The 57521-nt window shown below is 64.1% G+C and carries 51 protein-coding genes (2 of these 51 only partly in view); 21 read left to right on the top strand and 30 right to left on the bottom strand.

What is annotated here, in order from left to right; translation table 11 throughout:
- Window positions 1–1887: the 3' portion of an aconitate hydratase AcnA gene (gene acnA / locus AC1DSD_RS05820; protein ID WP_478028979.1), read on the top strand. Its footprint begins 690 nt before the window's first position; 1887 of the gene's 2577 nt are visible here — the last part of the coding sequence; its start codon lies beyond the left edge, outside the window; it ends in the stop codon at window positions 1885–1887.
- Window positions 1888–2036: 149 nt separating this feature from the next.
- Here the strand turns inward: acnA and AC1DSD_RS05815 are convergent, their stop codons facing one another.
- On the bottom strand, window positions 2037–3062 hold the full coding sequence (locus AC1DSD_RS05815; protein ID WP_478028978.1) for an alpha/beta hydrolase fold domain-containing protein: 1026 nt from the start codon (window positions 3060–3062) through the stop codon (window positions 2037–2039).
- A 488-nt stretch (window positions 3063–3550) separates the two neighbouring features.
- Here AC1DSD_RS05815 and AC1DSD_RS05810 point away from each other — a divergent pair, with 488 nt between their 5' ends.
- The 3 genes from AC1DSD_RS05810 to AC1DSD_RS05800 are packed head-to-tail and all read left to right on the top strand — an operon-like array spanning window position 3551 to window position 7613.
- On the top strand, window positions 3551–5284 hold the full coding sequence (locus AC1DSD_RS05810; protein ID WP_478028977.1) for a hypothetical protein: 1734 nt from the start codon (window positions 3551–3553) through the stop codon (window positions 5282–5284).
- Window positions 5281–7143: a hypothetical protein gene (locus tag AC1DSD_RS05805; RefSeq protein ID WP_478028976.1), complete on the top strand. Its 1863-nt coding sequence runs from the start codon at window positions 5281–5283 to the stop codon at window positions 7141–7143. Before AC1DSD_RS05810 ends, AC1DSD_RS05805 begins: the two co-directional genes overlap by 4 nt.
- The gene (locus tag AC1DSD_RS05800) at window positions 7140–7613 is read left to right on the top strand and encodes a DUF6985 domain-containing protein (RefSeq protein ID WP_478028975.1); all 474 of its coding nucleotides are present in this window, start codon (window positions 7140–7142) and stop codon (window positions 7611–7613) included. Before AC1DSD_RS05805 ends, AC1DSD_RS05800 begins: the two co-directional genes overlap by 4 nt.
- 679 nt (window positions 7614–8292) lie before the next feature.
- Here the strand turns inward: AC1DSD_RS05800 and AC1DSD_RS05795 are convergent.
- The 4 genes from AC1DSD_RS05795 to AC1DSD_RS05780 all read right to left on the bottom strand — a co-directional run bounded on the left by AC1DSD_RS05795 (window position 8293) and on the right by AC1DSD_RS05780 (window position 11937).
- Window positions 8293–9063 (bottom strand): hypothetical protein, encoded by a 771-nt coding sequence (locus AC1DSD_RS05795; RefSeq protein ID WP_478028973.1) that lies wholly within the window; start codon window positions 9061–9063, stop codon window positions 8293–8295.
- Window positions 9064–9129: 66 nt separating this feature from the next.
- On the bottom strand, window positions 9130–9864 hold the full coding sequence (locus AC1DSD_RS05790; protein WP_478028972.1) for a COG4705 family protein: 735 nt from the start codon (window positions 9862–9864) through the stop codon (window positions 9130–9132).
- 37 nt (window positions 9865–9901) lie between these two features.
- Window positions 9902–11269 (bottom strand): sensor histidine kinase, encoded by a 1368-nt coding sequence (locus AC1DSD_RS05785; RefSeq protein ID WP_478028971.1) that lies wholly within the window; start codon window positions 11267–11269, stop codon window positions 9902–9904.
- Window positions 11270–11271: 2 nt separating this feature from the next.
- Window positions 11272–11937 (bottom strand): response regulator transcription factor, encoded by a 666-nt coding sequence (locus AC1DSD_RS05780; RefSeq protein ID WP_478028969.1) that lies wholly within the window; start codon window positions 11935–11937, stop codon window positions 11272–11274.
- Between the two features lie 137 nt (window positions 11938–12074).
- Between AC1DSD_RS05780 and AC1DSD_RS05775 the strand changes: the two genes are divergently transcribed.
- The 3 genes from AC1DSD_RS05775 to AC1DSD_RS05765 are packed head-to-tail and all read left to right on the top strand — an operon-like array spanning window position 12075 to window position 17487.
- Entirely contained in the window at window positions 12075–13418 is a 1344-nt protein-coding gene (locus AC1DSD_RS05775; RefSeq protein ID WP_478028968.1) for a TolC family protein, read from the top strand.
- The gene (locus AC1DSD_RS05770; RefSeq protein ID WP_478028966.1) at window positions 13415–14440 is read left to right on the top strand and encodes an efflux RND transporter periplasmic adaptor subunit; all 1026 of its coding nucleotides are present in this window, start codon (window positions 13415–13417) and stop codon (window positions 14438–14440) included. The genes AC1DSD_RS05775 and AC1DSD_RS05770 overlap by 4 nt, the downstream gene beginning before the upstream one ends.
- Window positions 14437–17487, top strand: coding sequence for an efflux RND transporter permease subunit (locus AC1DSD_RS05765; RefSeq protein ID WP_478028965.1), 3051 nt, complete (start codon window positions 14437–14439; stop codon window positions 17485–17487). The genes AC1DSD_RS05770 and AC1DSD_RS05765 overlap by 4 nt, the downstream gene beginning before the upstream one ends.
- Before the next feature lie 191 nt (window positions 17488–17678).
- Here AC1DSD_RS05765 and AC1DSD_RS05760 read toward each other — a convergent pair whose 3' ends face one another.
- The 5 genes from AC1DSD_RS05760 to AC1DSD_RS05740 form a co-directional block, all read right to left on the bottom strand.
- Window positions 17679–18149 (bottom strand): DUF6881 domain-containing protein, encoded by a 471-nt coding sequence (locus AC1DSD_RS05760; protein ID WP_478028964.1) that lies wholly within the window; start codon window positions 18147–18149, stop codon window positions 17679–17681.
- 202 nt (window positions 18150–18351) lie between these two features.
- Window positions 18352–18660, bottom strand: a complete 309-nt coding sequence (locus tag AC1DSD_RS05755; protein ID WP_478028962.1) for a hypothetical protein — start codon at window positions 18658–18660, stop codon at window positions 18352–18354.
- Window positions 18661–18921: 261 nt separating this feature from the next.
- The gene (locus AC1DSD_RS05750) at window positions 18922–19377 is read right to left on the bottom strand and encodes a hypothetical protein (RefSeq protein ID WP_478028961.1); all 456 of its coding nucleotides are present in this window, start codon (window positions 19375–19377) and stop codon (window positions 18922–18924) included.
- Window positions 19378–19587: 210 nt separating this feature from the next.
- Entirely contained in the window at window positions 19588–19794 is a 207-nt protein-coding gene (locus AC1DSD_RS05745) for a hypothetical protein (protein ID WP_478028960.1), read from the bottom strand.
- 50 nt (window positions 19795–19844) lie between these two features.
- On the bottom strand, window positions 19845–20066 hold the full coding sequence (locus AC1DSD_RS05740; protein WP_277317520.1) for a DUF2188 domain-containing protein: 222 nt from the start codon (window positions 20064–20066) through the stop codon (window positions 19845–19847).
- 190 nt (window positions 20067–20256) lie between these two features.
- Between AC1DSD_RS05740 and AC1DSD_RS05735 the strand changes: the two genes are divergently transcribed.
- Genes AC1DSD_RS05735 through AC1DSD_RS05725 form a run of 3 tightly spaced genes read left to right on the top strand, consistent with a single transcriptional unit; the run spans window position 20257 to window position 22003 of the window.
- Complete coding sequence (locus AC1DSD_RS05735; RefSeq protein WP_478028958.1) at window positions 20257–20823, top strand: hypothetical protein; 567 nt, start codon at window positions 20257–20259, stop codon at window positions 20821–20823.
- Window positions 20820–21245, top strand: coding sequence for a hypothetical protein (locus AC1DSD_RS05730; RefSeq protein WP_478028956.1), 426 nt, complete (start codon window positions 20820–20822; stop codon window positions 21243–21245). Before AC1DSD_RS05735 ends, AC1DSD_RS05730 begins: the two co-directional genes overlap by 4 nt.
- The gene (locus AC1DSD_RS05725; RefSeq protein WP_478028955.1) at window positions 21242–22003 is read left to right on the top strand and encodes an ImmA/IrrE family metallo-endopeptidase; all 762 of its coding nucleotides are present in this window, start codon (window positions 21242–21244) and stop codon (window positions 22001–22003) included. The genes AC1DSD_RS05730 and AC1DSD_RS05725 overlap by 4 nt, the downstream gene beginning before the upstream one ends.
- A 29-nt stretch (window positions 22004–22032) precedes the next feature.
- Here the strand turns inward: AC1DSD_RS05725 and AC1DSD_RS05720 are convergent, their stop codons facing one another.
- The 8 genes from AC1DSD_RS05720 to AC1DSD_RS05685 all read right to left on the bottom strand — a co-directional run bounded on the left by AC1DSD_RS05720 (window position 22033) and on the right by AC1DSD_RS05685 (window position 29209).
- Complete coding sequence (locus AC1DSD_RS05720) at window positions 22033–22659, bottom strand: hypothetical protein (RefSeq protein WP_478028954.1); 627 nt, start codon at window positions 22657–22659, stop codon at window positions 22033–22035.
- Between the two features lie 2 nt (window positions 22660–22661).
- Window positions 22662–22883: a DUF2188 domain-containing protein gene (locus AC1DSD_RS05715; RefSeq protein WP_478028952.1), complete on the bottom strand. Its 222-nt coding sequence runs from the start codon at window positions 22881–22883 to the stop codon at window positions 22662–22664.
- Between the two features lie 439 nt (window positions 22884–23322).
- The gene (locus AC1DSD_RS05710; protein WP_478028951.1) at window positions 23323–24285 is read right to left on the bottom strand and encodes a threonine/serine dehydratase; all 963 of its coding nucleotides are present in this window, start codon (window positions 24283–24285) and stop codon (window positions 23323–23325) included.
- A 23-nt stretch (window positions 24286–24308) separates the two neighbouring features.
- A complete protein-coding gene (locus tag AC1DSD_RS05705; RefSeq protein WP_478028950.1) occupies window positions 24309–25409 on the bottom strand; it encodes a pyridoxal phosphate-dependent aminotransferase in 1101 nt (366 codons plus the stop codon).
- A gap of 255 nt (window positions 25410–25664) precedes the next feature.
- Window positions 25665–26390, bottom strand: a complete 726-nt coding sequence (locus tag AC1DSD_RS05700) for a helix-turn-helix transcriptional regulator (RefSeq protein ID WP_478028949.1) — start codon at window positions 26388–26390, stop codon at window positions 25665–25667.
- Window positions 26390–27175, bottom strand: a complete 786-nt coding sequence (locus AC1DSD_RS05695) for a pyrroline-5-carboxylate reductase (RefSeq protein WP_478028947.1) — start codon at window positions 27173–27175, stop codon at window positions 26390–26392. Before AC1DSD_RS05695 ends, AC1DSD_RS05700 begins: the two co-directional genes overlap by 1 nt.
- 255 nt (window positions 27176–27430) lie before the next feature.
- On the bottom strand, window positions 27431–28462 hold the full coding sequence (locus AC1DSD_RS05690; protein WP_478028945.1) for a proline racemase family protein: 1032 nt from the start codon (window positions 28460–28462) through the stop codon (window positions 27431–27433).
- Window positions 28463–28513: 51 nt separating this feature from the next.
- Complete coding sequence (locus AC1DSD_RS05685) at window positions 28514–29209, bottom strand: GntR family transcriptional regulator (protein WP_478028944.1); 696 nt, start codon at window positions 29207–29209, stop codon at window positions 28514–28516.
- Window positions 29210–29347: 138 nt separating this feature from the next.
- Here AC1DSD_RS05685 and AC1DSD_RS05680 point away from each other — a divergent pair, with 138 nt between their 5' ends.
- Both AC1DSD_RS05680 and AC1DSD_RS05675 read left to right on the top strand, forming a co-directional pair.
- A complete protein-coding gene (locus AC1DSD_RS05680; RefSeq protein ID WP_478028942.1) occupies window positions 29348–30253 on the top strand; it encodes a dihydrodipicolinate synthase family protein in 906 nt (301 codons plus the stop codon).
- 32 nt (window positions 30254–30285) lie between these two features.
- Window positions 30286–30642, top strand: coding sequence for a RidA family protein (locus tag AC1DSD_RS05675; RefSeq protein ID WP_478028941.1), 357 nt, complete (start codon window positions 30286–30288; stop codon window positions 30640–30642).
- 8 nt (window positions 30643–30650) lie between these two features.
- Here the strand turns inward: AC1DSD_RS05675 and AC1DSD_RS05670 are convergent, their stop codons facing one another.
- The 3 genes from AC1DSD_RS05670 to AC1DSD_RS05660 form a co-directional block, all read right to left on the bottom strand.
- A complete protein-coding gene (locus AC1DSD_RS05670) occupies window positions 30651–31592 on the bottom strand; it encodes an MBL fold metallo-hydrolase (protein ID WP_478028939.1) in 942 nt (313 codons plus the stop codon).
- Between the two features lie 51 nt (window positions 31593–31643).
- Complete coding sequence (locus AC1DSD_RS05665; RefSeq protein ID WP_478028937.1) at window positions 31644–32372, bottom strand: alpha/beta hydrolase; 729 nt, start codon at window positions 32370–32372, stop codon at window positions 31644–31646.
- A gap of 140 nt (window positions 32373–32512) precedes the next feature.
- On the bottom strand, window positions 32513–33307 hold the full coding sequence (locus AC1DSD_RS05660) for a type 1 glutamine amidotransferase domain-containing protein (protein ID WP_478028935.1): 795 nt from the start codon (window positions 33305–33307) through the stop codon (window positions 32513–32515).
- Between the two features lie 347 nt (window positions 33308–33654).
- Here AC1DSD_RS05660 and AC1DSD_RS05655 point away from each other — a divergent pair, with 347 nt between their 5' ends.
- The 6 genes from AC1DSD_RS05655 to AC1DSD_RS05630 all read left to right on the top strand — a co-directional run bounded on the left by AC1DSD_RS05655 (window position 33655) and on the right by AC1DSD_RS05630 (window position 40807).
- Window positions 33655–33951: a putative quinol monooxygenase gene (locus AC1DSD_RS05655; protein WP_478028934.1), complete on the top strand. Its 297-nt coding sequence runs from the start codon at window positions 33655–33657 to the stop codon at window positions 33949–33951.
- A gap of 57 nt (window positions 33952–34008) precedes the next feature.
- Window positions 34009–34827 (top strand): alpha/beta fold hydrolase, encoded by an 819-nt coding sequence (locus AC1DSD_RS05650; RefSeq protein ID WP_478028933.1) that lies wholly within the window; start codon window positions 34009–34011, stop codon window positions 34825–34827.
- A gap of 228 nt (window positions 34828–35055) precedes the next feature.
- A complete protein-coding gene (locus tag AC1DSD_RS05645) occupies window positions 35056–38091 on the top strand; it encodes a sensor histidine kinase (RefSeq protein WP_478029025.1) in 3036 nt (1011 codons plus the stop codon).
- Window positions 38092–38325: 234 nt separating this feature from the next.
- Entirely contained in the window at window positions 38326–38952 is a 627-nt protein-coding gene (locus AC1DSD_RS05640; RefSeq protein WP_478028932.1) for a response regulator, read from the top strand.
- Window positions 38953–39191: 239 nt separating this feature from the next.
- Entirely contained in the window at window positions 39192–39713 is a 522-nt protein-coding gene (locus tag AC1DSD_RS05635; protein WP_478028930.1) for a winged helix-turn-helix domain-containing protein, read from the top strand.
- 80 nt (window positions 39714–39793) lie between these two features.
- Window positions 39794–40807, top strand: a complete 1014-nt coding sequence (locus AC1DSD_RS05630) for an aldo/keto reductase (RefSeq protein ID WP_478028928.1) — start codon at window positions 39794–39796, stop codon at window positions 40805–40807.
- 49 nt (window positions 40808–40856) lie between these two features.
- Here AC1DSD_RS05630 and AC1DSD_RS05625 read toward each other — a convergent pair whose 3' ends face one another.
- From AC1DSD_RS05625 to AC1DSD_RS05600, 6 genes are all read right to left on the bottom strand, one after another.
- Complete coding sequence (locus AC1DSD_RS05625; protein ID WP_478028927.1) at window positions 40857–41174, bottom strand: DUF3325 family protein; 318 nt, start codon at window positions 41172–41174, stop codon at window positions 40857–40859.
- On the bottom strand, window positions 41171–42691 hold the full coding sequence (locus tag AC1DSD_RS05620) for a PepSY-associated TM helix domain-containing protein (RefSeq protein WP_478028926.1): 1521 nt from the start codon (window positions 42689–42691) through the stop codon (window positions 41171–41173). Before AC1DSD_RS05620 ends, AC1DSD_RS05625 begins: the two co-directional genes overlap by 4 nt.
- Window positions 42688–42993, bottom strand: coding sequence for a ketohydroxyglutarate aldolase (locus tag AC1DSD_RS05615; protein ID WP_478028925.1), 306 nt, complete (start codon window positions 42991–42993; stop codon window positions 42688–42690). The genes AC1DSD_RS05620 and AC1DSD_RS05615 overlap by 4 nt, the downstream gene beginning before the upstream one ends.
- The gene (locus AC1DSD_RS05610) at window positions 42993–45143 is read right to left on the bottom strand and encodes a TonB-dependent siderophore receptor (protein ID WP_478028924.1); all 2151 of its coding nucleotides are present in this window, start codon (window positions 45141–45143) and stop codon (window positions 42993–42995) included. Before AC1DSD_RS05610 ends, AC1DSD_RS05615 begins: the two co-directional genes overlap by 1 nt.
- A gap of 314 nt (window positions 45144–45457) precedes the next feature.
- Window positions 45458–47239 (bottom strand): AAA family ATPase, encoded by a 1782-nt coding sequence (locus tag AC1DSD_RS05605; protein WP_478028923.1) that lies wholly within the window; start codon window positions 47237–47239, stop codon window positions 45458–45460.
- Between the two features lie 350 nt (window positions 47240–47589).
- Window positions 47590–48669 (bottom strand): hypothetical protein, encoded by a 1080-nt coding sequence (locus AC1DSD_RS05600; RefSeq protein WP_478028922.1) that lies wholly within the window; start codon window positions 48667–48669, stop codon window positions 47590–47592.
- Window positions 48670–48936: 267 nt separating this feature from the next.
- On the opposite strand from AC1DSD_RS05600, the gene AC1DSD_RS05595 reads away from it, so the two are divergent.
- Window positions 48937–49314 (top strand): hypothetical protein, encoded by a 378-nt coding sequence (locus AC1DSD_RS05595; RefSeq protein ID WP_478028921.1) that lies wholly within the window; start codon window positions 48937–48939, stop codon window positions 49312–49314.
- 97 nt (window positions 49315–49411) lie between these two features.
- Here AC1DSD_RS05595 and AC1DSD_RS05590 read toward each other — a convergent pair whose 3' ends face one another.
- From AC1DSD_RS05590 to AC1DSD_RS05580, 3 genes are all read right to left on the bottom strand, one after another.
- Complete coding sequence (locus AC1DSD_RS05590; RefSeq protein WP_478028920.1) at window positions 49412–49933, bottom strand: hypothetical protein; 522 nt, start codon at window positions 49931–49933, stop codon at window positions 49412–49414.
- Between the two features lie 767 nt (window positions 49934–50700).
- Entirely contained in the window at window positions 50701–51342 is a 642-nt protein-coding gene (locus tag AC1DSD_RS05585) for a hypothetical protein (RefSeq protein ID WP_478028919.1), read from the bottom strand.
- 292 nt (window positions 51343–51634) lie between these two features.
- Window positions 51635–52072 carry a MarR family winged helix-turn-helix transcriptional regulator gene (locus tag AC1DSD_RS05580; protein ID WP_478028918.1) on the bottom strand — a complete coding sequence of 146 codons (438 nt, stop codon included), beginning with the start codon at window positions 52070–52072 and terminating at the stop codon, window positions 51635–51637.
- A gap of 88 nt (window positions 52073–52160) precedes the next feature.
- Between AC1DSD_RS05580 and AC1DSD_RS05575 the strand changes: the two genes are divergently transcribed.
- A complete protein-coding gene (locus AC1DSD_RS05575) occupies window positions 52161–53468 on the top strand; it encodes an FAD-dependent monooxygenase (RefSeq protein ID WP_478028917.1) in 1308 nt (435 codons plus the stop codon).
- Between the two features lie 1094 nt (window positions 53469–54562).
- On the top strand, window positions 54563–57521 hold the 5' portion of the coding sequence (locus AC1DSD_RS05570) for a PAS domain S-box protein (RefSeq protein WP_478028916.1). It continues 317 nt past the right edge of the window; 2959 of the gene's 3276 nt are visible here — the first part of the coding sequence; the start codon lies at window positions 54563–54565; its stop codon lies beyond the right edge, outside the window.

Below are 57521 nucleotides of genomic sequence, written 5' to 3'. Positions count from 1 at the left end.
ATGCGCGTCCCCGAAGTGGTCGGGGTACGACTGACCAGACGCCTGCGCGAGGGCGTGACCGCGACCGATCTGGCCTTGGTCGTCACGCATCGCCTGCGCCGGATCGAATTGGCCGGGCGGTTCGTCGAGTTCTTCGGCCCCGGCGTCGCGACCTTGTCGGCGGGGGACCGTTCGGTCGTCGCCAATATGGCGCCCGAATATGGGTCGTCGACCGGCTATTTCCCGATCGATGGCGCGACTCTCGATTACCTCCGCCAGACCGGACGGAGCGAAGCGCAGATCGCTCTGGTCGGCGACTATGCGCGCGCGACCGGATTGTGGTTCGAGGCCGAAGCTTCGCCCGTCTATGCCGAGACGATCGAGATCGACTTGTCCGCGATCGGCATCTCGCTCGCCGGTCCGCGCCGCCCGCAGGATCTGGTCGCGACCGCCGAGATACCTGCCTTGCTCGGCGCCGGTCCGGCAACGACGATGCCCGAGCGGCCGGTCGCGATCGCGGCGATCACCAGTTGCACCAACACGTCCGATCCGCGCCAATTGCTCGCCGCGGGCCTGGTCGCGCGCAAGGCGCGGGCGCTCGGACTGACGCCGCCGGATTGGGTCAAGACCAGCCTCGCGCCGGGCTCCCCGAGCGCCGAGCGGCTGCTCATCCGTGCCGGCTTGCTCGAGGATCTCGAGGCAGTCGGCTTCGCGATCGTCGGTTATGGCTGCACGGTGTGCATCGGCAATTCGGGCACGCTGGCCGAACCGATGCTGCAGGCGATCGAGCGTGGCAGCGCGCGTCCGGTCGGCATCCTGTCGGGCAACCGCAATTTCCCCGGGCGAGTCCATCCGCAGATCGAGGACGCCTTCCTCGCCTCGCCCGCGCTGACCGTCGCCTATGCCCTGGCCGGCAACGCCGCGATCGACATCGCCCGCGACGCGATCGGCCATGATGCCGAGGGTGCGCCGGTCACGCTCGACCGGTTGTGGCCGAGCGGCGCCGAGATCGACGCCGCCGCGGCGATGGCGATCCGGCCGCAAGATTATGCCGCGGCGTTCGATGCGGCGGAGGCAAGCGCGGCCTGGGCGGCGCTGCCCGCGCCCGACACCCCGCTCTATCCCTGGCATCCCGGCTCAACCTATCTGCGCCCGCCGCCCTTTGCCCGGATGGAGCGCGACGACCGGCTAGGGCATTATTCCGCCTCACCGTTGATCGTGCTCGGCGACGACGTGACCACCGACCACATCTCCCCCGCCGGCGCGATCCCGACGGACAGCGACGCGGCGCGCTGGCTGATCGACCATGGCGCCGATCCGGCCGATCTCAACGTCTTCTCGTCGCGGCGCGGCAATTGGGAAGTGATGCTGCGCGGGCTGTTCACCAACCGCACGGTCCGCAACCTACTCGGCGAGGCGATCCCGCCGGGCAGCACGTTGATGACGACGGGCGGCACGCCGCTGCCTTTATGGCGCGCGGCGGCCCGTTATGCCGAGACCGGTCAGCCGGTCGTGATCGTCGCCGGCGATCGCTATGGCATGGGGTCGTCGCGCGACTGGGCGGCGAAAGGCGCGAGCCTGCTCGGCGCGCGCGCGGTGCTGGCGGCGAGCTTCGAGCGGATCCATCGCTCGAACCTGGTCAATATGGGCATCCTGCCGCTGCGCCTCCTCGCCGACCGGCATCCGTCGACACTGGCACTGGCGCCCGAAGACCGGATCGAGATCGATGCGCCCGCCGAGACGCTCAGCCCGCGCGCGATCGTGCCGGTCGCGATCCATCGCCGCGACGGCGGGGTCGAGCGGTTCGCTGCGGTGGCGCAGGTCGAAACCGCGCTCGAACTGTCGGTCCTCCGCGCAGGCGGCATCATCCCGCTCATCCTCGGCGGAGTGCGCAACTTTAGGGCATAGCTGCTCCGATCCCCAAAACACGCTTCCCCGGCGAAGGCSGGGGCCCAGTCGCACCGTTTCCTCGAAGGCGGGACGTCATCTCAAGATCATCGCAGCTGGGCCCCGGCCTTCGCCGGGGAGGCGTATTGCGTGTTCGCCCCGAGCCTCGATCAGCGCTTCGAAAGCTTGTCGAAAAACGCGAAAGTGCGATCGAGCGCCATCAGGCTGTCGCGCTTCGTCGCCTCGGGGGTTGCGTCGACGAAACCGTGATTGGCGCCGGCCACCGGCACGAATTCGACCGAGGCGCCCGCCGCCCTCATCCGCGCAGCCATCGCCTCGCTCTGACGAAACGCGACTTCCTCATCGGCAGTGCCGTGGATCAGCAGCAACGGCGGCGTGTCGCGATTGACATAGCTGACCGGACTCGCGGCGGCGACCGTGTCGCGGCAAACCGCCGGATCGCAACCCAGCAAAGCAGTCAGCGTCTTCGCATTAAGCGCCGTCCCGGGCCGCTCCCCGCCCAGCGCGAAATCGAACACGCCGTACCAAAGCGCCGCCCCCTGCACGCAATCCGACTGCGGCAACGGTTTGGCGAGCTTCGCCGCGGAGCCCGGCAAGCGGCCGGTCGATGGCGGCGGATCGAACGCGGCCACCCCGCACGTAACCGTCGCCAGCCCGGCCAAATGCCCTCCCGCAGATCCTCCCCATAAATAGACCCGCGAGGGATCGATCCCATACTCGCCCGCCCGGCTGCGCAGGAAACGGATCGCCGCTTTCACGTCCTGGACCGGCGCCGGAAACTTCGCCTCGCCGCTCAGCCGGTAATCGACCGAGGCAACGACATAGCCGCGCGCCGCCAGCATCGCGAGCACGCCCGGCCAGTCGGTAAACGCCCCCGACTGCCGCGCATCGCCCCGGCTCCAGCCGCCGCCATGTACCCAGATCACCAATGGGCGCGCTTTCGCCCTCGCGCGATCGACATGAAGATAAAGGTCGAGCTGAAGCGGCCGATAGCCGACATAATTGGCATATTCGACATGCCCGCGCGCGACGATCCCGCCGGGATAACGCGCTTCGACTGTGGGGAAGGTATCGTCACGCACCGACTTGGCCGAGATTGCGGGCTGCTTGCCCGTATCCGCCGCCGCGAAGCCGGGGGTAGCCGCCAAAGCCAATGCCAGGAGCCGCCACCGCATATCGATCACCTCGCGTTCAATCCGATATTGCACTCATACGGCCAATAATACGATCTGCAAGCGTGGCGTCAACGCAAGGCGGTTCGTCAGCGGCAACGACCGCGGTGGCGGCTCGGAGCCCGGACCGACCTGGGAAGTAGGCGTATAGAGCGGCCGGTCGGTTATCGACCCAATCGCGGTCGTTCGATCACCACCAAAGGGAATGGCAGAAAGTGGGCCGATAGCCGAATGGCGACTTTCAGGCGGGAGAGCGCAGAAAGCCGATCTTCGGAGCGGACAGCACAGCGGGCGGCTCGGGCCGGAACGTTATCTGGACCATCGCCCGCGCGATTAGCGGGAGATCGCCGCGAACCTACCTTGGAAGCGCAGACTTAACATTGCGGCCTGACGGGCGTCGATAGTTGTTCCCCGCTAATAACGGGTTGCCGGGAAGCCGGTCCGCTCAGGAGCCGTTGCTGCGAACGCGCCGTCGTGGTGATGTGCGCGAAATGACAGAACACACGACCAACGGATTCGACAGCGCAAGCCTCGCCGCGGCGATGCACGACGGCGAGGCAGACGAATATCTCAATCAGGCCATGCGCGCGCTCGATGACACCGCCTGGGCAGCATTCGCCGACGACGCTGGCGCAGCCCATCGTCGCGGCGACCTCGACCTCACCTCCGTGCTAGCTGGGGAACCCGGGCGCCAAGTCGGCTACGCGACGCAGCAGTTCGTCGAGAAGGCGGCCCCCGCCAGCGGAATGGGGCTCGACGGCTTGCTGGCGTTGGCCAAGGCTGGAGCGCTCCGCGAGAAGGACGGCGAAACGCCATACTGGATGAAGTCGGCGATCGGGCAGTGGGGCGAACTCGACCAAGAAAACCCAGGCAGGCTGCTTGAGGCAATCAGGGACGGCCGCGCATCGGTCGACCTCATCCAAGTCGCGATCGCCACCGGCATCAAGGTCGACCGTCCGGCGTTCCTTCCGATTGTCATCGGCATGCTCAAGGGCCCGGATGCTGCCGAGAGCGACGTCGCGGCGAACGTGCTCGGACAGACATCGGATCTTTCGCCAGCGGATCTCGCGACCGCGAGCGACGCACTTCAGGCGACTTTGCGGGCCACGCAGGGAGCGCGCGTCGGCGCAGCCTTGCGCGCCTTGCTCGACATCGCCGCCCGCGACACCTCACCAGTCGCGATCGGCCTCGCCGCACTGGCGGAGGTCAGCGCGAGGGCGGACCGGCACGTCAGGGCCGCGATCACCAATTCGATGATGTTCGGCGCCAAGAAGGCCGATCCCGCACTAGCCAGACCCGCGCTCGCGCTGCTGCACGAGACCGAGGCGGACGAGACCGGGACCATCGAGGGCATCGACTTCATCCTGTCCGAAAACCTGTCCGATCCGCTCGCCGCCGACGTAGCAGCGCTGGCAGACCGCCTACTCGGTGGCGAGACCGTCACGATGAAGCGCCTCGACTCCTACGAGCACCAGCTGCTGACCGACACCGGCGGCGCGCTCGTGCAAACGGTCACGCGGTGGCTGCTCACCGACCAGATGCCGCTCTACACGGCCGTGCGCGACCTGTGTCTAGCCGTCTACGGCAATCCCATGACCTTCGACCTGGACTTCTCGTCCGCCGCCCTCGCACCGCAGCGCGCAGTGCGCATCGCGCGGCGGTCGTGCGCCATCCTACTTCTCTCCCCCGAGACCGCGGCCTCCGTCATCGTCAGCCTGATGAGGACGGGACCCCCGCAAGCCATTCCCGCCCTCGGCGCCATTCTGTGGAACCCCCTCCTCATCAGCTACTGGACAGGTCCGAGGAAATACCTGGAGGCAGTCTTGGAGGATCTGCCGGTCGCGGCCGCGGATGCGGTCCGTGACGCCATCGCCAGGCTCGATCGCTACAGCGCCGACATCGAGAAGGCGCGCGACCTGCCCGAACTCAGGCCATCCCCGCACCATCGCCACCTCGCCGCGATCAAGCGCCACCGCGACCAACTCGCCATCCAGAAGGCTGCGCAGGAGGCGTCGGTCTTCGGGTCGATCTTCCCGACATCAATCATGCTGTTCGGCGACAGCACGGTATACGACATGGTCGTCGAGCCCGGCAAAACGGTTCGGCAGGAGAGCCTGCTCGGCGTCCACGAGCATTCGCACGAGCTCCCCCGACTCGACGTGATCGACCCGTTCGGCACCTGGTATCGGCGCGCGCGCATGATCAGCGACGGTGGCGGCAAATGATCCCCATCGTCAGGGAGTTCTTCCGCGGCCTGAAGGAGCGCGACGAACTCGACGCCATCATCCCCGAACTGCTGACCGCGATGGGCTACGAGGTCCTCTCGCGCCCGATGGTCGGAACTCGGCAATATGGCTCGGACGTGGCAGCTATCGGAACCGACGATGACGGCCAGCGCAAGCTCTTCCTGTTCTCGATCAAGCGCGGCGACCTTAATAGGCGCGAATGGGACGGCGATTCCGATCAGGCCCTCAGGCAGTCGCTGAACGAGATCAGGGACGCTTATCTCGCCGGCGTCGCGCCGGCGCACCGCGGACTTCCAGTGGTCGTCGTCATTACCATCGGCGGCATCGTACTCGAAAACACGCTGCCGATGGTCAACGGCTACATGGCGGCGGAGACCAGGCCGGGCGTCGAATTCCGCCTGTGGACCGGCGACACCCTCACGGCCAAGGTGGTCGAGGGCGCGATGCGCGAGGAGGTCTTCCCGGAAGCGCTGCGCACTCTACTCCGCCGCGCCGCAGCGCTCGTCGAGGAGCCGGAGGCGGCGGTCGGTCAGTTCGCACGGCTGCTGTCGCGGGTCGCCGATGACGACGGACAGGACGCCATCCCCCGCGTGCGGACGCTCTACCTCGCGTTGTGGATCCTCACCGTATGGGGCCGAGAGGCCGGGAACCTTGAAGCGCCCTACAGGGCGAGCGAACTGGTCGTGCTGCGCTGCTGGGAATTGCTTTGGGCCGTGATCGAGGCCGACGGCGGCCGCAAGCTCGAGGCAAGCCACACGCTCCACGAGGTGATCCTGCTCCACCTGCGAATCTGGGACGAGCTTTACCGCGACAAGGTACTTCTGCACGCGAGCAGCCTGCATGCCCTCAGCTTCGCCGTCTGGTCCCACGAGAGCGTGGACGTGAACCTCGCCATGTTCGAGACGGTCGGACGCGTCGCCATGGGAGGCCTATGGCGGCTGTGGATGTCGCAACCCTTGGGAACCGCCCCCGACGCGATCGACGGGCCGCCAGCCGACCTGCTGTCGATCGCCGAGGGCGTTGCCCAGATGGCCGGCTCTAACCCCGCCCTCCTGACCCCCGTCACGGAGTTCCAAGGCGTCGACCTGTCGCTCGCGCTGATGCTGCTCGCCGCTGTTCCCGACACCAGGGGCGAGGCGGCGACCTGGGTTCAGGAGACGTCCCGTGCGACGCGGCTCGCCCACGCCCGCCGACGGGACTATCCGGTCCGGACGACGGACTACGAATCGCTCATCAGCGACGAGACGCCGGACGACGACGCATGGCGCGACGCCACGGCGGCGAGCATCATCCAGCCCATACTCGCTGCGTTCGCCTGGGGTCTTTCCAGGCCGGAGATCGCCACCGAGATCGACGATTTCCAGAAGAGTGAACTCGGGCACTGCAACTTCCAGACGTGGGTCGTGAACGCCGGGACCGACGCCAAGCTCTGGCGGGGCGGCGAACTCACCGGTTCCTCCCGCGGCGGCCTGACCATCGGTCCAGAAGGGACGGAACTGATCGAGACACTCAGGCGAGAGGTGTCGGAGAACGCGGCGCACGCCGCGCTGTCAGCGATCCGGCTGGACCACTGGCCGATCCTGCTGCTCGCGTGTCGGGTCCACAGGCTGCCTCCACCGCCACAACTCTGGCTGACGCTCCTCGAGGGGCTCGCCGCATCGGGTCCGGACGAGCGAGGGCGCGGCCGCACCGCGACGGCGGCGCAACCGGCGACGCTCGGTGGGATCGCCTTGGCGCTGCGGCACGCGAGATCGACATCGTCCTACTGGATCCTAATGCGCGACGAACTCGCGGCGGCGGAGACGAAGCCAGCGACCACAGCGGAGGAGAGTTCGTGAACGACGCCCTTTTTGGTGACCTCGAATATGAATTTGGGTGGGTCGGCCAATGCGAGTGGCCCTTCCTCGGTAACGTTGCTCACACGCGCTTGATAATTCCGTGCGAAGAACATGCTGACATAAGTGCGGCCCAAAGACAGGCTTATGCGGCTTTTGAGCAGTGCAAGGTCGAAATGACCGACACTGCGAGAGATGCGATCTTCACATACTATCGTGAGAATTTGCCGGATTTGCGCGCGCGCTTCGGCCCGCAATTCGCCGATCAGTGTGCACCTGAGATCGCTAGCGCCAAAGACCTATCTCATCTGGTGACGCCCTCGGAAGTGATAATTCAGGAATCCTTTGAGAACCCGCCTGAGCGAGTTGTCGGTTTGCTGTTCGACTGCACTTGGGAGCCAAGCCTAGGTTTGGCGGTGAAATTCGTAGACGAGCGTTTGAGCGGCGTCGGCACGCAAGACATTGTTCTCTAGGGCACCCACCAACGGCAGCTACCTTCGCTTTGCACTGGAAACGAGATAGGCAGCAAACCACCCAGTTTCGGACATTGCCCGCTTCATAAACGAAGGGCGGCTTTTGGGGGCGATGCAACCGCAATCGAATGTCTGATTAGGAGCGCTTTGCTGCCGTTGCAGGACGCCTTTGGATGGGCGGCAGCTTCCGACCCAATTGCAGACATTCGCCGACCGTGCTTCTGTCTGCGAATGACAAACGACGAAGCCCGCTTTGGCAAGCGCCCGCGCAAGCTGGCGAAGCATAAGCCGGTGGATTCGGCGTCGACGTGATGCCCCACCATCTTCTAGTCGCAAGTCTTGTTGCGGCCATGGTCGCTACTCTAACTTGGATTTGCATAGCACGAGGTCGGCTGTTCAACTGGGAAGATCACGTTACGCGAGCCAAATACCCTAAGCGGTTCTGGTATACAGTCGTATCTAGGGCGCTCGCCGGTGCCGGCGTTGCATTGGTAATCGCAGTGTATTTTTAGACAGGTTGGCAAAACCTGATCGCCACATCCACGGTCCGCGGAATGGCAGCTTACCACCAATAGCAGTCGTTTCCGGCTACCTGAACGTTCGGCAGCTTCCGAGACACTGGAGTCGGCGGTTGAATGTCTGATTATGGGGCGCATTGCGGACCCGCCCCCTTCACACCTCAATGCGCAACCAATTCCGCAATGCTGTTCTCGCTCTCGCTGCGGATCCCGGCCTTCTTGTCGCTCCACGCTTTCCACACCGGATCGCCGCGCAATTTGTCGCGCACGCTGGCGGTGATCTTCTGGCGCTGGCCGAACGCCGCCATGTCGCGATAATGCTGGATGAACAGCGAATCCCAGGGTGACCCGGTGCCGTAGCGGTTCATGTAGATCTCATAGCCGGTCAGCGCCCCGGTCTGGATCCAGCCATCGAATTGCGGCTGGACATAGCCCTTCACGTAATCGCGATATTCGCCCTCGTTCCGATATTCGTACGGGATGACGTAATAGACTTCGCCGTCCTTGAGCGCGTCGGGATTACGCGACCAGGCGAGGTCGCTCGAATAGCTCGCCACCGGATCGGCCAGCGCGATCCCGGCAGGGTCGAGCCCGCCCGGCTCGCTGCGTTCGAGCGCATTCCATTTGCTCACCGCCGCAAAGGTCGGAAAGCGCAGGATGACCAGCCCGTCCCACACCGCGGGCTGGCGATACCAGCTGTAGAAGATGCGGAAATCGGCGATCTCCCCGCGCGCCTTCATCGCGCGCAACCGCGGCGCCAGGTTGGTCGCGAGGTAGCGGCGGAACGCGACGCGATGCTCAAGGCCGGCGCGGTAGCTGATCACCAGCGACTTGGGCCCGTCGTTGAGCTCCTCCTGCGCCGCCGCGGGTGCGGCGAGCGGCAGGACGGCGAGAGCGACGAAGAGCGATTTGAGGAGGAGGCGACCGAACATGCTCGTGACCCTTTTGTGGGAAGGGCCGGCCCCGCCCGGAGCCGGCCGATAGAGACGAAAAAGAGCTTAGGCGTGGATCGGCACCGCCGCCCCGCCCTTGCGCGGCCACAGCAGCAGGATCAGCACGAAGATCGATCCGGTGATCAGCGTCGACAGCGGTAGGCCGATGCCCAAAGCCTCGGTCTCGGCCAGCCAGTCGCCCATTGCGGTGCCGGCGGTGCGCGCGACCGCGAGCGCGATCCAGTAGAACCAGAAGCGGTTGCCGCTGTCGCGCCGCCACGCGAACAAGGCGACGATCAGCAACGCGCCGAGGCTGAGCGAGGCGAACCCCTTGCCGATCAGCTTCGAGCAGACGTCGCCGATAAAGGTGCCGAACACGCCCGTGCTCAGCATCGCCAGCCAGTACGCCGTGCCGGTCGCGGGCATGCCCTGCGCCTCGGATTCGGCCTCGCGCTTGGCGTCGCTGCGCGACGACAGCCAGGCGAACCCGGCGAGCAACGCGGTCAGGATCGCGGCGAAGAGCGGCCAGTAGATGATCTTCTTGAAATAGTCGGCGATGTTGGTCGCGCCGGTGCGGATGATGATGATCACCAGCCAGTAATAGAGTTCGCGCGGGCCATGATCGCGCCGCTCGACCAGGAACACCGCCGCCGCCAGCGCCGCCAGGATCGAGGTGCCGAGGACGATGCCGAGCTTGAGTTCGTGCGAATAGAGATCGCCCATATTGGTGCCGAACAGGCTGGCGAAAGTGATCGCCGACCAATAGCGCGCGTTGACCTTCGGAATATGCGCAATCTGCATAGGGGGAGCTCCTTGAGGGGAAGAAGGCGCGTGCCGATCAGCTCGGTTCGGCGCGGGTGAGAAGGGTATCGGGCCAGCTCAGCGTGACGCGGAGGCCATGGTGCGGCGCTTCGCCGAGCGCGATCGTGCCGCCGGTCGCCTCGACCAGATCGGCGACGATCGACAGGCCAAGGCCATGGCCGGTGCCGGTTTCGTCGAGCCGTACGCCGCGCCGCAGCACGCCGTCGCGTTGGTCGGCGGGAATGCCGGGGCCGTCATCGTCGACGGTGAAGCTCAATCGCCCCGCATCGTGCGCGGCATCGACGCGAACGACGCGGCGGGCGTGACGGGCGGCGTTGTCGAGCAGATTGCCGAAAATCTCGGCGAAACTGTCGGCGTCGATGCCGATTTCCCAATCGGCGGGAATGTCCGCATCGAACACCAGGCTCATGCCGTTGTCGGTGCGTTCGAGCACGGCGAACAGGCCCTCGATCAGCGCCGCCGGCCGCGTCGCGGCCACGCCCTCGCCTACCCGGCTCGCCGCGGCACGCGCCCGGGCGAGCTCCGATTCCAGCACCGCGGCGGCGGCACTCAGGGTCTGATCGATCGCATCGGCGGCACTGGTAGCACCGGCCGCGCGCGCGACCCGGCTCTGCGCGGCGAGCGCGGCGAGCGGTGTCTTGAGCGCATGGGCGAGGTCGGCGGCGCGGCGGCGCGCACGGCCGAGATCGTCGCTGCGCGCATCGGCCAGCGTGTTGATCGCCTGGGCAAGATCGTCGATCTCGCGCGGATGGTCGTCGGACAGGCGTTGCGCGGGGTTGCGCGCCATCGCCGCCAGCTCGCGCCGCACGCGGCGAAGCGGCCATAGCCCCAGCTCGACCTGCACCCACGCCGCAAGCGCCAGCGCGACGCCCAGCGCGAGCAGGAACATCCCCATTTCGCGCGCGAACGCGGCGCCCGCGCGGTCGATCGGTTCGTCATCCTCGCCGACCCGCACCAGCACAATAGTGCCGCCGACCGACACGCGTCGCTCGACCACGATCAGATCGTCTTCATAAGGACCCGGCACCTCAGCTTCCTGCCAGGCCGTGCCGGTCGCTTCATGATCATCTTCGTCGGCCGACAGCACCTTGCCGCCCAGCGACGGCGATCCTGCGATCCCGCCCGGCGCGCGGACTTCCCAATAGAGTCCGCTCGCGCGCCGCCGGAACCGCGCGTCGAGATCGCCGGGATCGACCGACGGCCGCCCCTGCGCATCCAGCCGCACCGCCGCCGCCACGGCATTGCCGTCGCGGACCAAGGCATCGGCCATGCGGCGTTCGGTATAATGTTCGAACAATAGCCCCATGACATGCCACGCCGCCCATAAGGCGACGGCGATCGCCAGCGCGGCAAAGGCGATCAGGCGGAGGCGGATCGACCGCATGCTCAGCTCGCCCCGCCGGTCAGGCGATAACCGAAGCCGCGCCGCGTCTCGATACTGTCGCTGCCGATCTTGCGCCGCAGCCGCATGATCAGGGCTTCGATCGCGTTGACGTCGCCAATCTCCGACGTGCCGTAGAGATGGTCGGCAATCTCCCCCACCGCGATCGTGCGGTCGGCCTGATGCGCGAGAAAATTGATCAGGCGGAATTCGAGCGGCGAGACGCGCGTCTCGACATCGCGCACCAGCAGGCGGCGATTGCGCGTATCGACCTTGAGCCGCCCGATTTCGAGCACCGGCGCGGCATGACCGCCGGCACGGCGCAGCAATGCCCGCGCCCGCGTCACCAATTCGCCGAGCTGGAACGGCTTGGCGAGATAATCGTCCGCGCCCGCCTCGATCCCCTCGACCTTCTCGGTCCAGTCGCCGCGCGCCGACAGGATCAGCACCGGCATCGTCCGACCCGACGCCCGCCAGCGGCGCAGCACCGTCAGCCCATCGAGCCCCGGCAGGCCGAGATCGAGCACGACGATGGCATAATCCTCGGTATCGCCGGCGAACCAGGCATCGGGGCCATTGGTGATGCGGTCGACCACCAGCCCGGCTTCGGCCAGGCCGTTTTCGACGTCGATCCCGATATCGGGATCGTCCTCGACCACCAGCGCGCGCATCAGCGCCGCTCCTCAGGATGATGCCCTTTGATCGTCATCACTGCCTCCTATGCGCCTGGTTCGCTGACACTCGGCTGACAGATTGTATTTTCGCATTCGTCAGGACCGTGTCAGTAGAGATTTGCTAGGGAGGAGTCATGTTGCAATCGCTCGCCCCCCGTTCCGGCCCGGCGCTCGCCCTGCTTCTTCTCGCCGGGTGCGCTTCCTACACGCCGCGGCCGCTCGCGACGACGCCGTCCGATAGCGATATCGCCGCGCTGAGTCGCGACGCCGCGACGATCGACCGGCCGTATCTCAAGCCGGCCAATGTCGATCTCGCCGCACCGCTCGACGACAATGCCATCGCGGTGATCGCGGTGCTCAACAACCCCGATCTCAAGGCGATGCGGACCAAGGCCGGCGTCGCCGATGCCCAGGTGTTCTCCGCGCGCCTGCTGCCCGACCCGACCTTCAGCCTTGGGCTGGGCGGCATCCTGTCGGGGCCCGACCCGTTCAGCGAGATCGCCAGTGGGCTCGGGCTCGACCTCAATGCCTTGCGCACCGGCAAGGTGCGCCGTCAGGCGGCTGAGGCGCAGGCCAAGCAGGTGCGGCTCGATCTCGCCTGGGCCGAATGGCAGACCGCGGGGCAAGCGCGGCTGCAAGCAATCCGCATCCGCCGTCTGCAGGGCGCGATCGACCTGCTTCGGATCGACGACGCCGCGGCGCAATCCTTGCTCGGGCGCAATCTGCGCGCAGCGGCGCGCGGCGATGTCGCCTCGACCAGCGTCGAAGCGGTGCGGACCGATGCCGTCGCCACCGCCGACAAATTGCGCACCGCCGAACATGATCTCGACGCCGCGCGGCTCGAACTGGTCAAATTGCTCGGCCTGGCGCCCGAAACCCAGCTGCGACTGGCGCCGAGCGTCGACACTGCCCCCGCGCTCGACCCCACCATGTTGACGCGGATCGCGCTCGACAATCGCCTCGATCTGCAGGCGTTGCGCGCCGGCTATGACGCGCAGGAGGCCGCGGTCCACAAGGCGATCCTCGATCAATTCCCCAGCCTCGCGCTCAACCTCAATTTCACCCGCGATACCGGCGGCAACAACATCCTGGGACCGACGGTCGACTTCACCCTGCCGTTATGGAACCGCAATCGCGGCGGGATCGCGGTCGAGCGCGCGACGCGCGAGCAGCTCAAGGCCGAATATGACGCGCGACTGTTCCAGACCCGCGCCGATATCGCTGCGGCGGCCAGCGCGGTGAGCCTGGCGCGGCGCCAGCGCGACGCGGTCCGCGCGCAGCTGCCCGAGCTCGACCGGCTGGCACGCGTCAGCCGCGCCGCCGCCGCGCGCGGTGACGTATCGCGGGCGACCGCGGAAACCGCCGAGGGAGCGCTACGCGACAAAAGGGTCGAACTCGCGACCGCGGACCAGACGATCGACGAAGCGATGATCGCGCTCGAATTGCTGACGGGCGTGCCCAGGGAGGATTGGAAATGAAGGCCGGACTGGCATTGACCCTGGCGATCCTGCTCGCCGCCTGCGGTTCGAGCGAGGATGCCGCCGACAGCGAGGCCAAGCCGGTCGCCTTGGTCGCGCTTGCCCCCGCGCGACAGGGCGCGGTCGACGAGACGCTGACCGTCTATGGCGCGGTCGAGGCGGGAGCGATGGGCAAGCATGCCCTCGCCGCGCCTGCCGAAGCGACCGTCGTCGCGATCGAAGCGCCAGTCGGTACCAAAGTCGGCGCCGGACAAGTAATCGTCCGCCTCGCGCCCAGCCCGACCAACAAGCTCGATTACGCCAAGGCCGCGACCGATGCCGCCGCGACGCAGGCAGCTTATGCCCGCGCGCAACGGCTCCGCGCCGACGGGCTGGTCAGCGACGCCGACGTCGAAACCGCGCGCGCCGCGGCGCAAAGCGCGGGCGCAACCCGCGCCAGCCTGGGCGCGCGCAACGGCGCGCTGACCTTGCGTGCGCCGACCGCCGGCTTCGTCGAAAGCGTGGCGTCGGCGCCCGGCGACCTGGTCGCGCCCGGTACCGCGGTCGCCTCGATCGCCGGCTCGGGCAATCTGCGCGCGCGCTTCGGCATCGACCCTGCCCAGGCCTCGCGCGTCAGGCCCGGCATGGTACTGCGCGTCACGCCGCCGAGCGGCATTCCCTTCTCCGCGCCAGTGCTGTCGGTCGACCCGGTGGTCGACCCGACCACCAAGCTCGCGTCGCTGTTCGTCAACGTGCCCGCCGGGTCGGGAATCGGCACCAATTCCGCGCTCAATGGCCAACTCGACCTGGGCAGCACCGGCGGTGGCGCGGCGCTGACGATACCCTATGCCGCGCTGCTCGACGATGCCGGCCAGCCTTATGTCTTCGTCGTCGCCAAGGGTGTCGCGCATCGCCGCGACGTCGAGACCGGCGCGGTCAGCGGCGACCGCATCGTCATCGCCAAGGGCTTGAAGCCCGGCGACCAGGTCGTGACCGAGGGCGGCACCGCGCTCGAGGACGGCATGCAGGTGCGCACCAAATGAGCGCCGCGCTCTCGCGTCACGCGCGGTCGATCTGGCTCGCGGTTGCCTTGCTGACCCTGGGCGGCCTGCTCGCCGCGACCCGGCTGCCGGTCAGCCTGTTCCCGCATATCGACTATCCCCGCGTCGTCGTCGCGGTCGATGCCGGCGATCGCGACGCCGCGCAAATGGCTGCCGAGATCACGCGCCCGATCGAAGTCGCGCTGCGAGCGGTGCCCGGGGTCACGCGGATCCGCTCGACCACCAGCCGCGGCTCGGCCGAGGTCGCGCTCAATTTCGACTGGGGCGACGACATGGCCCAGGCGACGCTCGCGACGCAGGGCGCGATCGCGACGATCCTGCCCGATCTCCCCGCCGGCACGCGGTTCGACGTCCGCCGCTCGGACCCGACGATCTTCCCGGTGCTCGGCATCGCGCTGACCTCGGACAATCTCGACCAGCAGGCACTGCGCCAGATCGCCGAGCTCAAGGTGCTGCCCGCACTGTCGACCGTGCCTGGCGTCGCCGGCGTCGACATACTCGGCGGTTCCCCGCGCGAATTCGCGGTCGATGTCGACCCCGGCCGCCTCCAGGCGCTCGGCCTGACTTTGCCCGATGTCGCCACCGCGATCGGCAAGGCCAATAGCGTGCGCGGCGTCGGCAAGATGGAGGATCGCCACCGGCTCTACCTCGTTTTGGTCGAGAACCGCGTCGCCTCCGCCGCCGATATCGCCGCCATCCCGGTCAAGTCGGGCCAGACCAGCGGCGCCGGGCTGGTCACGCTCGGCCAGATCGCACGCATCCACCCCGCCCCCGCCCCCGATTTCACCAAGGTCACCTCGAACGGCCGCAACGCCGTTTTGGTCAATGTCCGCCAGGCGCTGACCGGCGACACCGTGACGATCGTCAAGGCGGTCGACGCGCGGCTGAAACAGGCCGGCCTGCCGCCCAGCGTCAAGGCGACGCCATTCTACGACCAGTCCGAACTCGTCACCGGCGCCGCCGACGCGGTGCGCGACGCGATCATCCTGGGCGCGATCCTGGCTGGCCTCGTGCTGTTCCTGTTCCTGCGCTCGGGCCGGCTGATGCTGATCACCGGACTGATGCTGCCCGCCGTGCTCGCCGCGACCTGCCTCGCCTTGTTCGCGCTCCATATGAGCTTCAACATGATGACCCTGGGCGGCATGGCTGCCGCGGTCGGGCTCGTCGTCGACGACGCGGTGGTGATGCTCGAACACGTCATGCGCCGCATGCAGGAAAAGCGTGCGACGACGCCGCCGACCTTGCTTGAGGCCGCCGCCGAAATGGGCCGTCCGCTGGTCGGATCGACCATGGCGACGATCATCGTCTTCCTGCCGCTGGCCTTCGTCAGCGGCGTGACGGGGGGCTTCTTCCAGGCACTCGCGGTGACAATGGTCGCCGCCCTCGCGGTGTCGCTCCTCTACGCCCGCTACGTCATCCCGCTGATCGCCGCGCACTGGCTGCGCGACAAGGACGCCGAAGCGGCCGAGCGCGCCGGCGGGTTCATGGGACGGCTTGGCAGCTGGTATTCCACAGCGGGCGACCGCGCGTTCAAACGGCCGGCGATGTTCGCCGGGATCGTCGCCGCCACGCTCGTCCTGCTCGGCGTCCTGGCATGGAGCCACGTTCCGTCGGGCTTCATGCCGGCGATGGACGAAGGCGGCTTCGTGCTCGACTATAAGGCGCAATCGGGCGCGAGCCTGGAAGACACCGACCGCCTGCTCCGCCAGGTCGAGGATATCATCCGCGCCACGCCCGAAGTCGCCAGCTATTCGCGGCGCACGGGCCTGCAACTCGGCGGCGGCCTGACCGAGGCCGACGAAGGCGATTATTTCATCCGATTGAAGGGCGGATCGCGCCGGCCGATCGAAGACGTGATGGCCGATATCCGCCAGCAGGTCGCGGCCAAGGTGCCGGGGCTCGAGGTCGAGCTGATCCAGCTGATGGAAGATCTGATCGGCGACCTCACCGCGGTGCCCGAACCGATCGAGGTCAAATTGTTCGGCGACGATCCCAAGCAACTCGCCGACGCCGCCGCCAAGGTCGGCGGGGCGATCGGCAAGATCGACGGGGTGGTCGAAGTGGTCGATGGCCTGCGCGTCGCGGGCGATGCCGTCAGCGTGCGCGTCGACCCCGGCGCCGCCGCGCAACAGGGGCTCGATCCCGATGCGGTAGCGAGCCAGGTCGAGGCGCTGGTCGGCGGATCGGCCGCGACCAATGTCCGCGCCGGCGAGCAACTGGTCGGCGTCCGCGTCCGCGCGCCCGAGGAATTGCGCCGCCGCACCGACCAGATCGCGGCGTTGGTGCTGACCGCACCCGACGGCCATGCCGTCCGGCTGGGATCGATCGCCAGGATCTCGATCGATCCGGGCCAGCAGCAATTGACCCGCGAGGATCTTGCGCCGTTCATCGCGGTCACCGCGCGGCTCGAAGGTCGTGATTTGGGCTCAGGCATGCGCGATGTGAAATCGACGGTCGACGGGCTGCATCTGCCCGCCTCAGTCCGCGTCGATTATGGCGGCCTCTATGCCGAGCAGCAGAAGAGCTTCGCCGACCTCAGCCTGGTATTCGCCGCGGCCGTCCTGCTCACCGCCTTGCTGCTGACCCTGTTGTTCGAGCGGCTCGCCTGGACCGGGGCGGCGCTCGCGACGATCCTGTTGTCCGCAGCGGCGGTGCTCGCCGGGCTCTGGGCGACGGGAATCGAGCTCAACATCTCGGCACTCATGGGCCTGACGATGGTGGTCGGGATGGTCACCGAACTGGTGATCTTCTTCCTCGCGGAAATCGATCGCGATGCCCCGCTGACGCTGGACGCATTGCGCGAAGCGGGTGCCAAGCGGCTGCGGCCGATCCTGATGTCGGCGCTGATCGCGGTGCTGACCCTGGCGCCGCTGGCACTGGGGGTGAGCCGCGGCGCGGGCCTGCAACAGCCGCTGGCGACGGCGATCATCTTCGGGCTGGCGGCGGCGGTGCCGTTAGTGCTGCTGTTCCTGCCCGCGGCGTTGTGGTCGATCGCGAACGTGCGGCGGCGCGATGTCCGGGCGGCCTGATCGATAGCGATGGTCTTACGTCGTCATACCGGGCTCGCCCCAGCATCCAACGTGCTAACGACAGGCGTCCGTTTGGGAGGCTTGCCCCCCCGGAACAAGTCCGCGGCGCCGGGGGAAGTTGGGAGCGATCTGGGCCGTGAACTCACAAACGCCCGCATAAGCACAAGGGCAGAACGGCTGAAAATGAGTGGTTAGCGCACGTTCGCGGTCCACTGTTTTTCAAAGTCAGATTGCGAAATGGCTTCCGGCTCGAACTGGGGATCGCCCGCAATAATGTCGAGCTGCGGTACGGGAGATTCTCCGAGCCGCGTTCCGCCGACTTCAACCCCGCCATAGGCATAGCCCACCCGGCCATCCGCCCAAATCTCTATTTTTCGGACCTCGTTTCGATCTGCGTCCAATTCACTCCACAACTCCACTGGATCTTTGGCGGAAGAATGGTTCCACAGGACACGTAAATGGTGTGGACCACCTCGTAGGAAAAAACTCTGGGGCCGCGGGGCACCGTCCAGTTCTCGCCAACCCCATTTGACCTCCTTAGCCACAAGCGCAGTAGAGATGTTCTCCTCTGGATCGCCGCCCATCTGTGCCTCGATGAGGCCGATGCAGCCCCAACAATCGCCGCCACAATCTCCAGAAAGTGGGTCGTCGGGAATCAGCATGGGCCTTTGACATAAGTTGCACCGGGGCTGGTCGCTCATATCTCCAACAATGTCCCGCCGCCTAAACGTCCGCAATGGGGTCGAGAGACGCTAGGCAGCTTCACACCCAATAGTAGTCGTTCCGGCGCGGTCATCGCGGCCCCAAAAGTCGCCATTCGTTCACACGGCCTGCGGACGACCACCCGGGCGGGGAAGCGGATGTTCAGACCGTGTTTCCGTCATCATCCCGAACGACGCCGCCGACGCGCTCTTGAATACGGTGCAGTGCGGAGACAATGTACTCGTCTACGTCGAAATCGAAGAAGCGTCCCGATACATCTGCTTGAATAAGGAAGCGTTCATCCTGTTCCACCGGATCGTCCTGTTCACCGACATATAGGTAACACACGTTACTGCCCTCTGGTCCGGTAAGGACTTTTGTCGAGTGATCGCTTTGTTCTGGAAACGCCTCGGTCAGCCCATCCGCGGCGATTTCGTAGCTGCTCAGACCTTCAATGAAATAGCTTCTCATTTGTTCGCGTCCGGGGTGAATGGGTTCTTGCGGTAGACGTAAGCGGCTCGCGCGAATGTCCGCAAGTGGATCGACAGCCGCCGTCGAATCACTCGAGCAACGAAGCGTCAGCTAGGCGCCCTAAAATCAGCCATTCCGGCCAGTGAGGCGCAATCCCAAAAGCCGGCATTCGTTCATGTCCCCGACCAAGGTCAGCTATTGGGTGGAAAGCTGCGGTTCGCCAAAGCCTAGCGAGTGGCGATTACGTGTTTAATAAACCCGCTATCGAGAGCAGATCGCACGTTGGTTGATCTGCTCTCCGCTCAAGAAGGAGAGTTTATGGGCGAACGTCCAACCCCTACGTACCATCACGACGAACAGAGGATTCTCACATATGTTTTGATTAAGCTGGGACTGCGCCATAGCCTGCCAGCCGGGTCGCATCATAGAGAGTTTTAGCGCGATAGATTTGTTCAGCGTTACGAACCGAAGCGAGCAGCTCACCATCATTCCATCCAACTTAGTCGCGTAATCTATCTGCAGCGGGAGTTCGCTTTTTAAACCGGCCGCATCGCGTTTTTCCATCGCGCAAAACTCGGCATCGGTTACGCGACCGCAAGAAGGACATGTGGCGCTCGCGCCGATCATCGTATTTCGATCAACGGGGCCTTTTGCCGTCGGCTGCAATTTATCGCATCCTGCCAGAGCTAGGACCGCAAAAACAAACAATACCTTCACTCCGGCCTCTGCGGCACAGGCTTATCCTTCACTAGCTTCAATGTGCGTGCCCCTGCTTCATTCACTCATTATAATAGCGACGTTTAGCCCTGGCCGCTACGCGCCCTAATTGTCGCCGTTCACGGCCACTTCCGGCGTTCCTAAAAGCTGCCAGCGGTAAGGCGAGGATTCGTGGGTGATAGAAAGGCGGCCGCTGCCGACCGCCTTCCTTCAACTGTCCTTGATCGTGGTGTTAGGGCTGCGCTTGCCGTGCGCGGTCGTCACGAACCGGCCGCTGATTGCGCTGCGGTAGGTGCCGCCCGTGCTACCGCCGCCTGACTGCTCGAGCACAGTCGTGCGCGGCGATGCCTTGCCGTGTTTCGTCGTTACAAAGCGTCCGCTAATCGCGCTGCGGAACGAGCCACTGCTTTTTGCCATAATGCACTCCTTGTGGTTGGGGCCGCGCGGTTKCGCGGCCCCGGGGTGGTTCAGCCGCGCGGCGGGAAGGGATCGCCGCCAAAGCTGTCGCGCTCGCGGATCTGGCCATTGCGGCCATGGATCAGCAGCTCGCTGTGCTGATTTTGCGCGATGCCGCGCGCCGCCTCGATTGCGGCAGCCTGCGTCTCATGCACCGACGTCGCGCGCTCGTTGCCCGCTCCGCGAACCGCCCAGCCGCCTTCGTGCGGCACCACGTGTTGGTTCTTGCCCATGTTCGTCTTCCTCCTTCCCCGCGCTGTCGGGTAAGTCGGCTTGCGACACCGCTCCCGAACCCCATGATTGGCGTTCGTGGGAGTAGGCCGAGCGCGGCGACGCTCGCGGACATCAAAAAAATATTTTATCTGCTTGTCCGAGGCGGCGCACAGAGTCAGCCTACCTCCCAAGGCAGTTCTTGGGAGTGACGTGAACCGCGACGCATTCGACCCTGACGAAATCCGCGCGGCACTCGATGGTCTCGCCGCCATCGATCTCGCTCGTTTGCGCCGCGCTGGCCGTATTTACGCCTTCGGGCTCGCGTGCGAGGCTGATGACCTGATCGGCGAGGCCGTTGCTGCGACACTTTCCGGCGCGCGGATCTGCCCGCGGGCGATGGCGCTGGTGCCGTTTCTGATCGGAGCGATGCGCAGCATCGCCTCGGCGGCGCGCGGTGCCGCGGGTCGCGTCAAGGCGACGGCCTCGCTCGATGCCACCGGTACCGACGGGCGGCGGCTTGTCGTTCCCGTCGATCCTGATCCCGACGCTGAAATGCGTCTGTTGGCCGCTGAGGACATGTCGGAGCGGATCGCGGCTCTCGAAGCGTTGTTCGCGAACGACGAGCAGGCCCTGCTGATGCTGATGTGCGACCTAGAATTTTACTCGAAGGAGGAGGTCATGACCATGAACGACCTGGACGATAAGGCCTATGCCACCATTCGACGCCGCATGCGCCGGGCGATCAATGGGAGGTATCCAGCCGGGTGGACTGCGTGAGCGGCGACAAGCCCGATCCTGCGCTCCACCGACTACTCGACGAACTGGCCGACGATCTGATGAACCTCAGCGATGCCGAGCTGCTCGCTGAGCTGGCCGCCGATAGTTTGGATGTCGAGGCTGAAGCGGCGGCCGCGCGGAGCGCGATCGCCGGTGGCGTTGCGCTTGCCGGCCAGGCACGGCTCGTCGCCGCGAGAACGGCCGTCAGTCGCGACCGCAAAGCGCGGGTGGTGCGTCCGCCGCTCCGTGTCGACCGGCGCGACGCGGTGCTCGCGCGCTTTGCCAATGACGATCCGAAGCTCAAAAGCCGCCTAACCATGGCTGCGCGCAAGGGCGAGGGTGTCAGCGAGAAGGAGATGGACGCGATCCTCGACGATCTGCGGGAGCTTGGCGCGATCGACGATGAGGGCAATCCTCTATGACGGGTGACAGCGCAGCGGAAGCCTTGCTGCGTTCGCTGGGCGTCACTCGTCCCGCCGACATCGACCTAGAGGCGATTGCATGGTCAGTCGGAGTCAAGGTGCGCGATGCCGTGCTCGAAAGCTGTGAGGCGCGTATCATTGGCTACGGTGACCGTGCGATTATCACCGTCCAGCAGGGCGGTGATCCACGCCGCCGGCGGTTCTCGATCGCGCACGAGCTTGGGCATTGGACCCACCATCGCGGTCGCTCTTCGGTATGCCGGTCGAGCGAGATCGGCAATCCCGGCTCAGCCAGCCAGCTTGAGCGCCAAGCCGACCGCTTCGCCGCCGATCTGGTCATGCCTCGTTATCTATTCCTGCCCTCACTCGCGGCGCACCGTCGGCCCAGCTTCGAGGCGGTTGACGCGCTCGCCAGCGATTATGCGACAAGTCGGCTGGCTACCGCGCTACGTTGCCTCGACTCGGCGGGATGGCCGGTCGTGCTGGTCTGCCACGGGAAGGGCGGGCGACGGTGGTTTAAGCGGAGCTCCAGTGTCCCCGACCATTGGTTTCCGCGCGAAGATCTAGACGCTTCATCATCGGCGTTTGCAGTGCTTTTCGGAGATACCGAGCGCTCGCGTCCGCAGGTCATAGGCGCGGATACTTGGTTCGATCGGCGGGATGCAGGGAGCTTCCGCCTTACCGAGCAGTCGGTTAAGGTGCATGGCGGAGAAATCCTGACTTTGCTGACACTTACGGATTCTGGCATGCTAGGCTAAGCCAGCGATAGCGGAAACTCGTGCCGGTATTAGACAGGTCGGCCGGCATCGACCCATTCGCGCATCGCCTCCACCATTTGAACGGTTGGATAGGCTCTGATGTCGTCGTCCGAGGCGCCTAGCGCCAGTTCGCGCTCCCAATACCATTCCTGGAAGGCGGCGTAATTCCCAAGGATACGGGATGCGCCAACGGCGCCTGCCCCGGCCTGCCGTACGAGCCAGGTCCGGACACTCCGCACTGCCTCGATGTAGTCGCCACCATGCGGGTGGATGTCCCATCCGGCGATATCGGACAGGCCTTTCTGATAATCGTATCGCGTCTCTTCGAGGATAAGGATTGCCTTGCCTGTGAGGTGACCTGCGCCGAACTTCCGGCATCCGTGATCGATACCGAGCTCGAACGGCATGTTCAGTCGCGCATATTCATTAGCTGCCGTTGATTTGCAGCGGCTCAGGTCATGGATACCGTATTTCGATCCACGGACGAGCTCTAGGATGCGATCAAGCCGATTGGCAGCATTATCCGCATTTTCAGGGGCGAGTCGGGGATAGAAACCCAAGTCGGTGACGCAGAAGGCGATCGCTTGCAAGATCGGAGCGAAGTCGTCGTCGAAAGGGCAGTTGACAAAGACCGACCGCTCGAAGGGCGGCGGCACGATCAGCCCTTGGGCGGATGGGGATCGCTACCGTAGGAGTTGCGCTCACGGATTCGCCCGTCGCGGCCGTGAATGTAGAGTTCGGTCTTCTGATTGCGCGCAATCCGCGTGGCTGCCGCGATCGCGTCGGCTTGCGTCGTGTGAACGCTGGACGCACGCGAGGCGCCCGCCTTCTTCACTCCCCAACCACCCGCATTAGGGACGACGTGCTGACCCTTTGCCATGATTCGTGTTTCTCCTTGGGCCGGATATAAGCAAAGCTCGGCGTTTTCGCCAGCAGGACGATGGTAACCTCGTGCCGCACTGGAGATCCAGCCGATCCAGGTCGCGGGCGCAGTCATCAGGACCTCATCTCGGTCTTTCCGTGCGGCTATCAGGCCAGGTCCAAACTGGAAGCTAAATCGTTCGATCTGGGAAGGACGAGGGCGTCTCGCGGGCCCGGACCTGAGTCTTGCCGCCTGCTAAAGCGACCTAGCCGAATGTCCGCTTACAATGTCCGCTTACATCGTCTGCCAACAAAAAGTTGCCAGTCCGCTCCCGGCCCACTTCCCGCCATTCCTTTTGGCGACGATCGAACGACCGCAAGTGGGTCGCTTGCCGACAGACCGCTTTATGAGTCCACGGCCCGGCTAGTAATGCGGTGAATGGGCATGCGGGCCATCGTCAGCCTCGCCCCATCTCCAGCGCGTCCAGATACGTATCCAGCGCGACGTTCCGCCCGCACAGCACCACCGCGACCTTCTTGCCGCGATAGCGATCGGCGACCTGAACGAGCCCAGCCAGCGCGGCCCCCGCAGCACCCTCGACCATCCAGCGATCGCTCTCGGCGAGCCGCCGCATCGCCCGAGCGATTTCGAGCTCGCTGACCCGGATCGTCTCGTCGATCACTTGCCGACAGATTTCGAACGTCACCGATCCCGGCTCGATCGCGCCCGCCGACCCATCGGACAAAGTCGGGCTTTCCGGCGTCTCGACGATCTCGCCAGCGTCGAGCGAGTCGAGCATGCAAGTCGAGGCCGCCGGCGACACCGCGACGATCCGCGTCCTGGGCGACAGCGCCTTGAACACCGTCCCCACGCCGCCGGTCAGACCGCCGCCACCCGTGCAGATGAACACCGCGTCGAGATCGTTCGCCTGCTCGATCAGTTCGAGCCCCATCGTCCCCTGCCCGCCCATCGTGTCGTAATCGTTATACGGCGGGATGTACGGCACACCGCGCCGCTCGGCCTCGGCGCGCGCCTGCAACTCGCCGTTGAGCGAATTGCCCTCGACCGTCACCAATTTGGCGCCCAGCGCGCGGATCGCGTCGAGCTTCATCTGCGGTGCGCTGTCGTTGACATAGACGGTGGCGCCGATCCCGAACGCGGCGGCGGCATGCGCGACCGCACGGCCGTGATTGCCGGTCGAGGCGGTGAACACCTCTTCATGATCGGGCGCGAGCAGCCGCACCTTGTTGGTCGCGCCGCGCAGCTTGAACGACCCGGTCGGCTGGAGATGGTCGCATTTGAGCCAGAGGTCGCACCCAAGCGCATCCGACAGCGCGTCGCTGCGCTGGAGCGGCGAGACCAGGACGTGCGGACGGATCGCGACATGAGCGTCACGGATGCGGTCGATCAGGGCGGTCATGTTGGATCCTTGGACTGGGAGGGTCAGCCGCGCAGCGCGGCGGAAATACCGACGAGCCCGGCCTCGAGCTGGTCGGCGGTCGGCCAGGCATAGCCGACGCGGAAATAGCGGTCGGACATCTCGAACCAATGGCCCGGGCCGACATAGGTGCCATGATCCTGGAGCAGGCGGCGATAGAAAGCGTCGGTGCCGCCCGGCGGGTCGGCCTTCATCCGCGGGAAGCACACCACGCCACCCGACGGACGCACCCATTCGAGCAATTCCTCACCCGCCATCCACGCGGCGACGCGGTCGAGCCGGCGGCGCCATTCGGCGAGCGTCGGGGCCAGGAAGGCGTCGCGCCTGGCGAGGATTTCCTCGGCGACCCACTCGTTGATCACGCTGCCGCAGATACTGATCTGCTCCTTGGCGGCGAGGAATATTTCCATCAGCGCGGGATCGGTATTGATCATCCAGCCGACGCGGATGCCGGGCACGCCGAACGCCTTGGACAAGGACGCGACGCTGATCACGTGGTCGCCGAGCGACGCCGCGATCGGCAGCCTGGTGGTGATCGCGAGGTCCCGATAGGTCTCGTCGACCAGCAGCAGGCAATTACGCTCTGCCGCCAGCGCGACCAGCGCGGTGAGTTCGGCCTCGCTCATCATCACGCCGGTCGGGTTGTGCGGGCAAGTGACGCTGATCAGCTTGGTCGCGGGGGTGATCGCCGCGGCGATTGTGTCGAGGTCGAGCGCGAAGCCGTTGTCGAACTCGAGATCGACGAAGCCGATCTGGCAGCCGATCGCGCGCGGCGTTTCGATATTGGTCGCGTAATTGGGACGCACGACGACGAGATGATCGTCCTTGCCCAGCAAGGCGGTGGCGATGATGAACAGCGCGCCCGCCGCACCGCCGCAGATCAGTACGTCGTCGACCGCAAGGCCCGGCGTCTTCTCGATGATCAGCGAGCGCAACCGCTCGCTGCCGCGATGCTCGCCGTACAGCAGGGTCAGATTGGGGACGGTCAGGCCCAGGCTGCCGATCGACTGATCGACGATCGAGCTCTCGGACAGATTGTTGCGGATGTTGCCGTACCCATATTCCTCGGGCGATTCGACCTCGATCGGCATCCGGACGTAACGCATCGTCTTCCCTTTCCTGGCCCCGTGCGGGCACGCGCGATTGTGCCGGATCGGCGCCGCGGCGCCATCCCTCTTGAGAGGGGGATAAATGCTCCCCTCCCTGCTCGCAGGGAGGGGTTGGGGGTGGGTGCGCGCGTCTGCGCGCCCAAGAAGACTCAGCGGCCGATCGCCAAAACAGCATCGGTCGAGGCATCGAGCCTCGCCCGATGCTACACCCACCCCTTAATCCCCTCCCTGAAAGGGAGGGGAGAGTAGCTGCTAGTGAACCGACGCGAACAACTCCGCGAGCGACGCTATACCCAGCTTGCGGAAAATCTGCTTGCGATGATCCTTGACCGTATGTCGGCTGATCCCGAGCCTGAGCGCGATGGCGTCGCTCGAACAGCCGAGCAGCAGCAAATCGCACACCTGATTCTCGCGCGGCGAGAGACACGTGCGGAGCGTGGCACCCTCTCCAGTCAGCACGCGATGGCGCTCGAACGCCGCAGCGATCGGCGTCGCGGCGGCGTCGAGCGCGCGCAACGTCGCGGCCGGTGCCGCATGGCGCCCGCGCTCTCGATAGAGGCCGAGTTCGATCGTCCCGCCCCAGCCGCGCAGATGAAGTCCAAGCTCCTCCTGCCGCTCGGGCCAGCCGGCGGTGCGGAACCCCAATTCCTCCTCGGGTGCCGGCACCAGCCAGGGCCGCAGCGCCGCGATGCGATCGGGTGCGGTGCCGGCGAAATCGCGCGCGCGCACCACGCCAGGCCGCGCCAGCATCGGGTTGATGCGATGCGTGACCCGCGCATAGGTCTCGATCGCCTCGCGCCGCCCGATCCGGTCGAAATCGTCGAACAGCACGCGCGGTCGGTCACTATCGGGGTGCAGGACGATCGCGGCGAGGTCGAAGCCGGCAAAGCGCCGCACGCTGTCCGCCGCCACGGCTAGGAAATCCGGCGCGCCGATCGCCCCGATCACCTCGCCGATCAGGTCGTGGGCCGACCGCATCAGTCCTTGATCCCGCGCCCGGCGCGCAGCCGCGCGAGAACGCCGTCGAGCGCAGTATCGAGATCGGGCAGCACGCCGTCGCGGGTGATCGCGCGGAACACTTGCTCGTTGATCCCGCCGCGCGTCTGATATTCGTCGGCGAGTTGCGCGAAACTCCGCTCAGGCGCGGCGGGCGAGGCACTGCCGAGACCTTCGAGCATCTGGGCCATGAAGGCGTGCGCCTTGGCAGCCTCGACGCCGTTCGCTTCCATCCACGACGTCACCGTTCGCGCGAAGGCGAAATAGCTGCTCATCGTCGCGGTTGCGGCGCTGAACACGTCGAACTCGCTTTCCTCGCCAAGCTCGATCGCGATACCGAGCCGGTCGTAGAGCGCCTTCACTTGCGCGTTGGGCGGAAAGACCGCGGTCGGCCCCTGCCCGCGCGCCACGGGCGGCAGCGGCACCGCCCGCGTCACCGTCGCGGCCGGCGCGGTGACCTCGTGGAGATAGTCGAGCGAGATGGTCGCGATCAGGCTGAGGATGTGCTGGTCGGAGCGGAAGGCGAGCGGCCGCAGTACTTCGTCGGCGATTTGCGGGCGGACCGACAGGACCACCATGTCGCTGGCATCGACCACCGCCTGATTATCGGTGGCGATCGTCACGTTGGGGAAGCGCGCGGCGAGGCCGGCGGCGATATCGGCGTTGCGCGGCGAGACGACGATCGGTTCGTTGCCGGAGAGCGCCAGCCCCTCGATCATCGCCGCCGCGATCGTACCCGTACCGACGAAGCCTAATGTTCCGACCACCTATCACCTCTCAACGATTGTTCTAATGTTTACTACAGTACAATTATTGTCGTGTCGATGGTCCGCGGCGTGGCATCAGCTCCCCCTCCCTGAAAGGGAGGGGCTAGGGGTGGGTGTAGCATCGGGCGAGGCTCGAAGCCTCGTCCGATGCTGTTTTGGCAAGTAGCTAGCGAGTCTTTTTGGCGCGCAGACGCGCGCACCCACCCCCAACCCCTCCCTTGCAGGGAGGGGAGTTAGCTTGCACGCAGATAGAGCTTAACAAGCCAGCCACGTATCGTTGAGGCGATAACCGTGCGGGAAAGGATCATCGGGATCGCTGCCATAATAGGAAACGCCGGTCAGCCACGCCCGCCCCGCGACTCTCGTCACCACCCCGGGCGTACCGCCAACAGTAGTTTCCCCCTCGATCTCGCAGAGGAATTCGGTATCGAGGATCGAGGTGTGAACGAACCGCTCGCCGACCGCGAGGTCGCCGCGCGCGTGCATCAGCGCCATCCGCGCCGAACTGCCGGTGCCGCACGGGCTGCGATCGATCCGGCCGGGCGAAACGACCACGGCGTTCTTCGCGGTCTTGACCCCGTCGCGCTCGGCCAACGGCCCGGCGAACAAGGTCTGGTTGATCGTGTGGATTCCCGGATTCTCCGGATGGACCGAGGGCAATTGCTCGGCCGCGGCGAGCTTGATCCGCTCGCCCATTTCGACCAGCGCGCGTGCTTCATCGCGTGCCAGGGTGAAGCCGAGCTTCTCCGCATCGACGATCACATAGATCATGCCGCCATAGGAAACATCGACCGTGACCGTGCCGAGCCCCGGCACTTCGACCGCGGCGTCGCGATGCATGACGAAGGCGGGAACGTTTTTGAACGATACCCGGCGGCATTTGCCGTTGTCGCATTCAGCTTCGACATGGACCAATCCGGCCGGCGTATCGACGATTAGGTGCGTGATTGGTGCTAATATTGGCACCATTCCGGTTTCGAGTACGGCGGTGACCGTGCACATCAGGTTAGACCCTGACATTGCAGGATAATAGTCCGATTCGATGACGATCAGGCCGATATCGGCCTCGGGCGCGATCGGCGGGGTGACGAGGTTGACCGCGGCGTTCACGCCCCCGCGCGGATCGGACAGCAGCATGCCGCGCAGCCAGTCCTGATCGCGGATAAGTGCTTGTTGTTGCTCGAACATTGAGGATGCGCGCGGGGCGATGACGCCGCCGGTGATGACGCGGCCGACTTCTCCTTCGGCGTGCGCGCCGACGACCGTGATGAGGTGTTGCAAGCGCATAACTCAGCTTCCCGATTGGATATTGGATACAATTTTTACGACACCGCGCTTTTAGTGCTCCGCGGCCCTGGCCTGGCGCAGGGCCATGACGAGGGTCCGCCCGGCGTCGAGAATGTGCAGTTTGAGGAACGCGACCGCCGCTTCGGCGTCGCGCAGCGCGCAAAGGCGCAGGATCTCGCGATGCTCGCGCTCGGCCGTGTCGAGGCCGTCGGTCACCAACAGATGCAGGCGGATATAGCGTTCGACGCGGAGGTTGATGCCGTGGAGGACGGCCAGGGTCTGCGGCCGCCCGGCGGGGAGGTAGAGCTGGCGATGAAAGGCCCAATTGAGCCGTCCCCAACTCGCCATGTCGCCGCGCCGATAGGATTGCTCGAGCGCGCCCAGGACGTCCCGCGCCTCCGCAATGTCGCTGTCCGTCATCCGCCAGATCGCGCGCACCAGCATATCGGCTTCGAGTAAGGCGCGGAGTTCGAACAATTCTTCCACCTGCTCGGTCGGGATCGAGGTGATGACGGCGCCCCGGTGGGTCTGCATCGAGACCAGCCCGCACGCCTCCAATTGCCTCAGCGCCTCGCGCACCGGCATCCGGCTGACGCCATATTCCTCGGCAAGCACGTCCTGGACCAAGGCCTCGCCGTCGCGGAACTCGCCACTCAGGATCCGCTCCTGCAGCGATTCGCGAATGTCCGCGGGGAGGCTCCGCCGTTCGATCTCATGCCGCTCCGATGGCGATTCCAGCAATGTCATGCCCTGTCCTTTGTCCCGGCGAAACGCCGCCGCTCATGGGGTCGATGTGCCGAAATCGAGCCCCTGCGGCAAACGCTATCGACATCCTAGTTTGTATTTTATATGTATCCAATACAATTATTGACGGAGAAAAATGGCATGACTGAGGCTTGGACGGGCGTTTTCCCGGCGGTGACGACGAAAATGACGCAATCGGGCGAGCTCGATTTAGACGCGATTCGTGCAAGTATTGAGCGGCTGGTGACCAACGGCGTGTCGGGAATCATCGTCCTCCCGATGCTCGGCGAGAATGCCTCGCTGACTCTCGCCGAACGCGAGACCGTCATCCGCGCCGCGGTCGAAATCGTCGGCGGGCGCGTCCCCGTTCTCTCCGGCCTTGCCGAGATCACGCTCGACACCGCGCGCGCCAATGCGAAGCTCTACAAATCCTGGGGTGCGCAAGGTCTGATGGTCTTTCCCAGCCTGGGCTATAAGAGCGATCCGCGCGAAACCGCCGAATGGTATCGCGGCGTGGCGGGCGCGTCGGACTTGCCGATCATGATCTACAACAACCCGATCGCTTATGGCGTCGACGTCACCCCGGCGGTGCTCGAGACGCTCGCCGACGTGCCCGAGATCGTCTGCGTCAAGGAAGAGAGCGGCGACATCCGCCGCGTGACAGATTTGCGCGTGGCGCTGGGCGACCGGTTCAGCGTGTTCTGCGGGGTGGACGATCTGATCGTCGAGAGCATGGCGCTGGGCACGACTGGCTGGGTGTCGGGCATGACCAATGTCTGGCCCAAGCAATGCGTCGCCTTGTTCGAACTGTGTCGCGCCGAGCAATTCGCCAAGGCGCGCGAGCTCTACCGGATGCTCACGCCGAGCTTCCATCTCGATACGCACGTCAAGCTGGTCCAGTATATCAAGCTGGCCGAGAACCTCGTCTATGGCGCGCCCGAATGGACCCGCTCGCCGCGCCTCTCGCTGGTCGACGAGGAGCGGAGCTTCGTCGTTGACACGATCCGCGGGGCGATGGATCAGCTCGCCGGCTCCGCCTGGGCCTGAGCCCACCATCATCCCTATCGAAGGACAATCGCATGACCGAGATCAAACGCTGGCACCCGACCGCCCGCATGAACCAGATGGTGGCGTATAACGGCCTGATCTTCACCGCCGGCCAGGTCGCCGAGGAGAATGCCGGCAACAGCGTCGCCGAGCAGACCGCCGAGATCCTGCGCACGATCGACAGCCTGCTGGCCGAAGCCGGCAGCGACAAGAGCCGCATCCTGAGCGCGACCATCTATCTGGCCGACATCGCCGGCTTCGCCGAGATGAACACGGTGTGGGATGCGTGGGTGTCGCGCGACGGCATGCCGGCGCGTGCGACGGTCGAGGCGCGGCTGACCGGGCCGGAATATGCGGTGGAGATCAGCGTGATCGCGGCGGGCTTATAGAACGCGTTCTAGATCGCTAGCGTTTCACCGTCCGCGGGGATGAGCAGGCGCTGGTCGTAGCCATCGCGCTTCGAGAAGGCACGCAGGTCGGCTCGACTGAGGATGCAATGGTTGACCGCTTCCATGTGGCTGGCGATCAGCGTGGCGTTCGGCGCGGCACGATGCACGGCGAGGACGTCGGTGGGACCCATGATGATCGGGTCCAATCCGATCACCGTCGCCATGCCCGCGTTCACTACGATCACGTCCGGGGAGTAGCGGGCAATGGCGCGCTCGACCTCGGCATTCCAGATCGTGTCGCCGGCGACATAGAGCGTCTTGTGCGCGGGATGGCGCATGACGAAGCCGCTGACCGGGCCGAGGATCTGCGGCAGCGCCTTCAGTGCCGCGTCGGTGCCATGCTGGCCGCCGGTACGGGACAGGCGCACTCCCTGAAACTCGGTGTTTTCGCCCAGCAGCCGCACGTCGGAGAAGCCGGCCGATCGGAGCTGGGCGGCGTCCGCGACATTCTGCGCGAAGATCGGCCGCGACTTGTTCAGCTTGGCCTTCGCCGCTTCGTCCCAATGGTCGGGATGCAGGTGCGTCACGATGACGGCATCCACATCGACGATCGAGGCGAGCGGCATGGGCAGCGGCACCAGCGGGTTGCGCCGCTGGCTGTTCGCCGTTCCCTCGAAGCCGGGATAGGCGTCTTTGTCTCCCAGCAACGGGTCGACAAGGAAGCGGACGCCGCCATAGTCGATCTGCAAGGTCGCATTACGCACCTGGGTCAGGCTCGCGCTGCGTGATGAACGCTCACCAGCGACAGAGGCCGGCCCGCTGGCAAGAAGTGTGGTCGAGGCAAGTAGCGCACCACCGCCCAGGACGATTGCCTGGCGGCGTGTCAATGCGGTCGGCGTGTGCGGAGCATCAACCATCGAACGGCGTTCCTTAATTGATAACCCGATCATTTTCCGACGTTTCCGGGCGGCCGGCGCGCGCCGCCGCCCGGGACGTTGCGGCTAGTTAGCGTCGGCGGCCGCGGCCTCGATGAAGGCGGCGACGTCCTTGGGGTGGGAAAGCATCACGGCGTGACTGCTGTTGATCACGGTCAGCTTGGCCTTGGCGCGGGTCGCCATGAAGCGCTGGGTGGTCGGCGAGACCATGTGGTCCTGCGTGGTCAGCATCCAGCGAACCGGTTTGTCCTTCCACGCCGCGGAGGTGAGCTTTGTCTGCACCGCGCCGACGCCCCAGGGAACCTGCGCCACCGCCATGAAGCCGGTGATCGAGATATCGACATCCTGGGCAAAGGCGGTCGGGAACTTTACGGGATCGACGATGATGAACCCGTCGGCCGGCGGCAGCAGCGGCGGTCCGGACTCGCCGGGGACCGGCCGCGTCGCGAGTTCGAACACCGACTCCCCGACATCGGGCGCAAGCGCCGCGATATAAGCGAGGCTCTTTACCTTGGGATCGGCGCCGGCTTCGGTGATGACCGCGCCGCCATAGCTGTGGCCGACCAGCAGGACCGGCTTGGTCGCCTTCGCGATCACCTGACGCGTCGCCTCGACATCGCCATCGAGGGTGACGGTCGGGTTCTGGACGACCAGCACTTCATAACCGTCCTTGGTCAGGATGTCGTAGACCGACTTCCAGCCCGAGGCATCGACAAACGCGCCGTGCACCAGGACGATCGAAACGGGCTTGTCGGGCGCGCGGGCCTGAGCGGCGGCGGAAGCGGTGGTAGCCATGGCGAGAAGCACTCCTGCGATAAGATGTTTCACTGACGTCACTCCAGGTTGAACGGGTCGCGCTTCCGGCCCGGGGTGCCCCGGGAAATGCCGGGGCAGGAAGCGCGCAGGACCGGGTTGGGATCGAGTCCGATCCGCCGTCAGGCGTGACCGAGCTTGCGATCCAGGGCGGCGATAAGGGCCGTGGCAATCGGATGATCCGAACGCGGGTTCTGGCCGGTGATCAGCTCGCGATCTTCGATGACATAGGGCTCGAAGTCCGGCCCGGTATCGACGATGGCGCCCGCCAGGCCGAGCGCGTACGGCATGTCGAAATAGATCTTGGCGTGGAGGATCGTGTCCTCGATCACTTTCTCCTCGCTCTTCTGAAAGACCGTCATCCGGTAGCCGGCATATTGCCAGTCCCGGGCCCATTCCTTGGCCTTCTCCGGATCGCCGGCGATCAGCGCGGCGCGGAACTCGCGTGCATAGGGCATGGCCGCACTCGACGAGATCGGTCCGTGGCACAGCATCGCGGTCGGCTTCTGATGCTCCTGGAAGTGACGCAGGATTTCGCCGACCTCCTGGTCTTGCATCAGGTCGACGATCGGTGCCTGGCCGCCGGGAATGAAGACCCCATCATAGCTGTCCAGGCCCTCGTCGAGGATCGAACGCAGCGTGCGCCCCTGCATCGACGGGTCAGTGGCGTAAAAGACCTTGGCGTGCTCATAAGCGTGCACGTCGCCACCGAAATGCGCCGGCGCATCCGAGGCCTTGTCGATCGTCGGCGGCGCGCCATTCGGCGTGGCGAGCACGACCTCATAGCCGGCATCGATGAGCGCCATCACCGGCACGACCGTTTCATTGAGATACTGGCCGGTAGCGCCCCAATAGCCACCCCTGGTCTCGATGCGCGTTGCATTCGAGCCGATGACGACGACCTTTCCTTTACTCACGACGCCCTCCGTTGCGGTGATCTGCGGAAGCTGCAGCCACGCATCTGATACGCTCGCGGCGTCGGTCTCGGTCGTGAATTGCGGTAAGTTTGGGTTAAGCGAAAACGTGGCCCCACAACATGGCCGGGCTGGACGCGCCCGAGATCAATCGCCCGGCGATCGGACTCTGTCCGAAATTGACCCTCGCTTACTTCTCCGGCCCCGCCGACCGGCAATAGCGTCGGCGTCGAGCCAAGCCTGACCGCGTTTTACCGCGTTTAACCCCGCCGGCGCGGCGTACTGGTCTAGGCAGCGTTCCGCCGAGAAGGTGCTTCGCAACGAGGACCGGCTGTAGGGCGAGAACCGAGATGACCAGCAATGTGAAGACCGTGGGCATCTTGACGGCGCATCCGGGCAAGGAAGCCGAATTGCGCAGCCTGGTTGAAGGGTTGATCGGGCCCAGCCGGTCGGAACCGGGCAATCTGCGCTACGACCTTTGGACCGATCCGTCCCAGCCCGGCCTCTTCGTGATCGACGAACTCTATGTCGATGCTGATGCAGCCGCGGCGCATCAGGCGTCTCCGCATTTTCAGCACTACCGCGCAAATATCGGCGCGCTGGCCGAGCGCCGGGCCTTGAGCCTTCAGGCGGTCGCGGTTGCCTGAGGCGGAGGGCGGAAATTCGAGACGATCGGCAGGAAGATCAATCGAAAGGAACGAACAATGCCTACGATCACGACCAAAGACGGCGTCAACATCTACTACAAGGATTGGGGATCGGGTCAGCCGATCGTGTTCAGCCATGGCTGGCCGCTGACGGCGGACGACTGGGACGCCCAGATGATGTTCTTCCTGCAGCATGGCTATCGGGTGATCGCCCACGACCGGCGCGGCCATGGCCGGTCCGACCAGCCCAGCACAGGTAACGACATGGACCATTGGGTCGCCGACCTGGCGGCGCTGACCGAACATCTCGACCTGCGCGACGCGATCCATATCGGACATTCGACCGGTGGCGGTGAGGTCGCTCGCTATGTCGCTCGTCACCAGGAACGCGTCGCGAAGGCGGTGCTGGTCGCGTCCCTGACGCCGAATATGTATCGGAGCGAGGACAACCCGGCGGGTCAGCCGCCGGAGTGGTTCAAAACGATCAAGGCCGGCATGCTGGCTAATCGCGCCGAGTTCTTCCGTTTCGTTCCCGAGAACCCGTTCTATGGCTACAACCTCGATGGGGCGAAGCCTTCGGAGGCGGTCATCGCGAACTGGTGGCGCCAGGGCATGTCCGGCGGTGCCTTCGCTCACTACGTCACCGTCGACTCCTGGCTGGAAGATTATACCGACGACCTCAAGCAGATCACCGTGCCGGTGCTGGTGATGCATGGCGAGGCCGACCAAGTGGTCCCGTTCGCAAGCTCGGTGCCGCGTGCGGTCGACCTGCTCAAGAACGGGTCGCTGAAGACCTATCCCGGCTACCCCCATGGCATGCTGACCACGCATGCGGATGTGCTCAACCCCGACCTGCTCGCGTTCATCAGGTCTTGACGACATCTCCCATCCATCATCGCCTACGACCGAGATTTTGGGGATTTAAACTGAGGAGGGTTCGGGTTTTCGCGTTGTGACGAAGGAACCAACACGAAGCTCAAACCCTCCTTGAAATTCGTACGCATTTGATGAGAACCAGGCCCTCCTCCGCCCCAGCGTGACACTGCGTCCGCTTTGGGTGAAATATGGGGCATGCCATCCGCTGGGAAATACCTCCTGTTGGGGATGCTTGCGCCCGTCCTTGCAAGCCTGTGCGACGCGCGCGCGGCGGACGGGCAGCGCAGCCTGCAACAATTGCAGCATACCGCCTGGACCTCGAGAGAAGGAGCTCCGCCGGAGATCTGGGCTCTCGCCCAGACGAACGACGGTTACCTTTGGCTGGGCACGGGGGGCGGACTCTACCGGTTCGACGGAGCGAGTTTCGAGAAGTTCCAACCCCTCAAAGGGGAGAGCCTTCCGTCGCTCAACGTCAATTCCCTGGTTGCCACCCGCTCCGGTGACCTTTGGATTGGCTTTGCATCCGGTGCCTTGGCAAGACTCCGCGCGGGCCACCTCAGCACGTTCGACCTGGGCCTGCCGCCGGTCCCCGTGTTGGAGCTGTCCGAGGACCGCGCAGGCGGCGTCTGGGCGGCGCTGGGCGAGGATGACGGAGGCGGAGTCGCGCGCTTTCGTCAGGGTCGATGGGAGATTTTCGGTCCTTCTCGCGGGGTAGCTGCAGGCGCCGCAACCAGCGTCCTGGGCGCGGCCGACGGGTCGGTCTGGGTCGCGGCCGGTGGCCAACTCGAGGTGCTGCGTCCAGGTGCCGATCGATTTTCGCGCGTCGCCGCCTCAGCCGGGAACAGACCAAAGCTGAAGCAATCGCCGGATGGAGCGATATGGCTCACCACCGGTGCCCGGCCCGGTCTTCAGCGCATCATGGCATCGGCTGGCCAATCCACGACGATTTGGATCGTGCCGCCGATAACGCCCAATCCCCGAGCACAGAGCCTACTTTTCGATCGGCACGGTAGCCTCTGGGGAACCTATGGGAGTGGCGGCTTCTTCCGTCTCGGCGGCGCCGGCTCGAGAGGTGGCGTGCTCGATGCTCATACCAAGACGGAGCGGTTCGGCCCGGAGCGTGGCCTAACCTCCAACCTCGCCAATCCGATCCTGCAGGACCGTGAAGGCAATGTCTGGGTGGGGACCAACCTCGGCCTCGACCAGTTTCGCGAGACGAGCGCGGTCGTGGCCACCGGGCTTCCTATGGATTCGCGCGACGGTTTCCGGATAGCGGCAGGTCCTGCGGGCTCGATGTACGTGACGTCGAACGACGCTCTCTTCAAAGCAAGTTCGGAGCATGCCGCCCAAAAGCTGGTCCGCCTGCCACGGCGGCCATTGATATTACATACGGATGCTCTGTCGCGCACCTGGATCGGCACGGACCGAACGCTGGGCGTTCTGTCGGGCGCCACGGTACGGGATGTGCCGCTGCCCTGGGCGAGGAGCAGGCCGTTTGCTCTCCTCGAAATGGCCGCGGGGCGGATCTGCGTTTCGTCCGTAGAAGGAGCGTTCTGTCGGATAGGCCATGGCTGGAGGGCTGAGCCACGCCTCGCCACCCCAGGCATTCTGCCGATGCAGATGCTCCGCGACGGGGTCGGGCGGATATGGATCGCGGAAGGCGACCGCATCGAGATGGTCGATGGCTCCGCCCGTCGTGTGTTCTCCGCGCGCCACGATCTTGCGCTTGGCACCGTCGTGGTGATGGCCGTCCGGGGACGGCATGTCTATGCCGGCGGCGACTTCGGGTTGGCGCGGTTCGACGGCCGGCGCTTCATCACCCTCAGGTCGGACGTGCACCCGTATTTGAGCCGGACAGCCGGGATCGTCGAAACGTCCGAAGGCGACCTCTGGCTCAACGCCGTCGCCGGCGTGGTCAAGATCGAGCGCGCCGACCTGGACGATGCGTTCGCGCATATCGACCGCCCGCTGAAGGCGCGCGTGTTCGATCGCGACGACGGGATGCCCGGCGTGGCGCAGCAGGATTCCTCGTCGCAAACGGCGATGGAGGCCTCCGACGGGCGTCTCTGGTTCGTGACGAGGCTCGGCATTGCCTGCATCGACCCCAAGCGGCTGTCCTTCAATTCGCTCGCACCGCCAGTGATCATCAAGTCCCTGGTTTCGGGGGGGCGGACCTATGCAGCTGCTACGCCCGTTCAGTTGCCCAAGGGCACATCCAATCTGCAGATCGAGTATACCGCGCCTAGCCTGTCCGTGCCGTCGCGCGTGCGGTTCCGTTACCAGTTGGAGGGCGTGGACGACGATTGGGTCGACCCGGGCACCCGCCGCGAGGCCTTCTACACCGGACTCAAGCCGGGCAGCTACAGGTTCCGCCTGATGGCTGCGAACGATGACGGCGTATGGAATCGACGGGGCGCGACGCTGGAGTTCGAAATCCCGCCGACTTTCTTCCAGAGCTGGCCGTTCTACCTGCTGTGGGTGGTGCTGGTGCTGGCGCTGCTGTGGCTGGCCTATTCGCTGCGATTACGCGCCGTCGCCGAGCGTATCCGGGCGAGGATGATCGAGCGGCTGGACGAGCGCGATCGCATCGCGCGCGAGCTGCACGATACCCTGCTGCAGAGCGTGCAAGGGCTGATCATGCGCTTCAGCAACATCGCGCAGGACATAGCCGCGATCCAGCCGGCGCACCGCGACATGCTGGACGCGCTGGACAGTGCGGACGCCGTCGTGGTCGAAGGGCGCGACCGCATTCACGAGTTGCGCCGATGGAGCGGGGCCCAGAGCTTGTCCGAGGTCATTACCCGCACCGCCGAGCGGCTCCTGTTGCCGGACAAGATCGAGATTCGCGTAAGCGTCGAGGGGCCGCAACGGGAGATCTATCCCGCCATTGCCGACGAATTGCTGCGGATCACGGATGAGGCATTGTTCAACGTCTCCCGCCACGCGCACGCGCGCAAAGTCTCGATCACGGTTGCTTACGGCATCGAAGCACTGGTCTTGCGCATCGTCGACGACGGCATCGGTATCGCGCCGGAGATCGTCGCCCAGGGCAGCGTCGCCGGCCATTTCGGGCTGGTAGGCATGCGCGAGCGGGCGGAGAAGATCGGCGGGCGACTGGCCATTACCACCGATCCGGCAGGCGGGACGTCGGTAGAAATGAAGGTCGCGGCCGAAATCGCCTATGCCGACAGACCCCGGTGGACATGGCTGGCCTGGTGGCGTCGGTCCGCGGTGAAGCGCCATCACAAAGGGCGTGGAGCGTGATGACGCGAGGCGGCATGCGGTTGTTCATCTCCGTGAAGCGGGGTTAATTCTGGTAGTGTGACGGCCCAGGGCGGGTGCTGGCTGTCGACGCGCGGGAGGCGAAGGCGCTAAGTCCAGGATACGTTAGTCGAAGTGACGGTCGGGGGCCGGCATTGCCCATGCCGACACATCACGCCCCGATCCGGCTAGCCTGGCGGCGTTGGTTCGCGAGGGAACGCAGCGATGGATGACTCAGTGACCGCCAATCCCATCCGCGTGATGATCGTGGACGATCACCCGATGTTGCGCGACGGAGTCGTCGGGTCGATCACGCGGCAGCCGGATATGGTCGTGGTCGCGGAGGCGGGTGACGGCGCCGCCGCGATCGCCGCGATCGCGGCCGCCAAGCCCGACGTGGTGCTGATGGACCTGCAAATGCCCGGCATCGACGGAGTCGAGGCGATCCAGACGATCCGTCGAGACTATCCGCAGGTGCGTATCCTGGTGCTGACGACCTATGTCGGCGACGCGAAAGCATTGCGGGCGCTCAAGGCGGGGGCCAACGGCTATTTGCTCAAGAGCGCGATGCGAACCGACCTGATCGACGCGATCCGCGCCGTACATGGCGGCGGACGCCATATCCCTCCGGAGGTCGCGACGCAGATCGCGGTGCATGCGATCGGCGACGCCCTGACCGAGCGCGAAATCGAGATTCTGTCGCTGGTGGCCGCCGGCAATCCGAACAAGCGGATCGCCTGGAGGCTCGGCGTTTCGGAGGATACGGTAAAGGCGCATCTCAAGCGCATCTTCGCCAAGCTCGGGGTCGCAGACCGAACGCATGCGGTGACGGTTGCCGCAAAGCGAGGGATCATCGAACTCTAGCCATTCCATTGACGGTTATCGACCGGCAGCGATTTCGACTGGCCGAAGACCTTCGTGCGCCAGACATGTGCCGTCACCCAAATGGGTATTCTGGCGCCTACCCGGTTTGGGCCATGGACCGATGTTGGAACCGAAGCTTATCCTGCCGCTATCGGATAGGGCGCCACTGTCGAACGCATTCCAGTAATGGGCCAGATGCCGATCGGTCAGCCATGCGCCAAGCCCCGAGGAGTGTCGAAATGCCGACGACTGCCGCTTCCGAAGCTCTTCCCGGGATGACCCGTTCGCCGGAATACGCATCCGATTTCGACCACGCCGGGCCGGAGCAACGCTGCTTTGCATTCGGCCCGTTTCTTCTGAGGCCGGAACAGCAGTTGCTGCTGAAGCGGAAGGCGCGGGTCAAGATCGGGGGGCGCGCCCTCGACATCCTAACGGCCCTCGTCGAGAAACCGGGCGAACTGGTGGACAAGCGCACGCTGATCTCGCGGGTCTGGCCGAACATCTACGTCGAAGAGACCAATCTCAAGGTCAATGTGGCCGGCCTGCGGCGAGCCCTAGAGGACGATCCTTGCGTGCCGCGGTTTATCGCGACCGTCGTCGGTAGAGGCTATCGCTTCATCGCGCCGGTGCGTGCGACTGGATCGCCCGGACCGGCTTGGGGCCGCCACCGCCCGGATGAGGTGCCCAGCCTGGTCGAGTTACTCGACACCATCAATGCCCTGCGGCACCATCTCGCGGAAATCTCGTCGGCCGGAGGATGAAAGAGGCGGCATTCGCGCGAGGGGAGCAATATTCGGGCGGCTGCCGCAACCCGACCGCCGCAGCGAAATGGAGCGAAACCATGTCTCTCAAGCAGATCCTTCCGAGCCGGCTCGGTTTCGGCGCCGCACCACTCGGCAACATGTTCCGCGACATCCCGGAAGACGAAGCGCTCGCGACCGTGGATGCGGCGTGGAACGACGGCATCCGCTATTTCGACAATGCGCCCTTCTACGGCGCGGGACTGGCCGAGATCCGCATGGGCGAGGCGCTCGCGGCGCGTCCACGCGACGACTATGTCATCAGCACCAAGGTCGGTCGCATCATCCTCGACGAGGTCGAGGACGTCAGCGCGCGCGATCTCGGCGAGAAGGGCGACGTGTTCAAATATGGTCGCCCCAACCGCATCGTGAACGATTATTCGGAAGATGCGACGCTGCGATCGATCGAGGATAGCCTGAAGCGCCTCAAGACCGACCGTATCGAGATCGTCTGGGTCCATGACGTGGCGCAGGATTTCTATGGCGACGAATGGCTGTCGATGTTCGAAAGTGCGCGCAAGGGCGCGTTCAAGGCACTCGACCGGTTGCGCGGCGAAGGGGTGATCAAGGCCTGGGGGCTCGGCGTGAACAGGGTCGAGCCGATCGAGCTGCTGCTCGACCTCGACGGGCCGCGCCCGGACGGCTCGCTGCTCGCCGGCCGCTACACGTTGCTCGACCATGATCGCGCGCTCCAGCGGCTGATGCCCAGGGCCGAGGCGCGCGGCCTGGGTATCGTCGTCGGCGGCCCGTACAGTTCGGGTGCGCTCGTCGGCGGGCCGAACTTCGAATATGCGCCGGCGACGCCCGCGATCCTCGACAAGGTCGCGCGGATCAAGGCGATCGCCGATCGATACGGCATCAGCATGAAGGCGGCGGGCCTGCAATTCTCGCTTGCCCATCCGGCGGTCGCGGCCGTGATTCCCGGGGCCAGCCGCCCGAGCCGCATCGCCGAGGACAGCGCCGCGCTGAACGAGATTGTGCCCGCGGACTTCTGGATAGAGTTGCGCCGTGCGGGGCTCATCAACCCGGAGGCGCCCATTCCAGGCGACGCCTGACGGGGCGGCCGCGGAGATCCGGTGCAGCGCATGCGCGGGGGTGACGGGATTAGTGCAGGATCATCGCGGCCAGGCCGCCCGCTAGTCCCGCGATCATCGCCGCGCGCACCAGATGCGGGGCGAAGCTCAGGCCGAGCAGGATCGCGCCGCAGGCCAGTGGCAGCAAGCCGAACCAGGTCACGATATCGGTCGGCTGACGCCCCGCTACGGCGAGCCCCAGCGATAGCGCCACAAGCGACCAGCCGGCGATCACCGTCGCGCGGGGTGAGGCGATGCTGCGCCAGCCGCCGAGCAGGACGCCGCGATGCGGCTGCATCGAGGCGGCGAGCAGATAGAGGCCGAGGAATTCGATCATCGCGAAGGTCATGCGATTGCCCTCGCCCGCGCCGGCCGGCGGAGGTCGGCGCGCTTGCGCGTGACGGACCGCATGCAGGCCAGTGCGGCCAGCGCGACGGCGATGAGCAGTGCATCGGCCAGGGGCAACACGGCGTCGCCTCGGGCCAACGCCTGCGACAGATAGGATAGCCCGCCGCCGACGACCGGCGCGGCGAGACAGAGCAGCGCGAGGACTCCCAGTAGCAGCGACCACCCCAGACGCGGCGGCGCGGCAAGCGCGACGAGCAGCGCGACACCGGCGGCATCGAGCGCGACCGTCACTTCCAGTTGCGCGCGATCGGCAAGCCCCGGCGGCAACAACCGGTTGGTGCAGAGATAGGCGGCGAAACCGATCGGCACCCCGACGAGGATCCCGACATTGAGCCGCTCGACGACGCGGTTCGCCAGCGACAAGGGGGCGCGCTCGCGGCGTTTGACTACCCACAGGATCATCCCGCTCGCCACCGCCAGGGTCAGCATCGCGCCGCCGAGGAAATAGAGCCAGCGCAGCACGCCATTCGCGAACCGCCCCATGTGCAGGCCATAGATCACCGCATAGGTGCCGACCGCCGGCCGCGTCTCGGCCCAGGCACCGATCACCCGCCCGCTCGGCCCGTCGAAACTGATCTCTGCCGTGGTCGCGCCGATCTGCGCGGCATCGCTGCGATAGACGGTGACGACCGACGCGGCATCGGCGGGATTGGCGACCGACACGCGAGAGAATGGCGCGCCGCCGAACCGCCGCTCGGCCTCGCGCAGCATCGGCGCGATCGGCGCCAGCGTCGCGGGACGTCCCGCCGCCGGCCGGTCGACCGCGCCCGGGGTGAGGTCGTGAAACGCCGCGGCCAGATCGTTGCCGTAATTGGCGACGATCCCCCAGGGCATGTTCAATGACGCGAGCGTGACCAGCCCGCTGAAGGTGATCATCAGGTGGAACGGCATGGCCAGCACGCCCAGCGCATTGTGCCCGTCGAGCCACGACCTCTGTCCTTTTCGCGGGCGAAAGGTGAAGAAGTCGCGGAAGATGCGGCGATGCGCGATGATCCCGGTGACGAGCGCCGTCAGCATCGTCAGTGCGGCGATCGACGCCAGCCAGCGCCCCCAGGGATAAGGCAGTTCGAGCTCGAAATGCAGCCGGTAGAAGAATTCCCCGCCCAACGTCTCGCGCGCGACCGGCGCGCCGCTGACCGGGTCGAGCGCACGCGCGACATAGTCGCCGCCGCTGTCATAGGTCGCCTCGACAGTGTTGGCGCGATCGTCGGGCGCGGTCAGGTACCAGCCGGCCGACTTGGGTGCGTTTGCCGCCAGCCAGTGGGTCGCCGCATTGATCGCCTCGACCCGCCCCGCGCTGGCGGTCGCTTCGGGGCGCATCCAGCGGCTGATCTCGGGCTTGAACACGCTCATCGTGCCGGCTAGGCACATCACGAACAGCACCCAGCCGAGCGCCAGCCCGGTCCAGCCGTGCAGCCAGGCCATGACCTGCCGCACCCCCTCGCGGATCGCGCTCATCGCGCCGGCGGTCCGATCATCCAGGCCAGCGCGCCGAACAATGCGACGAGCGCGACCATTCCGCCCCAGGCCCGCCACGGCCCGCGCGCGAGGAACGCCCAGATCGCGACCGCGGGCACCGCCAGATAGGCGCACAAGGTCCCGGCGATCACGCCGTCGATCCGCCCGCTTGCACCCAGCCGCGCGACCGCCATCGCCAGGCACGATGCGACGCCATAAGCGCCCAAACTCCCGGCAAGCACACGCGCGGCGACGTTGCCGCGATAGCGCCAGCCGCGCCGATCGACCGCGCGCGCCGCCATCAGAAATCGAGCCCGATCGTCACCGCCACGCTGCGCGGCGCGGCATAATAGGCCTGGCCCCACATCAGGCTGGCGAGATATTTGGTATCGGTGACGTTGCGCACATTGACCGTCGCGCGGACGTGATCGAGCAGCCGGATACCCGCCATCAGGTCGAGCACCGCATAACTGTCCTGGCGCAGCAGGACGTCGCCGGTGACCACGCCCATCGCCTGCACCGTGGCATCGGCGTAGCGGATCGCATTCTGCCAGCGCAGCTGCGCGCCGAGCTTGAGGTCGTTGAGCCGCGGCATCGTGTAGGTGGTCGACAGCTTGAGCGACCTGGTCGGCAGGAAAGTGCGGGTCGGGTTGCCGGCCTGATCCTCGATCTCCAGCCCGGTATAGCCGCCGCTCACGCGCCAATTGTCGGTGACCTTGCCGGCAATCTCGATCTCGAACCCGCGCGAGGTCGTGTCGACGCCGGCGTAGCAGGTCCCGCCGACCGGCCCGTTGACGCACGGCCCGTTGGGATCGCCGAACGCACCGATCGCCGAGGCCAGCCCCTTCTGCTTCGCGCGGAACAGCGACGCGGTGGCGTAGAGCTTGCCGCCGAACCACTCGCTCTTGATCCCGCCTTCGATGCTGCTGCCGCGCGCCGGATCGAGCTTGCGGTTGTCGATGTCGACTTCGACCTGCGGATTGAAGATGTCGGTATAGCTCGCATAGAGCGAGACGTTGCCGGTCAGGTCATAGACCGCGCCGGCATAGGGGCTGACCGCATGCGCGTCGCGCGACTGGTCGGTGCCGTAGGAAGTGCCGGTCGATTTGAGCCACATCGCGCTGGCGCCGACCACCGCCTTGAACCGATCGGTGATGTTGAGGTGCGCGGCGCCATAAGCGCGGGTCAGCCGGTCGGTATAATCGGCGGCGAGATAGGCGCCCGGATAGCTCGGCTCGGGGACGATCGTCTTGCCCCAGTCGCCGACCGCCGGAAAGGCGATGACGTCGGTCGAGAAATTCTCCCACTCGCGGCCATGCGAGCGCGCGGTCGAGACGCCGAACGCCAATTGGTGCTGGCGCCCGAACAGCGTGAACGGGCCCGAGGCGTAGAAATCGCCGAGATATTGGTCGTAGGTCGAGGGATAGATGCCCGACATGCCCGCGACGCCCAGCCCGGTCGCGCGGTCGGGGAAATTATAGGCGTAGAGCAGCTTCGCTTCTTCCTCGAAGCGCTTGTAGGTGAACACGCCTTTGGCCGACCAGCCGCCGCCCAGATCATAGGCAAGCTCGCCGAACGCGCTCTGATCGGTGACGTTCCAATAGGTCCAGGGCGCCGAGGTCGAGGCCGAGACCGGATAATCGATCCGCGTCCCGTCGCTATAGGTCAGCGGCAACGCGCCCCACATCACGCCGTCGGCATGGTTTTCCTGACGCGTATAGCCGGCGGTCGCGGTCAGGCGCGGCGTGACTTTCCACGAGACGATGCCGCCATAGACGTTGCGGTTGACGTGGTTGAAGTCGAGCCAGGAATCGCGATTGTCGTGCGCATAGATCAATCGCGCGGCGACATTGCCCGAAGAGTCGAGCGGCCCCGACACGTCGCCTTCGAAGCGCAGCTGGTTCCACGACCCCGCCATGACCGAGGCCGAGGCCTGGAAGTCCTCGGTCGGCCGCTTGCGCACGTAATTGATCGTCGCCGACGGGTTGCCGATCCCGGTCATGATCGCATTGGCGCCGCGCACCGTCTCGACCCGGTCCCACAATGCCGTGTCGAGCGCGCCGAATTGCAGCCCCCACAGCAAGGGCATGCCGATCCCGTCGACCTGGAAATTGGTGATGTCGAAGCCGCGCGCGTTGAAATAGGTGCGGTCGGTCTCGACCCGCTCGACATTGATCCCGACCGCCTGGTCGAGCAGGTCGTTGATGTTGGTCAGCGCGAAATCGTCGATCCGGCTGCGGTCGATGATGGTCACCGATTGCGGCGTCTCGCGCAGCGTCAGCGGCAGCCCGGTCGACGACGCGCTTTGATTCGCCGCCAGCGTACCGGTGATGACGATCTCCGCCTTCGCCTGATCGTCGGTTTCGTCCTCCGGCCCGGCAGCCCAGGCCGGATGGCTCCACGCCAGCGCCAACACGGCAGAGAGAGCGAGGTGCCTGCGGGCAATGGTCATCGACGAGCCTTCCATGATGCGTTCGGGAAGCGCGGCTCGTATGATTGTCGCTATTGCGAGTCAATGTCATTATCAATAAATTGGCTAGCCGCACGTCAACGGCTCTGGTGGCGACAGTGCCGACAGGTAGCGTAACTCGCGATTGGTTTTGCCGGTCAATTGCAGTCGCTTAGGAGACCGCAGAAAATAATCGGGACGGGCAGCTTTGTTTAACGCCTAGCTCTGCGTCGATTGCCGAACAACCGGTTCTCGGTTCTGCAGCGCCGGAAGCAGACGCTTCCCGCGCATCGCTTAGGGAGAGGCGCCACCTTATGTTAAGATTGGAGATCTGAATACAGCGCGGCCAACTCCCGCGGTATAAGTCGGACACGCTTTAGCGACCGAACCAATCTGGGCGGACTGATCAGTTGATGACCTCCCCAGGCTCGCTGGTACATCGCTAGGAGATCATGCCCCCGATGATTAACGACCCACGCCGGAACTTCAATAACACTTCCCCGAGTGTATTCGACTTGTACCCGGGGCTCTACAATCAGGGAAGCGCTCGATGTTTGAACCTTTTCGGTAACAGCGTCAGAGATTGCCTGGAGCGCGGCCGGGGATAATAACCGCAAGAGGTGCTCATCGCCCGAGGTTACCGAGACATCGTTTATGGCAGGCGCGGTGCCGTTTTCGAGCAAGAGCCCAAAGACGTTGATCGGGTCGAGCAGATAGTTTTCAAAGCTGTATCGTCCAATCACCCTGACGCGGTTGGTCGGTTGATTGCCTAGATCTCGATCCATCACGCCTACGAACGTTGTACTCAATGGCGGGGCATCGAGCTTATCAACCCATTTCTCAACAATCGTCTTACCACCAGAGATCTTTCCGACTCCTCGCCCTACGGAGGCAGCAATGAAGACAAGAGACGGCGAGCTGCGTATGGCGCACGGGTCTTTGCTCGGCCCCGCATCAGACAGGATATCGAGCACCGCGTTGTAGAACGCGACGTCGTCCTCGTCCTCGACGAAACAGAAGCGCGTCGCCGCACTTACCGTGACAAGGCCGGCGGTCAGCACGTTGATTGTAGCCGCTCGATCCGTAACCGGCGAAACAACTGGACTGCCGCGCTCCATCTGAAACACGGCCCCCTCCGGGGCGAGCGCCACTGTTGAAGGGGAGTGCGTCGTCATTATTACGCGAACTCCATGTTTCCTGACGAGCACCTCCGATATCACATCAAGAAACTGCACCGTCATAGATGGGTGCAAGTGGGCATCGGGCTCATCTAGGAGCAAGAGTTTCGGAAAGACGCCATCCTTTGCGGAGCTGAATAACCACAACGTGAGCTGCAAAAGTACTTGCTCGCCAGAAGAGAGATCGCTCGGACGTATTTCCAACGCAGACGTCGTATCAACAAGAGAAAGTTCGTAGTAATCAGTAAACGATATTCTCGTTGGATCCGAAACAACATAGGGAAATCCGGCAACCTGCAATGACTCATTGACAATATCCCAGGGCGCTGGTCCAATTGATTTCCCGTCTTTGCCAACACCAGGTGCTCCACGCTCAATTGCCTCGGCCCTCTTTACCCTATATGCGACAAAAATAGTTGCAAGACTCGCAGAAACATCCACATCTACCAAAAGATCATCAAATTCGTTTTCAGAAAAGCTTCGCTGTCCGTTATTAGTTACAACTTCCCAATTCTGCCCTCCCAGCAATTTCTCAGCACGTCGCGCTCTAGCCATCTGCGCCGGATCGTGCTGATAGCTGTGCATTTGCCGGACTTGTTGGTAGAAACTCCGCCTCATATTCTGCATGTGTTCTATCGATGATCCGCCGCCGCTGAAGCGGCCTGTACTTGGGACGAATCCTACTTCATCGGCATCTAGAGCTAAGCCGTCTATTGCTACGTTAACTTCAAACCCGCCTTGGTTGGGGCGTGTTCCCGTTAAATAATAAGCCAAAATCTCAAGTAGCTGGGTCTTTCCCGAACCATTTCGGCCGGTTAGTATCGAAAACCCTGGAACGTCTCTCCATTGAAGCGTTTTGATAGACTTATACCCCGCAGGATTCGGCGTAATGTTGACCCCAAACCTAGATAATTCTCCCACCGGCCCACCTTTTCGGTTAATACATCAAATCAAGGATAGTGCAGCTTGGCGTGACTGAGGCGACGATGCAATCTCGACGCCACAATGAGGGAAGATGCGTGCCAGTTTAGACTGGCACAAAATAGCATGCTCGGGCGGGGGCGGCCTCGATCCTCATGATCATTTCGCCTTGGTGGTCCGGGAACGCCCAAAGCACCACGCCTCGTGGAGAGAAGCAGCGGCAAAACGGCCAGCCAGTGTCGATGTGTCGAAAGACGAACTTGGGAGATCCGTGCCGGTTTAATCAGGCACGAGACAACTTCGTCACATCGATGTGCACTAGACGATGAAGAGGCAAAGGCGAGGTGGACCTAGTGAGTGAGCCGAAGCCAGTTGCGATCCATGAGATCGCGGCAGGTTTGACGTTCGACAAAGGGCCGGAAATAGCCGTCGCGTTCGAACTGTAGCTCCGCGACTCTCCGTTTAATCATCCGTCGGATTTCTAGAAGAACAATTTCAACATCGTCGTCACCGATGCCCTTCGTCGTCACGAACACCTTTGTCGCAGCGGATTGGCCATCTACGGTTAGCAATTCGACGTTCTGTTGCAGAAAACCAAACCCCATAAAAACGAGGGTCTCGGCACCCAAAATGAGGTTCTTCGCTTGCTGACGCACCCCTGTGTCGGCTGACTGAGTGAAAGTTAGGATTTGGTCGGATATCTCAATCAGCTTGCCCTCCGAATTACCAAAAGACGAAACCACGTGTTTTTCGGCGTCCTTCTGCCATTTGAGATGGCCGACTTGCCCATAGGGATGGACGATAGTGAGCTTGTTGACCTGCTCTATCGCCACTCTTGGATCAACGTGGAAGTAGTTCATGAGCGCGTTCACAAGGAAGTGTTCGAGACAGCGGTCGTAATTGAACACCACGAATGCGACATTCTCAAAAATCCTGCCGATCTCAGCGACGGTGCGCCCGGTCACCAGCAAGCGCATGAGCGGCAAGTACCATGTCTTGAGCATATTCGGCGTGTTCGTAACCGCTAGCTCGACATCGCCACGCATGTTCGACTTTTGAGGTCGGAGATAGCTTGCCGCCTCTTTTTCTAGGATGACCGTGGCGATTGCGAGCTTGCCCAATTGGACCATTAACTCATCGTCTTGGTGAGTATGTAGCAAGTTATCGATGGAGACTGCCAGCGGAAGGGCGTATCGTAGCCGGGCAGCGGCCTTTCCGCATTCACTGTAACGCAACCCACTATTGGTAGCGCCCTTGGCACTGCAAAGGGCTCTAACCGCCCGGTCGAACTGCTCGTTTGTAAACGTATGGTCGTTCGAGTCTCGGTCGAGCACCTTCATGAGCTCGGTGCGGAGCGTATCGCCAGTAGGCAGATTCAGATCGACGCTTGCTCCCGCACCGAGCACGAAAACTGTTTTTGGACTAAACATCCCTTGCCCCAACTAACTGCAATTACGGCGACAGGCTTACGGCGACAGGTGCAACAATACCGAATTATTATTTAGGTATTTATGCACATGTCACCGCAAATTTAAACAGATGCAAGCGGGGACTATTTGCAGGACCGTTCGTTGGAGCAAGCCTTGGCCGAATGGGAGCGATTCCGGAACATCCTGGCAGACGGCGGTCATATGCCGTTCGTGTCGGGATAGACTCATGTCGCGCGCCTGATAATCTCGGCTCAAGGGAGCGGGCGGATGAAAATGGCAACGATGATTATGGCTGGCGCGCTGTTGTCAGGCTGTCAGCAGCAGCCGCAGTATGCCGACAAGTCTGAAGTCGATGATCTGCGCGAGCGCGTTCGGGCATTGGAGCAAAAACAACAGCAGACTATCGACCAAGTGAAAACGAGTGAGGCCAAGGCCGCGGCCATTCCACCAGCCTCGCCAGGGTTAACTTATGAGTTAGTCGGCGCTGGTGCTATGGGGGCGTCAGGAACCAAATACCCCACGAAGGCGCGATGCGATGCGGCAAGACGCGCCATGTTGGCTGATGCCGCCGACCGAGATGCACAAGCCAGAGCGCAAGGCGCGATTTACACCAGCCCAATCGCTATATCATGCATCCCACTTTAATGATCTAAGTTGTGAGATTACGGTGACGGGTGCAACAATACCGAATTATTATTTATGTATTTATGCACATGTCACCGTAATTTGCCTGCTTAGTCGATTAGAGTCCGACCCATCCCAGGTCAGCGTGTATCTGCAGAAAGGTCTGCAACGCGTCGTGCGATTGGGCGACGAACTGCGTCCGGTGATATTGCAGATCAATGAGGCGGAATGTGCGTTGGACCAGGATGTCCGGGTCTTCCCCGTTCGCCACGTCACCGCGTTCGAACTTGCGGAACACTAGACCCGCATCGCCGGTCGGTGTGTGATGGAACGTGCAAAAGCCGTGTGCAAGCAGGTTACGAACTTCGTGATTACCGTCGAAAGCGTCGAGCACGCCGGTGATCTGGGCAGAATAGGGGGCAAGCGGCCCTTCCAGAGTCAGCATGGACCGAATCTTCGACACTCTCTTGCCCGCGCTGTGGCTGATCGTGGCCGTGAACTCGTTATATTCTGGGAAGGCACGGCATCGCTCAATAAGGTCGCCGAGAAGGAACTCTACCTGTGCGTATGAATTGCTAATCCAGCCGCGATGATGTGTACCTTCCTCAATGATGGCTATGATTTCGGCTTCGTCCATCATGATGGTGTCTTTCAGTCTTCACCAGGTCAATCGCCATCAGGCGGCTCGTAGAACGTACAGGTTGCGTCGGGTATCCGCGAGCACGACATTACGGTGACGGGTGCAACGATCCCGAATTATTTTTAGGGATTTATGCACCCGTCACCGTAAAAGATAATGATGTCGATAAGTCTCGATTAACAACCGCCGCTGGGAAAGTGGCTGGCTCCGGCACCTGGATATGTGCAAGTTTTTCCGCCTGGTAGACTGATGATGCTCGGCGCGACGCCGCCGTCAGACGGCGCTTGCGCCATGATGTCGGCGAAGCATTCTTCCGAGGATGAGTACCCCCAGTTGGAATATGTCGATCCATCGCACATTGCATGCGCATAGGCCGTGAATTCAGCTAAGTCCCCGCTCGGATCTATCGGCACTCGCTGTTGCGCAGAGGCTGGGATTACGACAGGCGACGAAAGCGAGGCGGTCAGCGCGATGCCCAAGATCAGATATTTAATCATATCACTCTCCTGCTTGCCGAGACTCGGCAATGGCGAGGATGCGTTAAATCGTTAGGTTATCAAGCAAAACTCGCCCCAAAACGGATTAGTGAATGAGGGGGCTGCAACGCCATAATCCGGCGCGTAGGTGCCGCCGAGCATCAACTCGGTAAGCGCCCAAACCAGCGCGTCCGCACGGTCTGGTGATCCTTACGGGAATTACGGCGACAGAATTACGGCGACGGGCGCCACAATACTGGGAATTACGGCGACGGGCGCCACAATAATGACCTATCGCGCGGAACCGGCCGCCATTTGCGAGTGGGCATTTTTCGCGAATTCCAGGAAGTTGCCCTTCAATGCCGTCGCGACCAGTTCGGCCGTGTTGGCCGGACGCGCTGCCTCGGGCAGGGTCAGCACCTTCAGCTTGTTGCCGCCCACGCCCTTGATCGACCCGCGTGCTTCCGGCTTGTCGCCGAAATTGCGGAACATGAACGCGGAGCCGAAACGGTCGCCCCAGACGATGTCTTCGGTCAGGAAGTGCTGCAGGACGATCAGTTCCGAATAACAGGGCGAGGTGGACTGCGCCCGGCGCGTCCGTATCTTGGTGACCGTCTTGCGGTCGAGGATCTCCTGATGCTCGACGATCCGCGTGCCGGCCGGCAGCCCCAGCGCACGAACCGGATCGGCGTCGCGCAAGGCGGCAAGCTGCGCCGACGGTCCGACGAGACTTTCCATCGACCCGACGATCTCATCCTTCGAGGCCCGCCCGGTGATGTACCCGACCTTGTACGGAATTCCCCAAAAGGTTTCGGTCGGCCAGATGTGGAGTTCGCACTGCGAAGCGTCGCCAACGGATGGCTTGGCGTCAGCCGAGCCGGCCGCCAGGGCCGCGATGGTCGCCGACAAGACGATAAGACCGGTGCGTAACATTCATCCCCCCATGCGAGCGCCAAAAGCATCAGGCTTGCTCATGCGGCGACACTAAGGGGGCTCGTGGCAGCTTTCCAGCCAGTTTGGATCGTCCCTACCTACATGAACAAGCGTCGGCTTTCGGAATGAGCGCAAACATGTTCGAACATTCGATTTGGGGCGCATTGCCGTCACTACACGGCGCCGACAGCGAGTAGCGCGTGACGCCAAGCCCGAGTGCCGTAAACCGACTTCCCCATAGCGACCCTCAGGTGCCAGCGGCCTGTTCACCGCCGTCACATTGAGAGTCCCCTCACCCAGGATCGCCCCCCTCGACCATCTTTTCGATGAGATGAACCAATCGATCGCGATCGTTCGCGCGCCAGCTTTGGAAGTGCGCTTCCATCCATTGGCGGCGAATTTCGGCTATCCTGGCCATGATTTCCCGACCCTGGGCGCTTAGCACCAGGCGGCGCGATCGGCTGTCGTCAGGGTCGGGAAGCCGAACGATCAGCCCGAGTTCCTCCAGCCTTATCACCTGGCGGCTCACCGTCGAATGATCCCGCCCGACGATATTCGCCATTTCGGCAACATTGATGTCGGGAGTCATCGCCACGCGCGCCAGCAGCGGGAATAGCGCGCGGTCGAGCTTGACGCCCGCGGCGGCGAGCAGGCGCGCATCCACGTCAAGGCGGTTGATCAGGTCCGCGACGGCGATCAGCGAACGGTGGAGACGATCCGGCCAGTCCATTTATATGCGTTATGCATATTTATCTTGCGACGCAATACCGGCGTCGCTAGGGGATATATGTGGTAAATGCATATATCTTGGAGACCCCATGCCGCAGGTTCTGATCGTCGGCGCGGGCGTCACCGGGCTCACCCTCGCGATCGAACTTCTGCGTCGCGATATCGATGTGCGGATCGTCGATAGTGCCACGGAATATTTCTCCGGCTCGCGCGGGAAAGGCATCCAGCCGCGCTCGATCGAGCTGCTGGACATGGCGGGACTCGCCGACGAGATCATGGCGAGCGGGACTTTGTACCCGTTCATCAAGCTGCACTTCGGGCCGATCGGGATAAAGGCCTGGTCGCTGGGCACGCATCTGCCCCCGACCGAAGACCGGCCCTACCCAAATCTGATGATGCTCGCCCAGTGGCGAACGGAGGAAATCCTTCGATCCAGGGTCGAGGCATTGGGAGGAAAAGTCGAGCTTGGCGCCGGGATAGAGGCACTCGCCCAGACGCCGGGCGACGTACGGGTAACGCTGGCCACCGGAGAGGCCGTGACCGCGGCGTTTGTCGTCGCCTGCGACGGAGGACGCAGCACGACCCGACGACTGCTCGGCCTGCAGCTGCTGGGTTCCACGGTGGATGCGAAGACGAGCATCGTCGCGGATCTGGAGATCGACGGCCTCGATCCGGCGTTTTGGCACGCTTATCCGTTATGGCGGGGAGGATTGCATACATTGGCGCCGCTCCCCGGGGGCGAGCTCTTTCAGCTCCAGGCACCTGAATCGATCGCGGCCAACGGCCTGGAGGCGGGGGTTGCCCGGATGACCGGCAAGACGGTGCGTCGCGTTGTCTGGCAATCGCGCTACGGCCACCAGACGCGGATGGTCGATCGCTATCGCGTGGGACGCGTGTTCATCGCCGGCGATGCCGCGCACATCCATCCACCATCGGGCGCGCAGGGGCTCAATACCGGGATGCAGGATGCCTTCAATCTGGGATGGAAGCTGGTCTCGGCGATCAGGACTCGCGATGAGGGAATCCTCGATACGTATGAGGCCGAAAGGCTGCCGATCGCGGCGGCCATGCTGAAGCTTACCGGAGAGATGCATTCGACAGTCTCAAAATCCCGCGGCGATCTCACCAACCAGCTCGGCCTGAGCTATAATGGCGGTCCCCTGGCGACGGGAACGGCGTCCGGCCAGTTGAGGCTGGGCGATCGCATTCCCGATCGGCGCCTGGCGGACGGGCGGCGCCTCTATGAAGCCATGCGTCACGGTGGCGCGACGCAAATCATGAGCGCCGACGGCGACCACGTCCTCGTGCGCCCCGACGGCTATATTGCAGAGGTGGGCGGAGTGGAGGTTGCCTCCTATCATGGGCACGATGTCGTGCACGTCCCGGCAATCGGATAGTCGCGTTGGAATTGGTGACGGAAGCCGATGCAAAATGGCGACGATAGGATTGCAACTGGCGGCGCGCCCATTTGTTGTCGCGTTCAGTGCTGACCCGCGCTCGCTCAAAGCTGGCCAGGCCCGCCATCCGCTCGTACGCTCCGCTGTCCCAGGGTCGATAGGTTCGCGCTATTGTGATGTATGCTGAGCGCCGCTGAATGCCTTGCGAAGGCCGATAGCCTGCAGCGCATAGCGCTTCTTTGTCCCACGCAGGCGCTGGGGGACGAGTATCTCAACATGGCGTTGAGGTGGCGTCAGCTCGCGGCACTGGCCGACCGGCAAGAGGCGTGGGAAGCGATCCATCCTGGAGGATAAACCTGCCCATTCATGCAACCTTCATGACGCGGGTTCGTATAATCAGGTATCGTCAGCCAATTTATCGGCAACCTGACGCCTGAGAGACAGATACTGCGCTCCCGCTATCCTAAGCGGAGAATAATCATGTTCGAGTTTCGATGGATAACGAAAGTTTTATTCGGCGCATGGTGCGCCACTCATCAAGAAGCTTTGCACGATGCGTTCAAACACGGGCAGGCTATCGTTGGCCCAACTAAGGGCGATTTAATTACGACACAAGATTTTGCTTCGATCGAAAAACGCTAACCTGTCTTGATGGCATAAGCCGCAGGACCGTGACCCGTTCCGAGTTGGGAGCAATCCGCGGCGAGCCATTGAACGCGCTCATCCGGCTCCCTTGAAGAGACAAGGAACGGGACCTTCCGCCCTTCGGGTGACCCTGCTCGCTGGCGGTCTGCTTCGCCTGTCTTGAGGCCGAGCGCGGACGGTCGCGAACCACCAATCCAAGACGTAGGTACGGACTGGGGGTAATTGCGGCAACGGGTGCAACAATACCGAATTATTATTTAGGAATTTATGCGCACGTCGCCGCAAATGCCGTCACCACAAATGCTGGTGAGATCGAGGTCGTCGATCGCACCAAGTCGGATCCAATCCGGCTCGACTTCCGCTATGCATAGATGCAGTCTGAAGCAGGGGCGGAACGCCTTGCCGGCGAGCTGACGGCGCAAATCGCAGCTGTGGGAGGAACCGAAACCATGATCGCCGACGTCGTGTCCGTTCCGCGGGCGCCGATCGTCCTCAGCTTCGCCCACAACCTTTCGATAGCACTGGCCCTGTTCATCGCCGGAGCGATCGCGATATTTGTGGGGGACGCGCATGATCCGGCGCTTCATACCGTCCTCGACACAAGCGTCGCGCTGACCGGTGCGCTGGTTGCGCTGCTGTTGTGGGATATCAGCCGCCGCGTCGACCAGAGCTGGCCCTTGTTGCTGGCGATTTCCTTTGCCTTCTTGTCGATCGCGGAGACGCTACACGTGATGGCTGTGCTCGGCTGGCTCGGCGGCGGGGTCGAGCTCGACGTTCGAATGCGCGCCGGGACATGGGGACCGGCTGCATACCTGCTACCGCTCGGGGTGGGTGGCGCTCTATGGCTGCGCGATCGCCCACGCGCTTTTGCCTGGTTGTTCGCGTTGGGCTTGGTGGTGCTCGGCGGCGCATTGACCGCGTTTTTCCTTATCGTGCCGCGCTACACCGCGCCCGGTCTGCTTTGGATCACCCGGCCGACGCTCGCAGCGGTGCCCCTGTTATGGCTGGTGGTCGGTGCGGCATATTGGAAGCAGCGCGAAGAGTCCCAGATCGCTCACGCGATCGCCCTGTCCGCGACCGTGCTGCTTCTTGCTCATCTCGCCATGCTCTATTCGCGCTCGCCGAGCGACTCTATCGCGATGGTTGCTCATCTCGGCAAGGTCGTCGGCGACGTGCTGCTGCTGTTCAATCTGACGCAAATCGGTGCCGCCGATACCGTCCGGCGCCGGCTCGCGGAAGGCGAACTGCTCGCGCTCAATCGAGAATTGCGTTCCGAGCAGCAGCAAAGCCATCAATTGATCGAAACCATCTTCGAGAACAGCCCGGCTGTGATCTATGTCAAGGATCTCGAAGGCCGCTACCTCATGGTCAATCAGCGCTATGCCGAGATTTTCGGCTTCGATCGAGCGGCAATCACCGGTAAGACGGATCACGAGCTCTTCCCCAAAAAAGAAGCGGACGCCTTCCGGGCGATGGACGGGCGTGTCGCGAATGCCGCGCAGGCGCTGACCGAGGAAGAAGTGGCGCCGCAGACCGATGGACCACATCATTATATTTCGGTGAAGTCGCCGCTCAGGGATCAATCGGGCCAAGTCTATGCGATATTCGGAATCTCGACCGACGTCACCGAGCAACGTCGCGCCGAGAATGCGCTACGGGCCAGCGAGCAGCGTAACCGTTTGACCGTCGAATCGGCACTCGACGCGGTGGTGACGATCGACGGCACCGGCTTGATTACCGGTTGGAACTCTCAGGCCGAGACGATCTTCGGGTGGCAGCAATCCGAAGTGCTGGGGCGTGGCGTCGATGGGATTATCATGCCCGAGCGGTTCCGCAGCGCCCACCGCGAAGGGCTCGCGCGTTATATTGCCACGGGCGAGACGAGCGTATTGAACAAGCGCATCGAGCTCGCGGCGCTTCGTCGCGGTGGCGAGGAATTTCCGATCGAGCTCTCGATCACGTCAATCGGCACCGACGACGCGCTCAGCTTCAGCGCCTTCGTCCGCGATATCACCGAGCGCAAGGTGGCCGAAACGAGACTCCAGACGCAGCGCGACCGACTGCACCTGCTCGAGCAGATCACGCGTGCGATCGGCCAACGCCACGACGTGCAAAGCATCTTCCAGGTCGTCGTTCGAACGCTCGAGGATCGTCTTCCCGCCGACTTCGTCTGCATCTGCCGTTACGATCGCGTTGCGCATATGCTGACCGTCGCGAATGTCGGGGTCGGAAGCGAGCCGCTCGGTCGCGAACTCGGGATGATCGAGAAAGGCGAGGTTCCGATCGACAGAAACGGACTATCGCGCTGCGTCGCTGGCGAGCTGGTCTACGAGCCCGATCTGGCCGAGGTCGATTTCCCGTTTCCGGCGAGACTCGCGCGCGAAGGCCTCCGTTCGCTGGTGATCGCGCCACTCTCCATCGAGAACGAAGTGTTCGGCGTGCTCGTGGTCGCGCGCCTCAGCGCCGAGGCGTTTCTCAGTGCCGATTGCGAATTTCTCCGGCAATTGGGCGAACATGTCGCGCTTGCCGCGCACCAGACGCAGCTGCGTGACAGTCTGCAACGGGCCTATGACGACCTGAAGCAAACGCAGCAGGCGGTGTTGGAACAGGAACGGCTGCGTGCGATCGGGCAGATGGCGAGCGGGATCGCCCATGACATCAACAACGCCATTTCGCCGGTCGCTGTCTATACGCAGTCAATCATCGAACGCGAGCTCGCTCTGCCGCAGGAAGTGCGCGAGTATCTCGAGTTGGTCGGCAGGGTGACCAAGGACGTCGCCGCCACGGTCGGACGGATGCGCGATTTCTACCGGGGAGACGAGGACGTCGACCTCGCGCCGCTCGACTTGAATGAGTTGGTACCACAGGTAATTGAACTGACGCGCGCGCGATGGAGCGACATGCCCCAACAGCGCGGCACGGTGATCAAGGTGTCAAGCGAGCTCGATGCGGGTCTTCCCCAAGTGATGGGAAATGCCTCCGAACTCCGGGAAGCGTTGACCAATCTTGTTTTCAACGCAGTCGATGCGATGCCCGAAGGGGGTTCGCTCACGATCAAAACGTTCGTCGAGGCCAGGACCGAAAACCGACCCAGAGTGTGCCTGGAGGTCTGCGATACTGGCCTTGGGATGGGGGAAGAAATCCGCAGTCGCTGTCTGGACCCCTTTTTCACCACCAAGGGCGAGCGCGGCACGGGCCTGGGGCTCGCCATGGTGCAAGGCGTGGCGCTGCGCCACAGGGCCGAACTCAACATCGACAGCGCACCCGGGAAAGGGACGCGTATCCTTCTGGAGTTCGATGCGGTTCGCGATACGCAGCGGCCGCGCAAATCGACCAAAGGTCCAGCCGCCAACACACCGCGGCGTCTTCTGATCGTCGATGACGATCCCGCGGTCCTGACGTCGACTG

This window comes from Sphingomonas sp. P4_D12 (genome assembly GCF_056401895.1).
This window is presented reverse-complemented; position numbering and strand designations above follow the sequence as displayed.

Coding starts and splice junctions, on each gene's coding strand:
- AC1DSD_RS05775 (WP_478028968.1), top strand. CDS start 12,075: ATGTTGCAATCGCTCGCCCCCCGTTCCGGCCCGGCGCTCGCCCTGCTT.
- AC1DSD_RS05795 (WP_478028973.1), bottom strand. CDS start 9,063: ATGTTCGGTCGCCTCCTCCTCAAATCGCTCTTCGTCGCTCTCGCCGTC.
- AC1DSD_RS05810 (WP_478028977.1), top strand. CDS start 3,551: ATGACAGAACACACGACCAACGGATTCGACAGCGCAAGCCTCGCCGCG.
- AC1DSD_RS05770 (WP_478028966.1), top strand. CDS start 13,415: ATGAAGGCCGGACTGGCATTGACCCTGGCGATCCTGCTCGCCGCCTGC.
- AC1DSD_RS05765 (WP_478028965.1), top strand. CDS start 14,437: ATGAGCGCCGCGCTCTCGCGTCACGCGCGGTCGATCTGGCTCGCGGTT.
- AC1DSD_RS05670 (WP_478028939.1), bottom strand. CDS start 31,592: ATGATCGGGTTATCAATTAAGGAACGCCGTTCGATGGTTGATGCTCCG.
- AC1DSD_RS05620 (WP_478028926.1), bottom strand. CDS start 42,691: ATGAGCGCGATCCGCGAGGGGGTGCGGCAGGTCATGGCCTGGCTGCAC.
- AC1DSD_RS05690 (WP_478028945.1), bottom strand. CDS start 28,462: ATGCGCTTGCAACACCTCATCACGGTCGTCGGCGCGCACGCCGAAGGA.
- AC1DSD_RS05780 (WP_478028969.1), bottom strand. CDS start 11,937: ATGCGCGCGCTGGTGGTCGAGGACGATCCCGATATCGGGATCGACGTC.
- AC1DSD_RS05655 (WP_478028934.1), top strand. CDS start 33,655: ATGACCAGCAATGTGAAGACCGTGGGCATCTTGACGGCGCATCCGGGC.
- AC1DSD_RS05635 (WP_478028930.1), top strand. CDS start 39,192: ATGCCGACGACTGCCGCTTCCGAAGCTCTTCCCGGGATGACCCGTTCG.
- AC1DSD_RS05600 (WP_478028922.1), bottom strand. CDS start 48,669: ATGTTTAGTCCAAAAACAGTTTTCGTGCTCGGTGCGGGAGCAAGCGTC.
- AC1DSD_RS05740 (WP_277317520.1), bottom strand. CDS start 20,066: ATGGGCAAGAACCAACACGTGGTGCCGCACGAAGGCGGCTGGGCGGTT.
- AC1DSD_RS05710 (WP_478028951.1), bottom strand. CDS start 24,285: ATGACCGCCCTGATCGACCGCATCCGTGACGCTCATGTCGCGATCCGT.
- AC1DSD_RS05675 (WP_478028941.1), top strand. CDS start 30,286: ATGACCGAGATCAAACGCTGGCACCCGACCGCCCGCATGAACCAGATG.
- AC1DSD_RS05625 (WP_478028927.1), bottom strand. CDS start 41,174: ATGACCTTCGCGATGATCGAATTCCTCGGCCTCTATCTGCTCGCCGCC.
- AC1DSD_RS05725 (WP_478028955.1), top strand. CDS start 21,242: ATGACGGGTGACAGCGCAGCGGAAGCCTTGCTGCGTTCGCTGGGCGTC.
- AC1DSD_RS05575 (WP_478028917.1), top strand. CDS start 52,161: ATGCCGCAGGTTCTGATCGTCGGCGCGGGCGTCACCGGGCTCACCCTC.
- AC1DSD_RS05685 (WP_478028944.1), bottom strand. CDS start 29,209: ATGACATTGCTGGAATCGCCATCGGAGCGGCATGAGATCGAACGGCGG.
- AC1DSD_RS05715 (WP_478028952.1), bottom strand. CDS start 22,883: ATGGCAAAGGGTCAGCACGTCGTCCCTAATGCGGGTGGTTGGGGAGTG.
- AC1DSD_RS05590 (WP_478028920.1), bottom strand. CDS start 49,933: ATGATGGACGAAGCCGAAATCATAGCCATCATTGAGGAAGGTACACAT.
- AC1DSD_RS05630 (WP_478028928.1), top strand. CDS start 39,794: ATGTCTCTCAAGCAGATCCTTCCGAGCCGGCTCGGTTTCGGCGCCGCA.
- AC1DSD_RS05615 (WP_478028925.1), bottom strand. CDS start 42,993: ATGGCGGCGCGCGCGGTCGATCGGCGCGGCTGGCGCTATCGCGGCAAC.
- AC1DSD_RS05585 (WP_478028919.1), bottom strand. CDS start 51,342: ATGTTACGCACCGGTCTTATCGTCTTGTCGGCGACCATCGCGGCCCTG.
- AC1DSD_RS05815 (WP_478028978.1), bottom strand. CDS start 3,062: ATGCGGTGGCGGCTCCTGGCATTGGCTTTGGCGGCTACCCCCGGCTTC.
- AC1DSD_RS05665 (WP_478028937.1), bottom strand. CDS start 32,372: ATGGCTACCACCGCTTCCGCCGCCGCTCAGGCCCGCGCGCCCGACAAG.
- AC1DSD_RS05745 (WP_478028960.1), bottom strand. CDS start 19,794: ATGGCAAAAAGCAGTGGCTCGTTCCGCAGCGCGATTAGCGGACGCTTT.
- AC1DSD_RS05580 (WP_478028918.1), bottom strand. CDS start 52,072: ATGGACTGGCCGGATCGTCTCCACCGTTCGCTGATCGCCGTCGCGGAC.
- AC1DSD_RS05595 (WP_478028921.1), top strand. CDS start 48,937: ATGAAAATGGCAACGATGATTATGGCTGGCGCGCTGTTGTCAGGCTGT.
- AC1DSD_RS05700 (WP_478028949.1), bottom strand. CDS start 26,390: ATGCGGTCGGCCCACGACCTGATCGGCGAGGTGATCGGGGCGATCGGC.
- AC1DSD_RS05645 (WP_478029025.1), top strand. CDS start 35,056: ATGCTTGCGCCCGTCCTTGCAAGCCTGTGCGACGCGCGCGCGGCGGAC.
- AC1DSD_RS05755 (WP_478028962.1), bottom strand. CDS start 18,660: ATGAGAAGCTATTTCATTGAAGGTCTGAGCAGCTACGAAATCGCCGCG.
- AC1DSD_RS05680 (WP_478028942.1), top strand. CDS start 29,348: ATGACTGAGGCTTGGACGGGCGTTTTCCCGGCGGTGACGACGAAAATG.
- AC1DSD_RS05760 (WP_478028964.1), bottom strand. CDS start 18,149: ATGCTGATTCCCGACGACCCACTTTCTGGAGATTGTGGCGGCGATTGT.
- AC1DSD_RS05785 (WP_478028971.1), bottom strand. CDS start 11,269: ATGCGGTCGATCCGCCTCCGCCTGATCGCCTTTGCCGCGCTGGCGATC.
- AC1DSD_RS05790 (WP_478028972.1), bottom strand. CDS start 9,864: ATGCAGATTGCGCATATTCCGAAGGTCAACGCGCGCTATTGGTCGGCG.
- AC1DSD_RS05805 (WP_478028976.1), top strand. CDS start 5,281: ATGATCCCCATCGTCAGGGAGTTCTTCCGCGGCCTGAAGGAGCGCGAC.
- AC1DSD_RS05610 (WP_478028924.1), bottom strand. CDS start 45,143: ATGACCATTGCCCGCAGGCACCTCGCTCTCTCTGCCGTGTTGGCGCTG.
- AC1DSD_RS05650 (WP_478028933.1), top strand. CDS start 34,009: ATGCCTACGATCACGACCAAAGACGGCGTCAACATCTACTACAAGGAT.
- AC1DSD_RS05705 (WP_478028950.1), bottom strand. CDS start 25,409: ATGCGTTACGTCCGGATGCCGATCGAGGTCGAATCGCCCGAGGAATAT.